Annotated in this window: 50 protein-coding genes, 1 tRNA gene, 1 pseudogene and 1 riboswitch (2 of these 53 running past the window's edge); of the genes and pseudogenes, 30 read left to right on the top strand and 22 right to left on the bottom strand. The window is 65.5% G+C overall.

Features of this window, described 5'->3' with window-relative positions; genetic code table 11:
* Together Cocul_RS10230 and Cocul_RS10225 are read right to left on the bottom strand one after the other, a co-directional pair.
* Positions 1-464, bottom strand: partial view of a metal ABC transporter solute-binding protein, Zn/Mn family gene (locus Cocul_RS10230; RefSeq protein WP_055123190.1) — the 5' portion only. Its footprint begins 412 nt before the window's first position; the window shows 464 of its 876 coding nt (coding positions 1-464); it begins with the start codon at positions 462-464; its stop codon lies off the left edge, out of view.
* A gap of 157 nt (positions 465-621) precedes the next feature.
* Positions 622-1710: an MFS transporter gene (locus Cocul_RS10225; RefSeq protein WP_082422290.1), complete on the bottom strand. Its 1089-nt coding sequence runs from the start codon at positions 1708-1710 to the stop codon at positions 622-624.
* Between the two features lie 597 nt (positions 1711-2307).
* Between Cocul_RS10225 and Cocul_RS10220 the strand changes: the two genes are divergently transcribed.
* Positions 2308-3393, top strand: coding sequence for a LacI family DNA-binding transcriptional regulator (locus tag Cocul_RS10220; RefSeq protein ID WP_055123188.1), 1086 nt, complete (start codon positions 2308-2310; stop codon positions 3391-3393).
* Here the strand turns inward: Cocul_RS10220 and otsB are convergent.
* Positions 3390-4319 carry a trehalose-phosphatase gene (gene otsB / locus Cocul_RS10215; RefSeq protein WP_069723623.1) on the bottom strand — a complete coding sequence of 310 codons (930 nt, stop codon included), beginning with the start codon at positions 4317-4319 and terminating at the stop codon, positions 3390-3392. The two genes, Cocul_RS10220 and otsB, sit on opposite strands and share 4 nt — an antisense overlap.
* Before the next feature lie 83 nt (positions 4320-4402).
* Between otsB and Cocul_RS10210 the strand changes: the two genes are divergently transcribed.
* The 3 genes from Cocul_RS10210 to Cocul_RS10205 are packed head-to-tail and all read left to right on the top strand — an operon-like array spanning position 4403 to position 6033.
* Positions 4403-4771 carry a helix-turn-helix domain-containing protein gene (locus Cocul_RS10210; RefSeq protein ID WP_082422289.1) on the top strand — a complete coding sequence of 123 codons (369 nt, stop codon included), beginning with the start codon at positions 4403-4405 and terminating at the stop codon, positions 4769-4771.
* On the top strand, positions 4768-5160 hold the full coding sequence (locus Cocul_RS12920) for a HipA N-terminal domain-containing protein (protein WP_245622219.1): 393 nt from the start codon (positions 4768-4770) through the stop codon (positions 5158-5160). The genes Cocul_RS10210 and Cocul_RS12920 overlap by 4 nt, the downstream gene beginning before the upstream one ends.
* A 45-nt stretch (positions 5161-5205) precedes the next feature.
* A complete protein-coding gene (locus tag Cocul_RS10205; protein ID WP_245622218.1) occupies positions 5206-6033 on the top strand; it encodes a HipA domain-containing protein in 828 nt (275 codons plus the stop codon).
* Between the two features lie 21 nt (positions 6034-6054).
* Here Cocul_RS10205 and Cocul_RS10200 read toward each other — a convergent pair whose 3' ends face one another.
* The 4 genes from Cocul_RS10200 to thrE all read right to left on the bottom strand — a co-directional run bounded on the left by Cocul_RS10200 (position 6055) and on the right by thrE (position 10025).
* Complete coding sequence (locus Cocul_RS10200) at positions 6055-6546, bottom strand: hypothetical protein (RefSeq protein WP_055123186.1); 492 nt, start codon at positions 6544-6546, stop codon at positions 6055-6057.
* A complete protein-coding gene (locus tag Cocul_RS10195; RefSeq protein WP_055123185.1) occupies positions 6543-8036 on the bottom strand; it encodes an alpha,alpha-trehalose-phosphate synthase (UDP-forming) in 1494 nt (497 codons plus the stop codon). The genes Cocul_RS10200 and Cocul_RS10195 overlap by 4 nt, the downstream gene beginning before the upstream one ends.
* A gap of 37 nt (positions 8037-8073) precedes the next feature.
* Entirely contained in the window at positions 8074-8442 is a 369-nt protein-coding gene (locus Cocul_RS10190) for a hypothetical protein (protein ID WP_055123184.1), read from the bottom strand.
* A 107-nt stretch (positions 8443-8549) separates the two neighbouring features.
* Complete coding sequence (gene thrE, locus Cocul_RS10185) at positions 8550-10025, bottom strand: threonine/serine exporter ThrE (protein WP_055123183.1); 1476 nt, start codon at positions 10023-10025, stop codon at positions 8550-8552.
* Positions 10026-10257: 232 nt separating this feature from the next.
* Here thrE and Cocul_RS10180 point away from each other — a divergent pair.
* Positions 10258-10330 (top strand) — tRNA-Thr (locus Cocul_RS10180).
* A gap of 362 nt (positions 10331-10692) precedes the next feature.
* On the opposite strand, the pseudogene Cocul_RS12015 reads toward Cocul_RS10180, so the two are convergent.
* Positions 10693-11185, bottom strand: a pseudogene (locus Cocul_RS12015) (IS30 family transposase); the annotation flags it as partial.
* Positions 11186-11220: 35 nt separating this feature from the next.
* Between Cocul_RS12015 and Cocul_RS10175 the strand changes: the two are divergent.
* The 4 genes from Cocul_RS10175 (at position 11221) to thiC (ending at position 14603) form a co-directional block, all read left to right on the top strand.
* On the top strand, positions 11221-11502 hold the full coding sequence (locus tag Cocul_RS10175) for a hypothetical protein (RefSeq protein WP_160318513.1): 282 nt from the start codon (positions 11221-11223) through the stop codon (positions 11500-11502).
* A gap of 166 nt (positions 11503-11668) precedes the next feature.
* A complete protein-coding gene (locus tag Cocul_RS12395; RefSeq protein ID WP_150114459.1) occupies positions 11669-12109 on the top strand; it encodes a hypothetical protein in 441 nt (146 codons plus the stop codon).
* Between the two features lie 40 nt (positions 12110-12149).
* A complete protein-coding gene (locus Cocul_RS10170; RefSeq protein ID WP_055123181.1) occupies positions 12150-12404 on the top strand; it encodes a hypothetical protein in 255 nt (84 codons plus the stop codon).
* 387 nt (positions 12405-12791) lie between these two features.
* Positions 12792-12906, top strand: a riboswitch (TPP riboswitch).
* Entirely contained in the window at positions 12906-14603 is a 1698-nt protein-coding gene (thiC, locus tag Cocul_RS10165; RefSeq protein ID WP_055123180.1) for a phosphomethylpyrimidine synthase ThiC, read from the top strand. (Overlaps the previous riboswitch by 1 nt.)
* On the opposite strand, the gene Cocul_RS10160 is transcribed toward thiC, so the two are convergent.
* From Cocul_RS10160 to kdpF, 6 genes are read right to left on the bottom strand one after another with little or no spacing between them, the layout of a single operon-like run.
* Positions 14566-15252 (bottom strand): response regulator, encoded by a 687-nt coding sequence (locus Cocul_RS10160; protein ID WP_055123179.1) that lies wholly within the window; start codon positions 15250-15252, stop codon positions 14566-14568. The genes thiC and Cocul_RS10160 overlap by 38 nt on opposite strands.
* Positions 15252-17786 carry an ATP-binding protein gene (locus Cocul_RS10155; protein WP_055123178.1) on the bottom strand — a complete coding sequence of 845 codons (2535 nt, stop codon included), beginning with the start codon at positions 17784-17786 and terminating at the stop codon, positions 15252-15254. Before Cocul_RS10155 ends, Cocul_RS10160 begins: the two co-directional genes overlap by 1 nt.
* A 25-nt stretch (positions 17787-17811) precedes the next feature.
* Complete coding sequence (locus Cocul_RS10150) at positions 17812-18408, bottom strand: potassium-transporting ATPase subunit C (protein ID WP_055123177.1); 597 nt, start codon at positions 18406-18408, stop codon at positions 17812-17814.
* Entirely contained in the window at positions 18408-20462 is a 2055-nt protein-coding gene (gene kdpB, locus Cocul_RS10145) for a potassium-transporting ATPase subunit KdpB (RefSeq protein ID WP_055123176.1), read from the bottom strand. Before kdpB ends, Cocul_RS10150 begins: the two co-directional genes overlap by 1 nt.
* Positions 20459-22117: a potassium-transporting ATPase subunit KdpA gene (gene kdpA, locus Cocul_RS10140; protein WP_055123175.1), complete on the bottom strand. Its 1659-nt coding sequence runs from the start codon at positions 22115-22117 to the stop codon at positions 20459-20461. The genes kdpB and kdpA overlap by 4 nt, the downstream gene beginning before the upstream one ends.
* Positions 22114-22206 carry a K(+)-transporting ATPase subunit F gene (kdpF, locus tag Cocul_RS10135; protein ID WP_055123174.1) on the bottom strand — a complete coding sequence of 31 codons (93 nt, stop codon included), beginning with the start codon at positions 22204-22206 and terminating at the stop codon, positions 22114-22116. Before kdpF ends, kdpA begins: the two co-directional genes overlap by 4 nt.
* A gap of 183 nt (positions 22207-22389) precedes the next feature.
* Between kdpF and Cocul_RS10130 the strand changes: the two genes are divergently transcribed.
* On the top strand, positions 22390-23031 hold the full coding sequence (locus Cocul_RS10130) for a hypothetical protein (protein WP_150114458.1): 642 nt from the start codon (positions 22390-22392) through the stop codon (positions 23029-23031).
* A gap of 291 nt (positions 23032-23322) precedes the next feature.
* Here Cocul_RS10130 and Cocul_RS10125 read toward each other — a convergent pair whose 3' ends face one another.
* From Cocul_RS10125 to Cocul_RS10115, 3 genes are all read right to left on the bottom strand, one after another.
* Positions 23323-23703 carry a DUF1304 domain-containing protein gene (locus Cocul_RS10125; RefSeq protein ID WP_055123172.1) on the bottom strand — a complete coding sequence of 127 codons (381 nt, stop codon included), beginning with the start codon at positions 23701-23703 and terminating at the stop codon, positions 23323-23325.
* Between the two features lie 173 nt (positions 23704-23876).
* A complete protein-coding gene (locus Cocul_RS10120) occupies positions 23877-25322 on the bottom strand; it encodes a glycosyltransferase family 87 protein (protein WP_055123171.1) in 1446 nt (481 codons plus the stop codon).
* A gap of 1 nt (position 25323) precedes the next feature.
* Positions 25324-26655 carry a glycosyltransferase family 87 protein gene (locus Cocul_RS10115; RefSeq protein WP_055123170.1) on the bottom strand — a complete coding sequence of 444 codons (1332 nt, stop codon included), beginning with the start codon at positions 26653-26655 and terminating at the stop codon, positions 25324-25326.
* A 341-nt stretch (positions 26656-26996) separates the two neighbouring features.
* On the opposite strand from Cocul_RS10115, the gene Cocul_RS10110 reads away from it, so the two are divergent.
* The 6 genes from Cocul_RS10110 to Cocul_RS10085 all read left to right on the top strand — a co-directional run bounded on the left by Cocul_RS10110 (position 26997) and on the right by Cocul_RS10085 (position 33925).
* Positions 26997-29411 carry an HtaA domain-containing protein gene (locus Cocul_RS10110; protein ID WP_160318512.1) on the top strand — a complete coding sequence of 805 codons (2415 nt, stop codon included), beginning with the start codon at positions 26997-26999 and terminating at the stop codon, positions 29409-29411.
* Positions 29401-30510 carry a heme/hemin ABC transporter substrate-binding protein gene (locus tag Cocul_RS10105; RefSeq protein WP_055123168.1) on the top strand — a complete coding sequence of 370 codons (1110 nt, stop codon included), beginning with the start codon at positions 29401-29403 and terminating at the stop codon, positions 30508-30510. The genes Cocul_RS10110 and Cocul_RS10105 overlap by 11 nt, the downstream gene beginning before the upstream one ends.
* Positions 30511-30626: 116 nt before the next feature.
* Complete coding sequence (locus Cocul_RS10100; protein WP_055123167.1) at positions 30627-31646, top strand: FecCD family ABC transporter permease; 1020 nt, start codon at positions 30627-30629, stop codon at positions 31644-31646.
* Positions 31643-32440, top strand: a complete 798-nt coding sequence (locus Cocul_RS10095; RefSeq protein WP_069723621.1) for a heme ABC transporter ATP-binding protein — start codon at positions 31643-31645, stop codon at positions 32438-32440. The genes Cocul_RS10100 and Cocul_RS10095 overlap by 4 nt, the downstream gene beginning before the upstream one ends.
* 97 nt (positions 32441-32537) lie before the next feature.
* The gene (locus Cocul_RS10090) at positions 32538-32750 is read left to right on the top strand and encodes a helix-turn-helix domain-containing protein (protein ID WP_055123166.1); all 213 of its coding nucleotides are present in this window, start codon (positions 32538-32540) and stop codon (positions 32748-32750) included.
* Positions 32747-33925, top strand: a complete 1179-nt coding sequence (locus Cocul_RS10085; protein ID WP_055123165.1) for a type II toxin-antitoxin system HipA family toxin — start codon at positions 32747-32749, stop codon at positions 33923-33925. Before Cocul_RS10090 ends, Cocul_RS10085 begins: the two co-directional genes overlap by 4 nt.
* Here the strand turns inward: Cocul_RS10085 and Cocul_RS10080 are convergent.
* The gene (locus Cocul_RS10080) at positions 33922-34893 is read right to left on the bottom strand and encodes an MFS transporter (RefSeq protein ID WP_055123164.1); all 972 of its coding nucleotides are present in this window, start codon (positions 34891-34893) and stop codon (positions 33922-33924) included. The two genes, Cocul_RS10085 and Cocul_RS10080, sit on opposite strands and share 4 nt — an antisense overlap.
* A gap of 292 nt (positions 34894-35185) precedes the next feature.
* On the opposite strand from Cocul_RS10080, the gene Cocul_RS10075 reads away from it, so the two are divergent.
* Positions 35186-36487 carry a C1 family peptidase gene (locus Cocul_RS10075; RefSeq protein ID WP_055123163.1) on the top strand — a complete coding sequence of 434 codons (1302 nt, stop codon included), beginning with the start codon at positions 35186-35188 and terminating at the stop codon, positions 36485-36487.
* Positions 36488-36513: 26 nt separating this feature from the next.
* Positions 36514-37812: a C1 family peptidase gene (locus Cocul_RS10070; protein ID WP_055123162.1), complete on the top strand. Its 1299-nt coding sequence runs from the start codon at positions 36514-36516 to the stop codon at positions 37810-37812.
* A 36-nt stretch (positions 37813-37848) separates the two neighbouring features.
* Here Cocul_RS10070 and Cocul_RS10065 read toward each other — a convergent pair whose 3' ends face one another.
* Complete coding sequence (locus Cocul_RS10065) at positions 37849-39285, bottom strand: MFS transporter (protein WP_055123161.1); 1437 nt, start codon at positions 39283-39285, stop codon at positions 37849-37851.
* A 172-nt stretch (positions 39286-39457) separates the two neighbouring features.
* Between Cocul_RS10065 and Cocul_RS10060 the strand changes: the two genes are divergently transcribed.
* The 5 genes from Cocul_RS10060 (at position 39458) to Cocul_RS10035 (ending at position 46171) form a co-directional block, all read left to right on the top strand.
* A complete protein-coding gene (locus Cocul_RS10060; RefSeq protein WP_055123160.1) occupies positions 39458-41194 on the top strand; it encodes a pyruvate dehydrogenase in 1737 nt (578 codons plus the stop codon).
* A gap of 470 nt (positions 41195-41664) precedes the next feature.
* Complete coding sequence (locus Cocul_RS10050; protein ID WP_082422287.1) at positions 41665-42444, top strand: MerR family transcriptional regulator; 780 nt, start codon at positions 41665-41667, stop codon at positions 42442-42444.
* A 96-nt stretch (positions 42445-42540) separates the two neighbouring features.
* Entirely contained in the window at positions 42541-43860 is a 1320-nt protein-coding gene (locus Cocul_RS10045; protein ID WP_082422286.1) for an aspartate aminotransferase family protein, read from the top strand.
* A 128-nt stretch (positions 43861-43988) separates the two neighbouring features.
* On the top strand, positions 43989-44708 hold the full coding sequence (locus tag Cocul_RS10040; RefSeq protein ID WP_150114457.1) for a response regulator transcription factor: 720 nt from the start codon (positions 43989-43991) through the stop codon (positions 44706-44708).
* Complete coding sequence (locus Cocul_RS10035; protein ID WP_245622217.1) at positions 44705-46171, top strand: sensor histidine kinase; 1467 nt, start codon at positions 44705-44707, stop codon at positions 46169-46171. The genes Cocul_RS10040 and Cocul_RS10035 overlap by 4 nt, the downstream gene beginning before the upstream one ends.
* On the opposite strand, the gene Cocul_RS10030 is transcribed toward Cocul_RS10035, so the two are convergent.
* Positions 46146-46796: an alpha/beta fold hydrolase gene (locus tag Cocul_RS10030; RefSeq protein ID WP_055123157.1), complete on the bottom strand. Its 651-nt coding sequence runs from the start codon at positions 46794-46796 to the stop codon at positions 46146-46148. The genes Cocul_RS10035 and Cocul_RS10030 overlap by 26 nt on opposite strands.
* 3 nt (positions 46797-46799) lie before the next feature.
* On the bottom strand, positions 46800-47210 hold the full coding sequence (locus tag Cocul_RS10025) for an HIT family protein (protein WP_055123156.1): 411 nt from the start codon (positions 47208-47210) through the stop codon (positions 46800-46802).
* A 36-nt stretch (positions 47211-47246) separates the two neighbouring features.
* Here Cocul_RS10025 and purD point away from each other — a divergent pair, with 36 nt between their 5' ends.
* The 6 genes from purD (at position 47247) to Cocul_RS09995 (ending at position 53923) form a co-directional block, all read left to right on the top strand.
* Positions 47247-48539 (top strand): phosphoribosylamine--glycine ligase, encoded by a 1293-nt coding sequence (purD, locus tag Cocul_RS10020; RefSeq protein ID WP_055123155.1) that lies wholly within the window; start codon positions 47247-47249, stop codon positions 48537-48539.
* A 33-nt stretch (positions 48540-48572) separates the two neighbouring features.
* A complete protein-coding gene (gene purB / locus Cocul_RS10015; RefSeq protein WP_055123154.1) occupies positions 48573-50012 on the top strand; it encodes an adenylosuccinate lyase in 1440 nt (479 codons plus the stop codon).
* Positions 50013-50111: 99 nt separating this feature from the next.
* Positions 50112-51005 carry a phosphoribosylaminoimidazolesuccinocarboxamide synthase gene (locus Cocul_RS10010; protein WP_055123153.1) on the top strand — a complete coding sequence of 298 codons (894 nt, stop codon included), beginning with the start codon at positions 50112-50114 and terminating at the stop codon, positions 51003-51005.
* Between the two features lie 87 nt (positions 51006-51092).
* Positions 51093-51524: a MarR family winged helix-turn-helix transcriptional regulator gene (locus Cocul_RS10005; RefSeq protein ID WP_055123152.1), complete on the top strand. Its 432-nt coding sequence runs from the start codon at positions 51093-51095 to the stop codon at positions 51522-51524.
* 27 nt (positions 51525-51551) lie between these two features.
* A complete protein-coding gene (pabB, locus tag Cocul_RS10000) occupies positions 51552-53327 on the top strand; it encodes an aminodeoxychorismate synthase component I (protein WP_055123151.1) in 1776 nt (591 codons plus the stop codon).
* Between the two features lie 2 nt (positions 53328-53329).
* The gene (locus tag Cocul_RS09995; protein WP_055123150.1) at positions 53330-53923 is read left to right on the top strand and encodes an aminotransferase class IV; all 594 of its coding nucleotides are present in this window, start codon (positions 53330-53332) and stop codon (positions 53921-53923) included.
* Positions 53924-53941: 18 nt separating this feature from the next.
* Here the strand turns inward: Cocul_RS09995 and Cocul_RS09990 are convergent, their stop codons facing one another.
* Positions 53942-54889: a virulence RhuM family protein/type II toxin-antitoxin system death-on-curing family toxin gene (locus tag Cocul_RS09990; protein ID WP_055123149.1), complete on the bottom strand. Its 948-nt coding sequence runs from the start codon at positions 54887-54889 to the stop codon at positions 53942-53944.
* 166 nt (positions 54890-55055) lie between these two features.
* On the opposite strand from Cocul_RS09990, the gene Cocul_RS09985 reads away from it, so the two are divergent.
* Positions 55056-57155 carry the 5' portion of a S9 family peptidase gene (locus Cocul_RS09985; RefSeq protein WP_055123148.1) on the top strand. The gene runs 30 nt beyond the window's last position, so the window shows 2100 of its 2130 coding nt (coding positions 1-2100); its start codon is at positions 55056-55058; the stop codon falls past the right edge of the window.

Here is a 57155-nt window from a genome sequence, read left to right as displayed (position 1 = left end):
GCGATCTCCTGGGCTACCTCGGAGAGGGAATCGAGGTCAAACCAGATGTGCTCGTTGGTGATCTCTTGGCCGGTATCCGTGTGGCCGGCGCCGTGATCGTGGGAGTGGGCGGTCAGCGGCAGGGCGTGCACCACCTGGCTATCGTCTAACCCCTCGTAAAGCCAGGCGTCATAGCCCCCGCCACCGGCCACCACAAAGGAGGCGCCGTGCGCGCGGGCCATATCGGCGGCGCTGGGGCTGAAGTGGTGGGGATCGGTGACGTCGCCGGTGATGATGGAGGTGACCTCCGCGCCGGTGCCCTCGGTGACGCTGCTGGCGAGGTCGCCCCACACGGAGGTAGAGGCGACGATGGTGCTATTTTCCTCTGTGCCCTCCGCGTCGGTGGCGGGGGTGCTGGAACAGGCGCTGAGGGTGGGGAGCGCCGCGAGCGCCGTTGCGGTGAGGGCGGTACGGAGACGAATCATGCTGTCCACCTAACCCTTATTGCGAATAATTGTCAATATGGGAACTTGTTGGGAACCCTACCTCCGCCGAGTCACCGCCCCGGCCGCGCCAAGGAGAAGAGAAAGCAGCGCCGTACCCACCCCGGAGAGCACCAGCGCGTGCGCGGGCCCAAGATAACTAACGACGGGCGCGCTGATGACGTACCCCACCATCATCGCGGAGGTATTGGCCGCCGACATCGCGGATAGCGCCTTGGGTTGCACGGATGCGGGCACGGCGCGCACCACCAGCAGCCGCAGCGCCGCCACCTGCACCGCATTGCCGATCCCCGCCACGAGAAACCCGAGGGCCGCCCCCCGCGACACTCCCGGAGAGCGTGGCCAGCACAATGGCGCTGCCCATGACAACCCCGGCGAGGCGGAGGACCATGCGTGAGCGCCCTTCCGGTATCCGGGATGAAGCCTTGGCTCCCACAATCCGGCCCGCGATGAAGGCCTGGGTGAGAATCGCATACCCCACCCCGCCCGCATGCAGAACATCGACGGCAAAATACACCAGGGCGACGTTATAGATAGAGGTAAAAACAATAGCGCCCCACAGCGATTGCAGCGCCGAGCGCACCTGTGGGTTGCGCAACAAAAGCGCAGGTGCCTGCCATACCCGGCGCAGAAAACCCTCCTTCATCTCCTGGGGAGCCATCGGTGTGGCCGGGGTGAACGCCAGCACCGTGACGATGAGAATGGCGCTGGCGCACAACTCCAAGGCAAAGACGCTGCGCAAGGAGACCACCTGCACCAAAAACCCACCCAGCATGAGGCCGGAAAAATCCCCGACGAGGCGCGCGGTATCCATGCGGGAAAACGCCACGGCCGCGCCCCGGCCGTCAAGCCTCTCCGCGATATTCAACAGCGCGGGAATAATCAGCCCCGCCGTGGTGGAACTGGCGCAGGCCCCAAGAACAAGCACCCAGGGCAGCGGCCAGGCGATCAGCACCAAAAGAATCGCCATATCCACCATCGACGCCAAGACGGCCAGCCGCCGGGCCGGGTGGCGATCAAAGAGCGGGGCCAAGAGCGGGGAAAAGACGATCTGCGCGATGGCCCCCGCCAGCAGCGTGGCGGTGACCATAGAAACCCCCGCGCCCGTGACGGCGAAATGCACCGAGATCGCCATAGACGTGAGCGAGCCGCACAGCGCGCTCAGGAAGTACGCCAGGGCGAGCGCTTGTGGGGCGTGGCGGCGGGGTGTTAAGGGCTTCTTATCCAATGCTCAACATGTATGTCTGTGGGGCTAACGGACATGCGAGAGAAAAGTTCTCGGTGTTCTTGATTGGAAAAAGACTCTCTTTTCATGGAAGAAATCCATATCGTACCAAGAGACTCCGAAGTGTACTTTGGAAGTTCTGTCGGGAAATCTCTCGCTGAACACAAACTGCCAATCATATCCGGGCCGGGGCGGCTTAGAACTGAGGCGCCTGTCTGATTCTTCAAGTTGGTGTAGGCATGTCCGTAAAGATTCTTCATCTTTTAGGGAGATGGTGGCTTTACTTTCGGCAACCGCGACACGTCCTGCGACTCGCTTTCTGGTGCAGCCTCCCACGGTTACAAGGGTTGGGGTGGAAGAAAATGTGAACATGGTGTTCTTTCTGATTGGTTGATCTTACCTTAGATGTGGTAGGTGGGCCTGTCTTGCGGTTGAGGAAATGTAGATAAAATGTATTACCCTATCCGGGGGATTATATTTATGTTCTATAAAATATAAAAGAAGATACTATTAATCATTCCCTCCTCCTTGCCTACTCTGAGGTTATTACGGGGGACTTCACTTCCATAGGAGCTGCCCCACCGGTGCTATCCTGCTCCTATGCCCCGCAGGACCCCGCACAAGGCCACCCTGGCCTCCCTCGCCGCCGAGTTGGGGGTGTCCCGCACCACGGTGTCCAACGCCTATAACCACCCGGAGCAGTTGTCTCCCCGGCTGCGGGCCAAGATCCTGGCGGTGGCCCAGGCGCGCGGCTACACGGGACCCGATCCCACCGCGCGCAGCCTCCGCAGCGGTCACGCCGGGGCCATCGGCGTGGTGCTCACGGAGGATCTCACCTACGCCTTTGACGATCAACCCTCCGTGGACTTCCTCGCCGGGGTGGCGGAGGCCTGCGCGGACTATGAGACCTCGCTGACGCTGATCCCGGTGGGTGCTCAGGCCCAGCGGCGCACCAGCCTGGTGTCCGGCGCGGCCGTGGACGGCTTCGTGGTGTACTCCGTGGCGGAGGATGATCCCGATTTACGCGCGGTGTTGGAGCGTCGGTTGCCCACGGTGATCTGCGGACAGCCCACCACCATCGAGGGGGTTCCCTTCGTGGGGATCGACGACCGCCGGGCCATCGCCCCCGCCGCGCGTGCCTTGGTGGAGGCGGGGCACCGGCGCATCGGCATCCTGGCGATCCGCCTGCACCGCGATCCCGTGGACGGCTTCATTGACCACCGCGATCTACCCCAGGCGGGCCTGCACATTCAGCGCGACCGCGTGTGCGGGGCCCTGGACGTATTCGCGGAATCCGGGATCGACCCCGCCGCCGTGCCCGTGGTCACCAGGCATATCAACAGCGCACCTCACGCCCGCTCCGCCGCCGAGCAATTGCTGAGCACGCACCCGGATCTCACCGCCGTGCTGTGCACCACGGATTCGATGGCTAACGGCGTGCTGGCCTACGCCCAGGATCGCGGTTGGCGGGTGCCCGAGGATATATCCGTGACCGGCTTCGATGGGGTAGCCGCCGCACTGCGGGAGGGTTTGACCACGGTGATTCAGCCCAACCGCATGAAAGGGGTGGCGGCGGGCACCACCCTGCTAGAACTAGGGCAGGGCCAGGAGCCGGGGCGGGCGCATCGCACGATCCTGCCCACGGAGTTCTTCCCCGGACACACCGTGAGCGCCCCCAGGAACTAGAGCGCGGGGAAGTACGTGCGCGCTCCCTCCTCGGCGGCGAGGGAATGCGCGCGCTCCATGATCTCCGCAGGCAGAGCCTCCTGCGCGGTTTCTTGCTGCTCCGGGGAGAGCTGGGCGCGCACCGCTGCCATCTCCGCCGTGGCGAGGGCGTGGCGCTGCTCGGCGGTGAGCATGGCGACGTCGATACGCTCGGCGCGGGTACGCGCCAACGCGTGCAGGAGTTCGCCCACCTCCGCGATAGTGTTTACGCGGGTGGTGGCGGCTGTTTCCCCGGGGCCGACCTTCACGGAGAGGTCGCCGGTGCCGAGAACCTTAAAGCCATGCTCGTCGGTGGTGTCATCGCCTAGGAATACCGTGGCGTCCGGCCGCCACCGGGCGATCTCCTCGCTGAGCCAGGTTCCCTTGGTGGCGGTGGACACGGAGAACTCCACCACGCGCTTGCCCCAGGTCACGTGCGTGCCACGGGGGTCAAGCGCGGCCACCTCATCGAGCAGGCGGTGCATCAGGGACTCGTCGCGCACCCGAATATAATGGAATACCCGCTGGTAGGGCTTGTATTCCACGAACGCGCCCTCCACCCCCTCGCACAGGGCCTCCAGCTCGGCGGCCAGGGCGTCCAGGGTGGCGCGCTGCTCGGGGGTGAGCGTGGCATCGTGCCCCTCGGGCTCCGCCCCGTGCGAACCCACCCGCAGAATCGGGGGCCGGGTGGGGCACACGATGTCTAGTTGCGCGAGGTTGCGCCCGCTGAGGATCACCACGCGGGTATCCGGCATTCCGGCGAGGGCCGAGAGCGCGGCAATGGAGGCGGATTCCACGGGAACGTTCATGGGATCCTCGCTAATACCGGCGAGGGTGCCATCGAAATCGCTGACCACCAGGAGACGAGGGGCGCGGGCGGCGGGGGAGACGGTGCTGCTCAAAGACATGAAAACCACGGTACAGAAAGAGCGTGGCGGGGCCGTTCGAACGGGAGGATTGGGGGTATTGACCTGCGCAAAGGTGGTGTACGATGTGGGTTCTTAGAGAACACCAGTACCCCGGTGTTGGAGAGGCACTGCGGAGGCGCGAGGGAAAGGCGGCGAGCGTGCGAGCGTTGCAGGGCGTGATCGAGCCGTATCTTCCCGTGTACGTGCGCCAGCGGCTGGGGTGGGAGGTAGCCCAGGCCCGCAAGGAACGCGGCCTCACCCAGGCCGCCCTGGCCGCGAAAACCGGCATGAGCCAGCGCACCCTCTCCCGCCTAGAAAACGGGTATTCGGGGGTGGCGGAGGAGAAGTTCTTTGCCATCGCGGAGGCGATCGGGCCGCTAAAAAGCATTTCCTCTGAGGACTTTCCGCCGCCGGATCTTTCCCAGGCGCATGCGTGGACGGATAATGTATGAGCGTTGATCTTGATCTTTACTTGGCCGGCGTGCATGCGGGCACTATTAGACACCGCGCTGTGGGCGGGGAGATAGTTCCGGAATTTACTTATACCCACCAGTGGTTAGGAATTGAAGGAGCCTTTCCCCTTTCTTTATCCATGCCGCTGCAAGAGTGCCCACATAATTCTAAAAAAACTAAGCGGTACTTAGAAGCATTGCTGCCGGAGAATATTTGGACCTTGGAAGATTGGCAGAAGCGAGATTGGCAGAAGCGTTATCGCGGCATGGAAATTGCCGATCCCACTTCTATCTTGGCCGTGGTGGGGGAGGACGTGGCGGGAGCGGCGAGGTTTGTGCCAGCGGGGAAAAACTCATGGGTTCCGTCGCAGCATCGCCTTCACCGATGACGAGGTGGGTGCTTTCCTTACGGATCTGCGCGCACACCGGGGGCCATGCCCAACACGGCATATATACCGCGCATTTCTCTTGCCGGACAACAACCGAAGTTGGGGCTCTACCGGGATGCCGGTGGGTGGAGAATGCCTTATGGTGATATGCCTTCCACGCATATCTTGAAGCCCGCCCCTGAGAATCTCACGGATATTGACATCAATGAAGCTGCGATGATGAATGCCGCCGCTGCGGCGGGAATCCGAGTCAGCGACTCGGTGGTGGAAAACATTGGCGGGCAGCGCGTGTTTGTGACCACCCGCTATGACAGGGTGCGCGATCAGGAAGGAAACATACTGAGAATCCACCAAGAGGATTTTGCTCAAGCCTTGGGATACCGTGCGCAGGCGAAGTATCAGAAAGAAAAAGGTCCCGCGCTGCGGAACATGATTCCGTTTTTGCGGGAGCATGTGGTTGATCCAGAGGCAGACGTTGATCAGGTTAATCGATTATTGGCATTCAACGTGGCGATTGGTAATGCCGATGCTCACGCGAAGAATCATTCTATCCTCATCATGCCTTTGGGGAATCATCTGGCCCCGGCATATGATCTTTTATCCGTTGCCGCCTACCCGGCATATAGCCAGGAACTGGCGTTGAGTGTGGGGAAGCAATACCATGCTCGCCAGGTTCAGGAACGGGATTGGCGATATTACGCGGAGAAGTCTGGACAGGACGTGGAGCGAGTATTAGCAATAGTCGCGGAGGTGTGGAGCCGTACTCCTGACGCGGTAGCTGACTCTTTAAACCGGCATGGTGCCTCCAGGGAGATGAAGGAGACGATTATGGAGACCGTGCGGACGATAGAAGATCGTATGCCGTCCACATAGAGGAAAGAAAAGGAGTACGCCCTACCCGGCGTCCGTGGTGAGCCGAATGGCCGGGGCGTCCACGGCCTGAGAGCGCTGAGTGAGCACCAGTTCCGCATCGGAGGGCTGGGCGAGCGTGTATTCCCCGGTAAGGAGGTCGCGCAGCGCGGAATCCACGTGGGCGGCCCCGCCCTGGCAGTCGGCGGGTGCGTCCTCCACGTCGATCTGCTCGAAGGTCACGGCATCGGCCTCCTGGGCGGAGGAATCGGAGCCGTCCTTGCTAAACCGCACGATGCCTTGCACCCGGGCGCACCCGGTGGAGCCGGTGATGGTGGTTTCCCCGAAGGAGAAAGCCGCCAGCCCCGCCACGCTGGCGGGCAGATCCCCGCTGTCGCGCGGGTCGAGGTAGAGGCCCGTGACCTGCCAGGTGGGGCCCGCGATCGCGCCGGGTTCGGCCGCGCAGGCGGCGAGAGTGGCCGCCAGGGTGAGGCCACACAGCGCGGCGACGGCGGTGGGGAGGGGAGGCCGCGTCATCGCGCCTCCGAGGCGGGACGGGAGGAGGAACCTGTGGAGGCCGCGTGCGCCTCGGCCAGGCTGTCGAGGAAGGACTGAGCCCAGAGGTTGACGTCGTGCTCCTGCACCTGCCGGTGCATGGTGGTCATGCGGGCACGGGCGTCATCGGGCGCGGTGCGCAGATCCGTGGCGGCCCGGTGAATGCTGCGCTTGATGGCCTCCAGGTCAAAGGGGTTGCACAGGTATGCCTCGGGGAACTCCTCGGCGGCACCGGCGAACTCGCTGAGCACCAGGGCACCGCTGCCGCTGGGGTGGGCCGCCGCGTATTCCTTGGCCACCAGGTTCATGCCGTCCTTGAACGGGGTGACCAGCATGATGTCTGCCGCCGCGTAATACGTGGCGAGGGTGGACTTGGGCACCGAGCGGTGCAGGTACTCCACCACCGGGCGACCCGGCGTGCCGTACTGGCCGTTGATGCGGCCCACGGCCTCCTCCACGCGGGAACGGGTGCGGCGGTAGTGCTCGATGCGCTCGCGGGAGGGGGTGGCGATCTGGAGGAAAACGGTCTTGGGCGGCAGCGCGCCGCCGGCGAGCAGTTCCTCGTAGGCGCGGAGGCGCTGCAAGATGCCCTTGGTGTAGTCCAGGCGATCCACGCCGAGGAGGATGAGGTCAGGATCACCGAGGTCATGCCGCAGGGTGGTCACCGCCTGCGGCTCGGGGCGGGGTACGGAGGCGACGTCGATGGAGATGGGGAAGGCACCCACGCCGACCTCGCGGCCGTCGGGAGCCGTGACGTGCGCGGTGATCGCGCGGGTGGATACCTCGCCGCTCGTGCGCAGGGTATCGGGCAGGCCGGTGTGGGTGCCCGCGGAGCCGGATACCTGCGCGGCCAGGGTGAGGAAGTTGCGCGCGTTATCTTCCAGGTGGAAACCGATGATGTCCGCGCCGAGCAGGCCGCGCATGACCTCCTCGCGCCAGGGAAGCTGACGGAAGAGATCGGGGCTGGGGAAGGGAATGTGCAGGAAGAAGCCGATGGTGAGGTCCGGGCGCATCTGGCGCAGGATCCCGGGCACCAGTTGCAGCTGATAGTCCTGCACCCACACGGTGGCCCCCTCGGCGGCAACATGCGCCACGGCCTGCGCAAACTTGAGGTTTACCTCCCGGTAGGCGGCCCACCACTCGCGGTGGAACTCCGGGGTGACGATGAGGTCGTGATACAGCGGCCACAGGGTGGCGTTGGAAAAACCCTCATAAAAATCGCGGTAATCCTCCGCAGAAAGCGTCACGGGATAGAGCAGCACGTCCGCCTCGGTGCGGAAGGGCTCGGGGGATTCGTCAATGACCCCCGGCCATCCCACCCAGCAGCCCTCGTGGCTCTCCAGAACGGGAGAGAGCGCGGAAACAAGGCCGCCGGGGCTGGGCACCCAGCGGGGGGAGCCGTCCTCGGCGCGCTGCATATCCACCGGCAGGCGGTTGGCCACCACCACGAAGTTATTGTTGCTTTCACCCATGCTGTTCAGGCTAGTCGCTCCTCCCTAAAGGCGCGCGCTAGGACTTCTTGGTGGTCTTTTTTGCGGTGGTCTTTTTAGTGGTCTTCTTAGCTGTGGTTTTCTTGGTCGCCTTTTTGGTAGTTTTCTTGGTGGCCTTTTTTGCGGTGGTTTTCTTAGCCGAGGTCTTTTTGGTGGACTTCCGGGTGCGCTTGGCGGCCTTCTTAGGCTCCGGCTCCTTATATTCCTCTTCAAACTTCCGGTACACCAGCCCTGCGGGCTCCACGCCAAGCATGGACATCAGGGTCACCCCATCGAGCATGTTCTCGGCGTAACTCGCCACAATGCGGCGCGCGGCGGCAGCCGTCTCCTCCTCGACCCGGTGCAGGGTCTCGGCGCTCGGACGGGTATCAGTAACCTTGGGCGGCACGAATCCTCCTGGTGCGTAGGGCAATACTCAGGCACACGATTGTACGCCATGCGCCGGGCTCGTGCTTTTCGACGCCGCCCAGCGCCCCGGCGGGCACGAGACGCGCCCTAGCGGCGTCGAGAAGCGCGACGCCGAAGCTGCTGCCGGGCCTGATTGGCCTGCTGGAGGGTGGTGCGGCCCGCGACGCGGAAACCCCGGTACGGATTAAACCGCTGCGGGCGGCGCACCCGCCGCGCGATCCACTCACCGAGCACCACGCCGGCGGCCAGGCCACAGGAAATGGCCAGGGCCGTGGCGATGTTGGTGAATCCCACCAGCATCTGCTCGTTCAAAGCCGCATACATACCGCGATACACCGCCAGGCCGGGCAGCAACGGGGTAATGCCGGCGATGGCAATAATCAACGGGGGCACCTGGAACCGGCGAGCCAAAAGGCCACCGGCAAAACCAATCACCACGGCGGCCATGGAACCCGCCATCACCGTGGACATGCCCAGCGGGGAGAAAATGAAGTAATAGAAGATAGAACCCGTCATGGCGGTAATGCCGGAAAGCGCCACCGCCGACCACTCCGCATAACACGCAATGGCAAAACCCACCGAGGCCACGGTGCCCGCCATCACCCTCACGGTGGCGGTAGCCGGATTCGGGGCGGCCACCGATTCCATCGGAGGCAAGGAAATACCCACGTATGAGGACAATTGCAGACCAATGGCCACGCCCGCCACAATCGCCCCCGTATAAAGGAGCGTTTCAAAAAAGTGTGCGCTGGCTGTCACCGGCGCGCCGGTAATGCCATCCTGAAGGGATTGCACCAGCGTCAAACCGGCCAGCATCACGATGATGCCCGAGGCCACAATCTGGCTGGGGCGCAACTCCACGCCGTATTCCGCGGCGGCGGCATAAGAAAGCGCCGCCGGAATGGTGGCAATAACCCCGCCGATCACGTTCTGGAAAAACACCGGAAGATGATGCTTGGAAAGGAAAAGGCTCATGGCCATGATGGACAAAGAGGTGACAAAAGAAATAGCGCCCACCAGCAGCGTGCCGCCCAGCAACACCGAGACCGCCCCACCCATCAAACCCCAGCCAAAGATGGAGGTCACGGGGCCATACGCCGTGGGCTGCGCCTCAATATCGTCCAAAATCCTCTCCGCAACCTCCGGCGGGGTGGCCCCCGCCTGAATAGAACGAATCAGCCGGTCCACCGCAGAAAGCCGCGAAAAATCCGTGGTGAGCGTGCGCACCACCCGAAACACTGTGACCGGAGACTTCCGCGTGGTGCCGATCTGCGTGGAAACGGTGATGTTGTTCATCGTGATGTCCACGTGACACCACCACAAGCCATACGCGGAGGTCACCGCGTGCATCTGCGCCTTGGTATCGCTATTCGATGTCCCCGAGGACAACAAAATATCCCCAATCCGGGCGGCCAGATCCATCACCCCGGCTACCTGGTTATAGTCCGTCAGATCCACCGGGGCCAAGGGAGAGGGCGGAGGAGCGGCCTTGGCGGTATCAATGGTGGCCGCGTGGGGGGACTGATTGCGCCAGGCGCGGAACCGTTCGCGGATAGTGGGCACTCTCACGTCCTTTCTTGTGTGGCAGGTGGCGGTGTTGGGTTTCGCTGGGATTGTGGAGGGTGGGTAGCTGCGATCCCGCCCGTGGTGCAAGAAACTTTAGCGCCGGTGCCGGGCGGGTGCACACGGGCAGGCAGGGGTGGTAATACCGGGGTGTGGTGGCGGGGGAAGGCGGGTGATCCTGTACCATGTGCAGGCGATGCGGCTGTGTGTATTTGCGTGCAGGTGCGTCAATGCTGGAGTGGCGCAATTGGTAGCGCAACGGTCTTGTAAACCGTAGGTTGCGAGTTCAAGTCTCGTCTCCAGCCCTGTGAGCAGGGGGAATGGGGTGGCCAGGGTGGGGGAAATGGCTCAGGCCAGGAAAAAACCAGGAAATAATAACCGGTCACCCTCGCCCCCGCTTCGTTGCCCACTATAGTACGCAAACCCGGCCATGACAGCCGCCTCCCTCGTCATGTTACGCCCGCCTCGTACACGTCCGATCTTTGTGTATTGAGATAGGCGAAATCTGGTTCGAGACGGCCTCCGTGCCCCTTACGGACATGACTACGCATCTGATACTTGCTCATTGTCGTGCGCAAAAGGGGGCGTGCAGTATCCATACCCCCTGTGCTTGGTCAAAAATGACCGCAAGGGTGGATTCTGGGGGTTGTTGTAACGATAACGGTTTTCACGGTGTGATACTACCGGTTTCCCGCAGTACCTCAGCCATGACTTCTGCCGGTGTACTCCAACCTAACGCTTTACGTGGCTTGTGATTATGGATGTTCGCGATCACCTCTAAATCCTCTGGGCCGAACACTGACAGGTCAGCACCCTTCGGTAAGTTCCGCCGTAGACGACCATTCGTGTTCTCGTTACTTCCCCGCTCCCATGGCGAACCCGGGTGACAGAAGTAGATAGGAATGTCGGTGGCCATGGTGAACTTCTTATGCCCTGCCATCTCACTGCCCTGATCCCACGTGATAGACGACCAGATCGCTGCATCTATGTCTGCTACTGCTTTCTGTAAAGAAGCTACGACCTCTTTACTGGTATGTCGGCCGGGTAGGTGTCCCAGTACGACAAAAACGACTGACTCGCTCTACCAGGGTTATAACCGCTGAGGCATTATTTTTGCCTAGGATGAGGTCTCCTTCCCAATGCCCAGGCAGGATGCGTCCGTTAATATCGCCAGGACGTTTCACTATTGGTGGTAGTGAGGATTCAGAGAGTTGCCGTCGCGGTCGTCGGCGGTGGTATCGAGGCTGTTGTGGCCAAGGCGGCTGAGACCGATGAGCGTGTCCGTGCGGTTGAGTGGGCGCTGGAAGTAGTCGCTCGGGGCGTGGTTGAGCGTGGCTATGTGACCATAGTGGACATTAACCGCAGCTATGCGAAGGTGTGGTGCGACGGTGTGCAAGTGCTCATAAAAGAGTTGGTAAAGGCGGGTCGCGTCACCGAGGAGATGGTGGTAAGGGGCAACCACAGCCAAACCTCGTAGTGGAAGAACGTATCGTAGAAACTTCGAACAACTCGGCCGGATATGCGGTTGGGTACGCCCCCCGGATGAGGGTGAATCGTGTAGCGAGTTGCAAATGTGTTTGATATGGCCGTTTGCGCAGGGCCAAGGTAATACAAGTTCTACGATGTGAAGGGGAAAACTCTACATGAGCGTATCTATCAAGCGCAGACTTTTCGCAGCGGGACTAGCGGTGGTGCTTCCTATTTCGGGAACGGCGTTGGCTGCCCCGCAAGCCGTTGCCGAAACAGTTATCGGAGGTTGTTTCGGCTCCACTCCTGATCGTCCTAACTTTGAGGGTGATTCATTTTTGGAGCTGTCGGATTTCCTAAGCGCAAAATTTCAGAAGAATGGAAGAGTTTGGCAAGCTCAGGATGATCAAGCTGTTTCTGACGCATGGTGTTCTTTGAATGGGAACCGGGCGAGTGTGGCCAACGCGGATGGTCAGATTTCGGCTGACCCAAGTGAGCGTACACTCGGAGACGGCACTAAATTATCCTTCCGTGGCACCAGTAAGTCAGGTGGCTACACTATTGATATCAACTCTCCGGATCGAACCAAGAATTTTAAGGTGCACGTTGCTAAGTAAGTCAGAGATATCTGAAGCGGTTTTGAAAGAATGTCACGAGATGGATGATTGGATAACCCTTTCTGCGGCGTTAGGGGCGTGTGATATCAACTCAGATACGGCGACTGATACTGAAATAACCAGTCTCCTAAAGGCTATCGACGAAGATCCCCGGCTTTATGTAGGTCGCATCGACGGCGGCGTGTTGGTTCCTGAAACTGGAACTCCGGAAGAAATAACTATTGCGATTACTGATTCAATTCAGGATCGTGGCTGGCAGTTAATGCGGTACTTTGCCGCGGAGGTGGAAGAGTAGTAGATAGTCCCTAACAACAACCCCGCACCATCCGGTGTGGGGTTTCATCAGCCTAAAGGTGCCCCGCCTCCCAGTCACCATGAGAAGATCAACCTATGGCCCTCTGCCTCGCAAGTAACAGACAACGCGGCGGCTTCGATTGACTCATGACCCGAGTACCCGGCCACACGCCCGGGTCTGTTGCAGGGTTGGCTGAGTGAGCCTATGCCGGTTCCTGCGCGGAACGGTTGTGGGAATCTGTGATGATGGGTGGATGCTCCTCTGTCTGATGTTGTGGTGGAAGTGTAAAGCGAAAATGGAGAACGCTTTCTTGCTTGGGGAGCCGGTGCGATCTCGGAGAGTAACCGGTAATACGAGAACCACACCGCCTCCTCTGCTAACGTCAGGTGGGTAAGCCACGGGAGTGCGCGCGCCGCGCACTGAGAGGCCCCAGCGGGATCGAGGGGCGACCGTTTGAACCTGTCCGGATCATGCCGGCGTAGGAAGGAGCCCTGTTTCATCATGCCTGCTCGCGTTACCACTGGCCCTATTTATCGCAGCCGCAAGGTCTATCGGGAGGTGGAGCACCGCAATACCGATGGCAGCGTTACCGCGCTGCGCCTCCCGGCCCGGACGATCGAGTTGACCACGGGGGAGGACTTTGAGGTGTATGACACCTCGGGCCCGTACACGGAGGAGAACCCCGATCTTGACCTGGAGCGTGGTTTGCCGCGCGCCCGCGAGTCCTGGGAGCGCCCCGCCCCGGTGGCGGCGAGCACGGAAAACCCCAACCTGCGGGTGCAAACCCAGTTGGCGTGGGCGCGGGCGGGGATCATCACGCCGGAGATGACCTTTTGCGCGGCCCGCGAGGGCATGGAGCCGGAGTTTGTACGCCGCGAGGTGGCGGCGGGGCGGGCGGTGATCTGCGCGAACCGGAGGCACCCGGAGGTGGAGCCGATGATTATCGGCCGGGCCTTTGCGGTGAAGATCAATGCGAATATGGGTAATTCCGTGGTGACCTCCTCCATCGCGGAGGAGGTGGAGAAGATGGTGTGGGCTACCCGCTGGGGTGCGGATACCATCATGGATTTGTCCACCGGCTCGGATATTCATGAGACGCGCGAGTGGATCGTGCGCAATTCCCCGGTTCCGGTGGGCACGGTGCCCATCTACGAGGCGTTGGAGAAGGTCAAGGGCGATCCCACCCGGCTCACCTGGGAGATTTATCGGGATACGGTGATCGAGCAGTGCGAGCAGGGGGTGGATTATATGACCGTTCATGCCGGGGTGCTGCTGCGGTATGTTCCCCTGGCGGCGGAGCGGGTGACGGGTATTGTTTCGCGCGGTGGTTCGATCATGGCGGCGTGGTGCCTCAAGGAGCACCGGGAGTCCTTTTTGTACACGCACTTTGCGGAGTTGTGTGACATTCTGGCGCGTTACGATGTCACCTTTTCGCTGGGCGATGGCCTGCGTCCCGGCTCCATCGCGGATGCGAACGATGAGGGGCAGTTGGCGGAGCTGCGCACCCTGGGGGAGTTGACGCAGATTGCTCGCGCGCGGGGCGTGCAGGTGATGATCGAGGGGCCCGGCCACGTGCCGCTGCACAAGATTCCGGTGAACGTGGAGTGGGAGGAGGACTGGTGCCACGGCGCGCCCTTTTATACCCTGGGGCCGCTGACCACGGATATCGCCCCGGGCTACGATCACATCACCTCCGCGATCGGCGCCGCGGTGATCGGCCAGGCGGGCACGTCCATGCTGTGTTACGTCACGCCCAAGGAGCATCTGGGGTTGCCTAATCGCGATGACGTCAAGGTGGGGGTGATTACCTATAAGATCGCGGCGCATGCCGCGGATCTGGCCAAGGGGCACCCCCGGGCGCAGGAGCGTGACGATGCGCTCTCCCGGGCGCGCTTTGAGTTCCGCTGGCACGATCAGTTTGCCCTGGCGCTTGATCCCGATACCGCCCTGGAGTTTCATGATGAAACCCTGCCGGCGGAGCCCGCCAAGACCGCGCATTTTTGTTCCATGTGCGGGCCCAAGTTCTGTTCCATGCGGATCTCGCAGGACGTGCGCGATTACGCCCGCGCGCACGGCCTCACCTCGGTGGAGGCGATCGAGGCGGGCATGGCGGAGAAATCCGAGGAGTTCAGCCGTTCCGGTGGGCGAGTGTATCTGCCGCTTACTCCACAAACCGGTACCCCATCCCGGCCTCGGTAAGAAAGTGCCGGGGGTGGGCGGGATCAAGCTCTAGTTTCTGCCGCACCTGGGAGAGGTACACCCGCAGGTAGTTGGTTTCCCGCTCGTAGGCCCCGCCCCACACGGCTTTGAGCAGGTCGGTCTTGGGCACCAGCTGCCCAGCGTGCCCGGCGAGGTAGGCTACCACGCCCCACTCGTGCGGGGTGAGGTGTATCGGCTCCCCGTCGCGCAGCACGCGGGACTGGGCGAGGTCGATGTGGAGCCGCCCGTCGCCTGTGCGTACCACCGGCGCGGCCTCGGTGCCGGGGTAGCGGCGCAGCGCGGCGCGCAGTCGGGCGAGGAGTTCTCCCATGGAAAACGGCTTGGTCACGTAGTCATCCGCGCCCTCGTCCAGGGCGTTGATCTTGCCCTCGTGGTCGTGGCGCGCGGAGATGATGAGCACGGGAACCTGGCTCCATGCGCGCAGGGAGCGCAGGACGGTGAGCCCGCTGGCGTCGGGAAGCCCCAGGTCGAGCAGGAGGGCGTGGGGCTGCCACTCCCGGGTGGCGCGCAGGGCCTCGGCGGCGGTGGTAGCCACGGTGACGTCGTAGTCGCGGGCGCGCAGGTGGATGAGCACCACGCGGGCGAGGGCGGTATCGTCCTCGACAACGAGAATGCGGGGGCGCGTCATTACGAGCTCTCCCTGGGCAGGCGCAGCGTCATGGTGGTGCCGCCGCCGGGGGTATCGGATACGCGGATCGTGCCGCGCATGGCTTCCGTGAATCCCTGCACCACGGCGAGGCCCAGGCCCAGGCCGGTGCCCGTATCGTTGCGGTTGAGGAAGGGCGTGAAGAGGGTATCGCGCTGCGCGGCGGGGATACCGGGGCCGTGGTCGATCACCTGGATTTCCACCGAATCCTCCGCCGCGCGGGCGCGCACCACCACGGGGGCGGCCCCGTGGGTGAATGCGTTGCGCAGGAGGTTGACCAGACAGCGTTGGAGCAACCCGTGATCGCCCAGGATCGGCGGCAGGGCGGGGGTAATCTCCAGGTGGACTTCCGCGCGGTGTTCGGGTTGTTCCTGCACGGCGGCCGCGATCACCTCGGCGGGCCTCAGCGGGCGACGGTGCACGGCGATGCTCCCGGAGTTCAGGCGGCTCATGTCCAGGAGGTTGCCCACCACGGTTTCGAGCCGATCGGCGGACTCCTCGATGCTTTCGATCAGGGCGGTGCGTGCCTGCGCGGGGAGGGGGACGTCGTCAAGCAAAAGCCCGGACACGGCGGCCTTGATGCTGGCGAGTGGGGTGCGTAGGTCGTGGGAGACGGCGGCGAGCAGGGCGGAGCCCACGCGGTTGCTGGTGGCCAGGGCTGCGGCGGCGCGGCGGGCGGCGTCGATCTCCTGCCGATCCATCAGGGCGGTGATCCGCGCCCCGTGGGCCTCGATCATGGCGATCTGCTCCGGGGTGATGTCGCGCCCGGCCAGGATCAGGCGCAGGAAGGGGCCCAGTTCCACGTGCCCATCGCGGCCGGGATCCCAGGCATCGCCAAGGCCACGCTCGGCGGTGGATTCGAGGGTGACCCATTGGTGGCTGCCGGGGGATCGACGCTGAATATCCACCCGATCCAGGGAGAAGGTCTGCTGAATGTGGCGCAACAGGGAGGGGAGGTCATCGCCCTCGTGGAGGGCGCCGCGCGCGAGATCGCCCAGGATGATGGCCTGGTTTTGGCGATGCTGCGCCTGGTGCGTGCGCCGCGCCGCGACATCGACGACCCACGCCACGCTCACCGCCACGATGAGGAAAAAGACGATGCTGATGAGCGATTCCGGCTCCGTGATAGTCAGCGTGTGCTCCGGGGTGGTGAGGAACCAATTGACCAGCAGGGAACCGGAGAGCACCGCCAAGATCGCCGGGCGCAGCCCCCCGGCCAGGGCGGCGAACACCACGATGGTGAGGTACCCCAGCAACACCGCCCCCAGATAATCGGAACCGGGATTAAGCCGCAGCAGCGCGAGCGTGACCAGCGGCGGCGCCCCCGCCGCCAGCGCCCAGCCCAGCGCCCGCCGCCCCGCGCCAAGGTAACTAGGAGCGCTTGACGACGCCCCCGTGGCCCCCTCCCGCCGCTCCTCCGAGGAGGCCACGATGTGCACGTCCACGTGCCCGGCCTGGTTGATGATCTGGCGGCTCAGCTGCGCGCCCCGAGAAGAGGGCCGCCAGGGGCGCAGGCGGCGCGGCCCCAGGCCGATCACCAGCTGCGAGGCCCCCTGGGTGTGGGCAAAACCAAGGAGGGTATCGGCCACGTCATCGCCGGAGATCACGCGCCAGGCCCCGCCCAAATCCTCCGTGAGGCGCTGCAACCGCCGCAAGTCCTCGGGCGCGCAGAAGGTGGGGGCATCCTCCACGGCCACGTGCACCACCACCAGCTCCCGATCAGCCACCCGCCCGGCGATGCGCGCCCCGCGCCGGATCAGGGCCTCGGAGCCGGGCGCGCCGGAAACCCCCACCACCACGCGCTCACGGGTGGGCCACGAGCCGCGTATTCCCTGCTCGGCGCAGTACTGGGCCATGCCCTCCTCCACCTTGTCCGCCAGCCAGAGCAGGGCCAACTCCCGCAGCGCGGTGAGGTTGCCCAGGCGGAAGTAATTATTCAAGGCGCGCTGGGCGGCCTCGGCCTGGTAGATCAACCCCTGGGCCAGGCGCACGCGGAGGGTATCGGGAGAGAGATCCACCAGCTCGATCTGATCGGCCTCGCGCAGCACCCGATCCGGCAGTGTCTCGCGCTGACGCACCCCGGTGATGGCAAAAACCACGTCGTTGAGGGATTCCACGTGCTGGATATTCAGGGTGCTCAGCACGTTAATCCCGGCGTCGAGGAGCCGGTGCACGTCCTGCCAGCGCTTGGCCTCCGGGGCTCCGGGGCCGCCCACCACGGTGTGCGCCAGCTCGTCCACCAGCACGGTCTCCGGGTGAGCGCGCAGCACCGCCTCCACATTGAGTTCCCCATACTGCTGGCTCCCGGAGGGCAGGCGGGGTAGGCGCGGAAGAACCTCCAGGCCCTCCACCAGGGCGGCCGTGCGGGGGCGTCCGTGATCCTCCACCACGCCCACCAGCACGCGGTGGCCCTGGGCGGCAAGCTCGTGGGCCTCGTGCAGCATGGCGCAGGTTTTACCCACGCCGGGGGCAAAACCCAGGTAGATCTTGAGCTTGCCCCGTGTGACCCCGTCCATCAGGCCTCCTTATGCCCGCCGTGCGTTATTGGGCAGCGCCATCGGTCACGGCGTCCGCCAGGGCGGCGTTGAGCGTGGTCACGTTCACCAGGGCGCCGCCGGGGGAGCCGGGCAGGGCATGGCGCTGGCGGCTGCGGGCGATGAGATCCCGCAGCCGTGCCTCGGATAAACCCGTGTGCCGGGCCACCCGGGGCACCTGAGCCTCAGCATATTCCTGAGAGACGTGGGGGTCGAGTCCCGAGCCGCTGGCGGTGAGTGCCTCCGGGGGGACCTCGCCGGGGGCCAGGTGCTCACGCGCGGATACGTCCCGGCGGCGCTCCTCCACCTCCTGCCGATGGGCGGGATCGGCGGGGGAGGCGTTGGAGGCCTGCCCCGCCCCGGCGCTGGGGCGGGGATAAAACCAGGCATCGCCCTGCGGGGCCTGCGCCAGCAGGGCGGAGCCCCGCAGGTTCCCGGCGGAATCATAGAGGGGCGAACCCGCCGCCTGGTGCGGCAGCACCACGGCCCCAAAGCCCACCAGGAACAGGGGATAACACAGCCCCAGGATCAGGGTAAAGAGCGCCAGGGCCACGCCGCCGGCGCGCGCCGCGCGCAGCGCGCGGGAGAGAGGAAAAGACGTCATCAGAGCAAACCTCCGGGAAGAGCGGTGAGCAGAAGATCAATGGCCTTGATCCCAAGGAAGGGCACCACCATGCCGCCCAGGCCAAAGATGGCGAGGTTGCGCCGCAGCAGGGCATCGGCGCCGCGCGGGCGGTATGCCACCCCACGCAGGGCCAGGGGAATAAGCCCCACGATCACCAGGGCGTTAAAGATCACGGCGGAGACGATGGCCGTCTGCGGGCTGTGCAGCCGCATGATGTTGAGCACCGCCAGGCCGGGGAAGGTGGAACTGAACATGGCCGGAATGATGGCGAAGTACTTGGCCACGTCATTGGCGATGGAAAAGGTGGTCAGCGCGCCGCGCGTTATCAGCAGTTGCTTGCCGATGTGCACGATGTCGATGAGCTTGGTGGGATCACTATCCAGGTCAATCATGTTCCCGGCCTCCTTGGCGGCGGAGGTGCCCGTGTTCATGGCCACGCCCACGTCCGCCTGCGCCAGGGCGGGGGCGTCGTTGGTGCCATCCCCGGTCATGGCCACCAGGTGCCCGGCGGCCTGCTCCTTGCGGATCAGCGCCAACTTATCCTCCGGGGTGGCCTCCGCCAGCACGTCATCCACGCCGGCCTCGGCGGCGATCGCGCGGGCGGTCAGGGCGTTATCGCCGGTGACCATCACCGTGCGTATCCCCATGCGGCGCAGTTGAGCAAACCGCTCCGGCATACCCGGCTTGACCACGTCCTTGAGGTGAATCACCCCCAGCAGCACGCCGGAGACGGCCTCACCGGTGGCGGGATCGCAGGAAAGCCGCGCCACCACCAGGGCGGTGCCACCGGAGGCGCTGATCTCCGCCACGATCGCGGTCACGCGCGGGGGCACCACCCCGCCGAGCCGCTCCACGCACCCGCAGACCTCACTGGCGGATCCCTTGACGATCCGCTCGTGCGGGCTCAACTGGGCCCCGCTCATGCGGGTTTGGGCGCTAAACGCAATGAAGGAGAGGCCCGGATACTCCCGGGGATCAACCGGGGCCGCCAGGGAATCCGCCAACTCCACCACGGAGCGCCCCTCCGGGGTCTCATCGGCCAGGGAGGAAAGCTGACAGGCCAGGGTGAACTCCGGCGCCGAGGTGGCCCCCACCGGCACCAGATCCACGGCCCGGCGATCCCCCACCGTGATCGTGCCCGTCTTATCCAGCAACAGGGTAGACACATCGCCCGCCGCCTCCACCGCGCGCCCGGACATAGCCAGAACGTTGCGCTCCACCAGCCGATCCATACCGGCGATACCGATGGCGGAGAGCAGCGCCCCGATGGTGGTGGGAATGAGGCACACCATCAGCGCCACCAGCACCACCGGGGACTGCTCCGCGCCGTTAAAAGCCGCCATCGGGGCCAGGGTGAGCACCACCAGGGTAAAGATGATGGTGAGCACCGTCAGCAGCGTTCCCAACGCCAACTCGTTGGGGGTCTTGTGCCGCTGCGATCCCTCCACCAGGCCGATCATGCGATCCATAAACCCCTGGCCCGGCTCGCTGCTGATCCGCACGATGATCCGGTCGGAGAGCACCGTGGTACCGCCGGTCACCGCGCAGCGATCACCCCCGGACTCCCGAATCACCGGGGCGGATTCCCCCGTGATCGCAGACTCGTCCACGCTGGCGGCACCGGCCACCACGTCGCCGTCGGCGGGAATGACCTCCCCGGCTGCTACCAGCACGTGATCGCCCCGACGCAGGGCTTCCGCGCCACCCGTGCTCCCCGTGGAAAGGGGGGCGTCAAGAGGCGTATCCGGGGGAACGCGCCGGGCGGTGAGCTGCCCCTGCGAGGAGCGTAACGACGCCGCCTGGGCCCGCCCCCGGCCCTCCGCCACGGCCTCGGCCAGCACGCCGAAGAACACCGTGGCCCACAGCCATGCGGAGAGGAAGAGCGTGAAGAAACTGGGGTGTATGGCCCCGATGATCAGGGTGAATGCCGCGCCCACCTCCACGAGGAAAAGCACCGGAACCCGGATCAGGGAGCGGGGATCGAGCTTGCGTGCCGCCAAGGGCACGGCGGAAAGAAAAGAAGTGGTGGTCATAGCGAGAAAGCCTCCGCACACGGGCCGAGAACAAGAACAGGAAGAAACGTCAGCGCGCCCACGATCAGCGCCACCCCCACCACGAGCCCCACGAAGAGGGGACGGTGCGTGGGCATGGTGCCCGCCGTGGCCGGGCGTGGGGCCTGCTCCGCGAAAGACCCCGCCAGGGCCAGCACCATGACGATGGGCAGGAACCTACCGGCGAGCATGACGCAGCCCAAGGCGATGTTGAACCACGGGGTATTGGCGTCGATCCCGGCAAAAGCGGAGCCGTTATTATTGGCCGCGCTGGCGAAGGCGTACACCAGCTCGGTGAAGGCATGCGGGGCATCCGTGGCGGTGGACAGGCTCGCGCGCGTGCCGGGCAGCACCACGGAAAGCGCCACGCCGCTTAGCACCAGGGCGGGCATGACCAGCATGTACAGGCACACCTTGATGATCTGCTGCACGCCGATGCGCTTGCCCAGATACTCCGGGGTGCGCCCCACCATGAGGCCGGCGAGGAACACCGTGAGCAAAGCCACGATCACCATGCCATACAAACCAGAACCCACGCCCCCGGGGGAAACCTCCCCCAGCAGCATGTTCAGCAGCAAAACCCCGCCGCCCAGCGGGCTATAACTCGAATGGAAGGAATCCACCGCCCCCGTAGACGTCATGGTGGTGGACACCGCAAAAAACGCCGAGGGCACCGCGCCAAAGCGCAACTCCCGGCCCTCCAGGCTTCCACCCATGCTTTCCGACGCCACCACGGCCGCCAGGGAGGCACAAAACAGCACGCCCATCGCCCCTAGCAACGCCCAGCCCTGCCGACGATCCCCCACCAGCACGCCAAAAGTACGGGTGAGGCACACCGGAATGAGCAGAATCAGAAAAACCTCCACCATGTTGGACAAAGCCGTGGGATTCTCCAAGGGGTGCGCGGAATTGGCCCCAAAGTACCCGCCGCCATTGGTGCCCAACTCCTTGATGGCCTCCTGCGAGGCCACTGGCCCACCCGGAATCACCTGTTCACCCCCGGTGAACGTGCTGATACCCGTGGCGGGGTGAAGGTTCTGGATCACCCCCTGAGATAACAACACCACCGCAGCAATAGCCGCCAACGGAAGGAGAATCCGCAGCACGCAGCGAGTGAGATCCACCCAGAAAACCCCGATCCGTCCCCGCTCATCGCGGCAAGCGATCCCCCGGATCAAAGCCACCGCCACGCTCATGCCCACCGCCGCAGAAAGAAAGTTCTGCACCGCCAGGCCCGCCATCTGAATAAGCGGACTCATGGTGGACTCCCCGGCATAAGACTGCCAGTTGGTATTGGTAATAAAGGACGCCGCCGTGTTCCACGCCTGATCCGGGGCCACCGCCCCCATACCCTGAGCCAGGGGCAACACTCCCTGGACGCGCTGCAAGAGGTACAGCACCGCCAGGCTCAACGCGGAAAACACCAGAACGCTCGCCGCGTAGCGCGGCCAGCGCTGCGAGGAATCCGGCTGCACCCCCATGAGGCGGTACAGGATCCGCTCCAGGCGGGTATGGCGCGGGCTGGAAAACACACGGGCCATGTACCCGCCCAACGGCAGGTACGCGGCCGCCAAGGCCGCCAGCACCAAGACAACGGGAACGGCGGCGAGCAGGGCGGGAGAGAGCGCGGCGATCATGAGAAATCCTCCGGGCGCAACAGGGCCACCACGAGGTAGCCCAGGGCGGCCACCCCCAGAATGAGGCCAGCCAGGCAATCCCACGTCATAGGGAATCCACCCCCTTCACCGCCAGGAGCAGGCAGAAGAAGATCGCGTCGGTGAGGGCGAGGAAGAACAGATCACTAACCATGCGCAACAACCTAAGCCCGGGCGGCGGGGAGGAGGGCGGATCTTAACGGAATCTTGACGGGCCTTGACGGTTGGGTGGGGCCTGGGCAATCGTGATGCCCATGAGGGCAGCGGAGATCAAAGCAGGGTTCCGGGACTACCTGAACCGGCGGTGGGCGCAGGAGCCGATCATGGTGGAAACCCCCGAGGGCCTTGCCGTGCGCGACGATGAACTAGGGCTCATCCCCGTGGCGGGCAGTGATGCACAGTGGGAGGAATACTGGCGTGGTTGTTCCCGGGCCGATCCGCATCCTTTTTCGCTCATGGCGGTGCACCTGGACGAGGCCCTTGCGATCATTGAGTTCCGGGAATACCAGCACCCCGGAATCGTGGCGGAGCCGGGAGGATTCCACGCCACCCAATACGTCACGCTCAGCCAGCGGGCGGAAAAGATCAAGCGCGAATTTTGCGCTTACGTCAACGAATCCTGGTTTCTGCGCGAGATGGGGATGGCTCCGGGTAAGAATGAGGAGGGCGGGCTCATTGAGCAGCCGCAGGAGATATGGGTGGCGGGTGACCCCAGGATTGCCCTGGTGGGCAGCGCGGCGGATTGGGTGGAGTGCGCCAGCAGACACTCCGGCGCGGAGCACTCGGAATATCTGCTCATGCTCATGGCTCTGGACGAGGCCCTTGATGGGATCGCTGAGCGGGGAGAAGCCCCGCAGGCCATGCGGGTAAGCGGCGCGGGCTTTGCGGCGGAGTGACTGAGTTTTCGGCAGATCCCCGATGTGTGCCTACAAAAACGCCTCCCGAATCCGTGCAGGATCCGGGAGGCAGAGAAGCGGGGTGGACGCCCTGGTTTTTAGGACAGCGGCGGTGCCGGCGGGAAGCCGGGCATCAGGCTGCCGATACCGGCGAGGGCATAGGAAAGGACGTCCCCGGCGACGTCGATAAGGCTCAGGCTCACGCTCAACATGTGTTCTCCTCTGGTAGAAACTATGCCTCAGTCTAGCCAATCCGCAGCCTGGCGAGGCAAACGCGAAGGGTGCGGGAGCCTAAACGGCGGCGATGACGAGGAAGATCGTGGCCAGCAGCGGGAACGAACCCTGCTTGATGGCGGCCTGGCGGTGCGGGGCAGAGGAGACGAACAAGACGATCGCGGCCGCGAGCATGGGGGTCACTCCCGCTAGCCCCAGCGTGATGCCCACGGTGCGGCTCCACAGCAGGGCTATCAGCCCGGCAAAGACGAGCACGGCCAGGAAGAAGTTATAAAAACCCTGGTTATAGGCGTTGAACTTGGTCAGCCGGGCGGATTCCGGGGTGGTGCCAAAGAGCGCCCGGGCCCGCTCGCCCTCCCAGGCGAAGGACTCCAGGTAGAAGATGAATACGTGGACGAGGGCGGCCAGGAGGGCAAAGGTAAAACCGAGGGCGAGCATGGTGGGGTGAGGGGTCCTTTCAAAAAAGAGGCCCCGCAGCGGGGTAGCGCCTCCGGGGTGATGCCGGAGGGCCCAAGCGCGGGAAGAATACGATATGCCTTATACCTTAACAGCGCCGCCCCTTGAGGTATTCCTGCGCGGGGCGGGGTGACTCGCCGCTCCGGCTGGGGAGGCTAGTCCCCGTATTCGTTCCCCTCGTCCGAGGGTGCCGTGGGTTCTGCCCGTTCCTTCTCTGTGTTGCGTCGGTTCCACGCCTGGCGCAGGCGCTGGGAACCCCGCCGGTACCACTCGCGGACATCGGGGGTGTCCCCGGCCGCGCTGAAGGCCGATTCCTCGGCTCCGGCCGCCGCGACGTGAGAGACGACGGCGGAGGTATGAGAACGGGGAGCGGAGGCCTCGCGCAGCGCGCGTCCCGGCTCGCGGGCGGGAACGGCGGCGGCCAGCAGGAAGAGCACGGTGATGAGGAGGGTGGCTAGGAGCCCGCCCCAGGGCACGCCCATGCCGTCATCCTCGAAGCTGGTGGTGGAGGCGAGCGGCCAAAAGAGCAGAAGCACCACCACGGCCAGGGGAGTCCACAGCGCATCCTGGTAGCGGCGGGGCCGCACCATCGCCAGGATTCCCGCGATGGGAAGCACCAGCATGAGCAGGGAATGCGTCCATAGTAAGGGGGAGGCGAGGTAGGCGGCGCTGAGCCACCCGACGAGCAGGATCTCCTGGGTGTACCGGGCGTTGAGCCATGCCGCCCAGCAGGTGGCGGCGGCGACCAACAGCGCGATGAGCAGCGGAACCAGGTGCGCCCACACGGGAACGCTGGTCAGCACCTGGGTATCGATCCCGCGCGGCAGCGGTTCCCGGTAGCCCATGACGATGGCGCTAAACGCCTGGTTTTCCTTGTCAATAACGGCCCCGCCGAGTACATCGCGCAGCGCCGCCACCCATTCCCGCACGCTGAACAGGCCGGCAAACAGCGCGGAGAGCACCACCGTGGCTCCTGCTCCCACGACGGCCCAGGCCCCAGCCAGGCGGGTGCTCGACCACAGCAGCAGCGGAATGATGAGCACCAGGGGGGTCATGGTGAGGGAGCAGGCTATACCGAGCACCAAGCCGCTGAGCAGGGGGAATCTGCGCGCCACGGTGAGCGCCCAGGTGGCGGCGGCGAGGGTGAGCACGCTGATATGGCCGGTGGCGCTGCCCACCTGGAAGGCGGAACTAAACCACGCCGCGAGGGAGACGGGGATCAACCAGGCCAGGGGCATGGTGCGCTTGCACCACAGGGTATAAGCGCTGGCCATCAGCAGGACGAGGCTGAACCCCTGCGCGAGGGCCAAGAGAAATTGAGCAATCCCAAAGGGGAGGACGGCGGTTAGGGGCGCGATGAGCGCCGCGAGTAGGGGCAGGTAAAGGAAGGGTTGATCGGGGTAGGCGGAGAAAGAATAGAGCTTAAAGGTGTCGCCGGAGCGCACGTATTCCCCGGCGGTCCAGATGGTAGCGAGGTTATCGCTGTCCGTTTGGGTGATCCACAGCAGGGCGTTAGCGATGCCCATGAGGGTGGCCACGATGAGGATCGCGGGGCTCAGCGTGCGCGAGGACACTGCGGCGGAACTCGTGTGCGATCCCATGCTAGGAGGCGATCCTTTCTTCTCGGTGGGAAAAGGGGGTGCTTCTGCGCCTGGTGGGGCGAGGCGCAGCGCGATGAGTGCGCGGCGCGCCCGCCACCAGCAGGAAGAGAATCAGGTGGAGGGAGAGGGAAACCAACCCCAGCCACGGGACGTAGAACGGGGACTCCTGGGCAAAGGGAGGAAGGAGCAGCGCGGTGAAAAGCGCCAGGGCGGGGTAGACGATCCTGACGCGGTTCCGGGGGGTCAGCGCCAGGGTTCCCATGATGGGCAGGGCCACGATGATGAGATAGTGCGTCCACATGATCCCCGCGGTGAGGGTGGCCAGGGTGAAGCCTCCCACGGAGAGAATCTCAAAGGCGCGCTCCCGGTTGCGCAGCGCGGCCCAGCACACCCCCGCGAGCCCCACGAGGGTGGTGCCACGGGAGATCGCGGTGATCCACAGGGGAATGTCCGCCACGATGGGCACGTGAAGTTCCTCGATGCGCTTGCCGATCTGCATGGTGGTTTCCGTGCTGGGCTCCAACAGGACGGAGACAAAGCTTTGGTTCACCGTGTCCACGAGCCCGCTGCTGTTGAGCCAGGATAGGGTGCTCATCCACTCCCCGAACACGTCCCTACCGGCAAGGATCAGGGAAAGCCCCACTATCGACGCCGCCGTGGCCGCCGTCACCACGGCCGCGCGCCGGGTTTCCCGGAACATTCCCAGGGGAATGAGCAGGCTCAACGGGGTTAATTTGATGGCCGCCGCGATTCCCAGGACGAACCCCGAGAGCACGGGGCGGTGGGCGGCCATGGCTAGGCCGTAGGCGATGGCGGCCAGGATGAGCGGGGTGGTCTGTCCGATGCTGGAGGAAAGTTGAAAGGCGGCGGTGAGCCATAGCACGGTGGTGGCGGCCGCGAGGTGCGGCAACCGCATGGGCTTTTTGAACCACAGGGTATAGGCCGAGGCGACGAGCGTGACCAGGCAGAATCCCTGGGCGAAGGTCAGGATCACCTCCGAGGTGCCGTAGCTCATGATCTGGGTGAGCAGGGCGGTAAACCAGGCCACCAGGGGTATGTGCACGAAGGGGTGGGGGAAGTTGTAGTTGGGGTTACCCTCCACGTAGGCGTCCCAGACTCGTGCCGTCCAGCGGGAAAAGTCCTTTTCCCAGATGTCGTAGAGCAGGTGAGTGTCCCCGCGCGTGACCATCTCTCCCGCGATCCACAGGGAGGCCCAGTCATCCGTGGACTGGCGGTGAAACCAGATCGCCGCGTTGGCCACGCCAAAGAGCAGGGCAAAGATCAAGGTGGCGGGGCTGAAAACGCGGGTGCGGTGGAGCGAGCGACGCGGCATACAGGTACTTTTCACACTATGGGAGGCGATGGGTTCACACGGGCTCGCTGAGCCCTTATGAGGGTTATCGCGGCGGACTTCTTTGATGTTAGCCGGTGGGGTTCCGGCTCCCGGCAGCGGAGGTAGTTTTGCATCTGATAGCTGTGGTGGATGTCAGTAAAAAGTATGCTTTACGCGGTGCCTATGGTCGGAGTAGTGTTCCCTTACTAAGGCACCCCTTAAATGGAGGGGCTTGGGATTTTCTGAGAGGAAACTGAAAAGATATGCGCTCCGCCTCGCCTTGGAAAGCATGGGCGGCCTCTGTGGCCGTCGCCGGTTTAAGCCTCGTATCAGTGCCGGTGGTGGGGCCGACCGTCGCGTCGTCGATAGTGCCCGTAGCGCACGCCCAGGAATGCCTGGGCCTGGCCGACGGCACCCTCGATTGGGGCATCAAGCAGTCCTTCCGCAACTATCTCACCGGCCCCATCGCGATGGGCGGCTGGGAACTCGACGGCGCGGAGTTCCACGGAGAGGAGAAAGGCAGCGATGGAGCGTTCCGCTTCCCCGCCGACGCCGAACGCGCCGCCCTCGGCAGCGATGATGCGGATATTCCCCTGCGCGGCTCCGTGCACCTGACCGGGCACTTCGGTGCCCTCAGCATCACCATGAGCGATCTTGAGGTGCAGATCCGTGGCACCCAGGGGCAGATCGTGGGCCGCATGGGTAGCGATTCCCCGGCCCCGCTCTCTAGCGTGTTGGGCTTCGGCGGAGGCACCCAGGAGCGCGTCCCCCTGGCCACGCTCAGCCTCGATCAGCCCCTCTCCCAGGCTCTCGCCGCCGATGGTACCGCCACGTTCACCGCCACCACCCGGCTCACGGAGGAGGCAAACCAGGCCCTCGGCGGCAACTACGGGGAGGGCAATAACGAGGGCGATACCGCGACCCTGCGGCTGCGTACCGCGCCGAGCCAGGGCGAATGCGGAGCCGTGGATACCTCGGTGCCGTTGGCACAGGCCCCGGGGCGGGAGGCTGAACCCGCCGCCCCCGCCGTTCCTGCCCAGAGCCCGGCTCCGGCAGCGGAGACGAGGCCCGCCGCCGCGCCCGCTCCCACAAACGCCGCCGAGTGCGCCGAGGTCACCTCGGCCTCCGCGGGGTGGGGCATCAAGCAGTCCTTCCGCAACTATCTCACCGGCCCCATCGCGATGGGCGGTTGGGATCTCGACGGCGTGGAGTACCGCGGATCCCAAGGCGGCGCGGACGGGCAATTCGCCTTCACCTCCCCGCAGGGCCAGGCCACCGTCACCCCGGAGGGGGCGGACATTCCCCTGGCGGGCTCCCTCAGCCTGCACGGGCACATGGGCCTGCTCAAGATTGATATGAGCAACATGAGCGTGAAGGTGCGGGGTAACCAGGCGCAATTCATCGCGGATTTTAGCTCCAATACCGTCAATCGTCCCGCTGCCGGGGCCAAGGTCACGGGGCAAGAAACCGGCACCCAGGCCGTCATCGCGGAGTTCACCCTGGATAATCCGATCACGCAGGACGCCCTGGCCTCCGGGGAGGTGCACCTGAGTGGCGGGGGATACATCACGGCGGAGGGAAACCGGGCCTTTGGCGGCAATTACGGGGAGGGAAACAACCAGGCCGATCCCCTGGACGTGACCCTCGCCGTCAGCGGGGCGGCGGAGTGCGGTACCGGCGAGGGCCTGAGCGACTACTCAGCCAGCAGCCCGGCCACCGCGGGCGAGGGCACCCAGGCGCCGTCGGGTACCGGCGGCCAGCAGCCCGCCCCGGCCACCTCGCCGGGCCAGGGTCAGCCCGCGCTCAACGTCGCGGCACCGCAACAGGCCGCCGGGACCCCGGCCTCAAGTGGGAACTCGGGGGCGTCGATCAGCGCGGGCGGGACGTGCGATGAGGCGGCGACCAAGGCGGTCTCGGACGCGCGCCTGGGCTGGGGAGTGAAAGATTCCTTCCGCACCTACGTGCGCGGCCCGATCGCTCATGGCGGGTGGCGGTTGAGCGGGGCCACGGAGTCCGGCGGGGCCTTCGTATTCAGCGGAAAACAGGGGGCGGTGGATACCTCGGCGGCGCGCGGCACTATCAGCCACGGCGGATCGGTGACGTTCTATGGGCACGACGGAGTGCTCAACACCACCATCGCCAACCCCGAGGTTCAGTTCGCGGGCGGGGGAGGAACGCTCATCGCGGAGGTGACCTCGAACGATACCGAGGGCAACACCGTGAACTACGGGCGCATCGCCGTGGCCGACCTGGCGGTGAACACCAGCGTCAGCGGGGACGTGATCGACGGCACCGCCGCCGCCTCGCTCACGCAGGCCGGGGCGACGGCGCTGGGCAACTTCTACCCGGCCGGCACCGAGATGTCCCCGGTGACCTTCAAGGCGGCGCTCTCCGGCGGCGCGAGCTGCGGGGCCGTGACCGGCGCGGAGGCGGCGAAGAGCGCCGGGGCGGGGGCCAAGACCCTCTCCAAGGAGGAGATCGCGGCGCTGGAAAAGTCCGGGGAAACTAACACCGATAACCCGGAGACCACGGAGGCGGAAGCGCCCATGGAGGTGGACGCCGCGCGCTCGGGCTCGCGCACCAGCCTGCTGGATAGCGATCAGGTTGCCCCGCGCAGCGCGGCGGTGGCGCTGGCGGAAAACCCCATGACCCCGCCCTCCCTGGCGGTTATGGTGCTCGGCCTGGCGGGGCTGGGCGTGTACCTACTGATGGGCCGCAGGGCGGCAAAGAAAACGGAAGGCGATTATGAAGAATAAGGCAACCACGCTGGTGGCCCTGGGGCTGGTGGTGAGCCTCAGCACCCTGGGCCTGAGCGCCTGCGGTAACTCCGGCGAGAGCGGCCACGCCGCCGGGGACGCCGCGACCAGTGCCGTGGAACAGCTGCCCGCGCGCGGCGAGGCCCCCGATCCCCATACCCTCCGGGGCCCCTCCTCCGCGCAGCCGGTGGGGGACATCGTGCCGGTCGCGGAGGCCCCTCAGCCGCAACTGCCCGTGAGCTTTAGCGACGCCACCGGAACCCCCGTGGAGGTTACCGACGTCTCCCGCATCCTCGCGCTCGATCTCTACGGCACGCTCTCGCGCACCGTGAGCGGCCTGGGCCTGGGGGCGAACATCGTGGGGCGCACCGTCTCCTCCGAGGAGCCGGCCCTGGCCGATCTCCCCGTGGTCACCGAGAGCGGGCACAGCCTCAACGCCGAGGCGATCCTGCAACTACGCCCCAGCGTGGTGCTCGTGGACGAATCCGTGGGCCCACCCGAGGTGATCCAGCAAATCCGCGACGCCGGAATCCCCGTGGCGGTGCTTGACCCCCGCCGCACCCGCGATTCCCTGGAAGATGACATCACTCTGGTGGCCGGGGCCCTGGGCGTGCGCGAGGAAGGCAAGGCCTTAGCCGAGCGCACCCGCGCCCAGATGGATCAGGCCACCACCGAGGTAAGCGACCTAGCCCCCTACGGCGAGGACCGCGTGCGCATGGCCTACCTCTACATGCGCGGCAACGGCGGGGTGTTCTTCATCCTGGGCAAGGGCAGCGGCGCGGACGGAATGATTGAGGCCCTGGGTGGGCGCGACGTGGCCAGCGAGGCCGGGATCGTGGACGTCAAGCCCGCCAACGCGGAGTCCCTGGCCGAACTCAACCCCGAGGTGATCGTGGTGATGGAGAAGGGCCTGGAATCCGTGGGCGGCGTGGAGGGGCTACTGGCCCGCCCCGGCGTGGCGCAGACGGAGGCGGGGAAGAACCGCCGCATCGTCTCCCTCCCGGATTCCGAGGCCATCTCGATGGGCCCGCAGGCGGGCCTCTCCCTGGTGCGGGCGGCCAAGGCCGTGTACCTGGGTGAGGGCGGGGAGAATCAGTGAGTCTGGGGGAGGCTGATACAAGGCCGGGCCCTGCCGCTTCCGGGGAGCCGGAGGGCCCGGCGTTGGCGCGCTTGCCCCAGAGCGGTGCGGGCACTTCGGCGTCGGAAAGCTCGGCGTTGGCGCGTCGCGCCCGGGCGCGGCTGCTCACGCTGGTTGCGTTATCGGTAGCGCTACTGGTCTCTTTGGCGGCCAGCCTCGCGCTCGGGCAGTTCAGCCTCTCGTTCACCGAGGTAGGCCAGGCGCTGCGCGCCGGGCCGGGTGGGCAGGAACTCGCCAGCAGCGTGATCTGGCAGATCCGCCTGCCGCGCATCGTTCTGGGCCTGCTGGTGGGAGCGGCCCTGGCGGTGGCGGGAACCCTCCTCCAGGGGCTCTTTGGCAACCCCTTAGCCGAGCCCTCGGTGATCGGGGTGACCTCTGGGGCGGGCGTGGGGGCGGCCGCCGGAATAGTGTTTGGCCTGAGTTTCGCCGGGCTGGCTACCATTCCGCTGTTGGCCTTTATTACCGGGCTGCTCACCGCCGTGGCGGTGTACCGCCTGGCCTCCTTTGACAGGGAGGTGCGCGTGCTCACCTTGATCCTCACGGGCATCGCTGTGAACGCGGTGGCCGGGGCGGCGATCTCCATCCTGATCTTCCTGGCTCCCACGTCTGCGCGCGAGCAGATCATCTTCTGGCAGATGGGTTCCCTCAACGGCGCGCTGTGGTCGCACGTGGGCACCGTGGCGGCGCCCATCGTGGCGTGCGTGCTGGTGGCCTGCCTGATCGCGGGCCGCCTGGACGTGCTGAGCCTGGGCGAGCGCGCCGCCGAGCACGTGGGGCTCAACGTGAGCGCCACCCGCGTGCTCATCGTGGGGCTTTCCACCGCGCTGGCGGCCTCCGCGGTGGCCTTCGCCGGGGTGATCGGCTTCGTGGGGCTCATCGTGCCGCACATTCTGCGCCAGGCCATAGGTCCTTCCCACGGGTGGCTCATGGGGCTGTCCTGCCTGGGCGGCGGCGTGCTGGTCACGCTCTCCGATCTGGCGGCGCGCACGCTCATTCCCTTCGCGGACCTGCCCATCGGCGTCTTTACGGCGCTGGTGGGCGGGCCCACGTTCTTCCTGCTGCTGCGCCGCAGCCTGCGCCGAGGAGACCACGCATGAACCCCGTGATAGAGGCGCGCGGTATCGGCGTGCGGGTACGCGGCAGGGAATTGCTGAGGGGCGTCTCCCTTGGTGCATACCCCGGCGAGGTGCTGGGGCTCATCGGCCCCAACGGGGCGGGGAAGTCCACGCTGCTGGCCGCCCTGGCGGGAGATCGGGCTCCGAGCAGCGGGGAGGTGATGCTGGCGGGCAGGCCTTACGGCGAGTACCGCTCGCGCGAGGCCGCGCGTTTGCGGGCGGTCATGACGCAGGATACCTCCGTCTCCTTCGCCCACCTCGTGCGCGACGTGGTGGCCCTGGGCCGCACCCCCTGGCCCCGGGAGCCGCAGCGAGATCGAGAGATCATCGACTACGCGCTGGGCGTGCTCAACCTACACGAATTACAGGAACGGGACATCACCACGCTCTCCGGCGGCGAGCGGGCGCGCGTGGCCCTGGCCCGCGTGATCGCGCAGCAGGCGCGCTGCGTGCTCCTCGACGAACCCACCGCCGCGATGGACGTGGGCTACCAGGAGCACACCCTGCACCTGGCACGGCACCTGGTGGCTGCGGGGGTGGCGGTGATCGTGGTGCTGCATGACCTGGGGGCGGCCTCCCGGTTCTGCGACCGCCTGGCCCTGCTTTGCGACGGCCGTCTGGTGGAGGTGGGCACGCCCGAGGAGGTGTGCACCGCCGAACGGCTCAGCGAGGTGTACCAGTGGCCGGTGGCGGTGGACAAGGTTCCGGGGGTGGGGATGTGGATTAGACCCGCCGCAGCGGCGGAGGTGGAGTTCCCGCCAATGCCTGCGGGATAGCAGAAGGATTCTTCCGAAATGGGCTTTCGTGGGGTAGTCTGAGTGGTGATAAGGCCCCTTTCGGAAGGATATTTCCGAGAAAGATGATGGAAACACCATGATCGACGCACGCGAGGAAGCCCGAAAAATCGGGGCCGCTATCCGCGTTATACGTAAGGAATACATGCTCACCCAACAGCAATTGGCGGAACTATCGGGTCTATCCGACCGCACCGTGCGGGACATAGAAAAGGGCACTGGTACCGCCGGGCTGCACGCCGTGCTCACCGTGGCCGGGGTACTGGGTATGCGGGTGGAGATCGTGGAATGAGGGATATTGCGCGACTGAGGTTCGTGCGGGCGGCGGACGTGTACAAGAAAGGGCGGCGCGCTGCGGCCTTGGAACGTGGGGATACCGGCGGAATTTCTTTTTCCTACTTGCCGGGATATGAGGGTCCGCCGGTGGCTTCTACCTTGCCTGTGAGTACGGAATCCGTGTTTGGGCCGGGCGGTGGTGTGCCTGCGTTCTTTGCGGGGTTGTTACCCGAGGGGCATCGGCTCAGTTTGCTGCGGCGTGCCGCAAAAACCTCCCTGGACGATGAACTTACCTTGCTGCTCGCCATCGGGGAGGATACTCCCGGTGACGTTCAGATTGTGCCCGCCGGGGAACAACCGGGAACCCCGGAACCGCTTATCGCAGGGTTACCGAGTGAGGTAGATTTCCGGGACGTCGCGGAAATGGTGGATCACTATGGTTTGCCAGGAGTGCAGGAAAAGGCTTCTGCCTCGATGATCAATGCTCTGGTGGGCTGGCAGGGCGCGTATTCCATCTTGAAGCTTGATCCTCCGGATCACCCTCACCTTGTGCTCAATGAGGCCCTGCATCTCCGTCATGCGCGCCACCTGGGAATTCCCGTGGCCCAGCACCGGGTGGTGCCCGATAAGAACGATAAACCAGGACTGCTGGTGCGGCGGTTCGATCGCCTGGTTGTGTCCGATGGTGCCGTGGTGAGGAGTGGTTTAGAGGACGCCGCGCAGGTTTTGGACTTGCTTCCGGCGGCGAAATACTCGGTGGACAGTGAACGGGTAGTGCATGCCCTAGCAGCGCAAACAAACTCACCCGTGGTGGCCGCGAGAAACCTCTACATGCAGTTTCTTTTTGCCTGGCTCACCGGAAACGGTGATCTGCACGCCAAGAATCTTTCCATCGTGGAGAGTAAGAGCGGTACATGGAGCGTGGCCCCGATGTATGACATTCCTTGTACGGTGCTGTACCGGGATATGACGCTGGCGCTTCCCGTGGCGGGTAAAATAAAGAATCTGAAAAATCAGCACTGGGCGGAGTTTGCGGATTCCATCGGGCTCGCCCCGGCGGTGGCCGCCAGCGCGAATGAGCGGGTTCTCCGAGTGGCGGCAAAGATTGATCTCTCTGATTTACCGCTGAGTGGTTCTCCCCTCTATGGCGCGGCGCGAGAATTGGAGCGGCGCAGAATGAGGTTTGCTTAACCGCGCTTCTGCCACAGCGCGGCAGCGATTCCCAACACCCCTAATAGCACAAGAGCGTTCGTGGCAGCGAGCGCCGGATAGCCCCACCGCGCCACGGCTATCCCGGAGGTGATGGAACTGAGCCCCGCCGCGATATTGATGCTCATATCCAGCCTGCCCTGGAGGGTGATTCTGGCATTGGTCTCTGCGATGGTGGCGGCCAGGATGGAAGCGGAGATCATGCCGATGGACCAGCCAAAACCCACTCCGAAGAGCCCAACGACAAAGATGGGAAAGCTGCCCGGGCTGAAGATCAAGCACGTATAAGAGAGCCCAAAAACAATAGCCCCGGTGCACGCGACCACGGGAAAGCTGAGTTTCCGAATGGCCGCGCTCACTACTGGGCCAAGGACGTACATTCCTAGCAGGTGCGCCGTCATGACGAGCCCGGTACTGCCGGGGCCGAATGCCTTATCCGTATAAAGGGGCGCCATAGCCATGAGGCTCACCATCGTGGCATGGCTGAATATGCCGATGAGGAAGATTGCGGTATAGGCGGGCCGCCAGCGCAGCGGTGTTTTCCCGGTATCACCACGGACGGAGGAGCCTGCCGGTGCGGGGGCTTTCTCCTGGAGAAGAGGCACAAGGCCCAGCGCAAAGATCATGGCCGAGCACAGAAAAACCAGCGGCATGGGGGAATCGGTAAGCCGCGTAATCCAGCCGTGTATTTGTGGGCCCACCGCAGAACCGATGGCGGAACCAAGGAACACGGCGCTAATGGAGGTGGAGATGTGGGTGGGATCGGTGATCTTATCGGCGGCGGTGAAGCGGGAGAGAAGCGCGCTCACGGTACCACCGCCCAAGAGGAATAAGCCCACAAAGAGCGTCCAGTGCAGCGCGCCGGAGGCGCTGACCGCGAGGCCACATACCAGCGAGCCGATCACAGCAAGGCCAAGGGCGCAGCGCAGGGCCACCAGGCGGCTGTGCATGCGGGTGAGTTCCGTGCTCAGCGCCGTAATGAGGGTGGCACCGATAATGGTGCTGGTCTGGCGAGACCACCAAGGCTCTCGTTCCCGGTGACCGTGGCGGCGGCCAGCGCGGCCACGGTGAGATTAAGCCCCACCCCGGCGGAGGCGAAAACCTGGGCAAGTAGGAATGGCTAGATGTGTTTCATGGCGGGCATCGTGGTAGCAGCCCCTCTCAGCCATAAGCACATGAGACTCAACGCTAACCCCTTTCCTGTGACTTCAACCACCTGCGGGTTCTGCTATCTTCAGGCGCATGGCTGATTTCACCTTGACCCCGCAGGATCTCGCGCGTTTACGTAAAGCCGCCGATACCCCGCAGGTGCGCATGGCCACCAACGCCGTGACCACCACCGATGTCGATGAGGTGGCCCTGGATCGCCGCGCGGTGGTGGGGTTAAGCGTGGCCCCGGAGACCAAGCTTGATTCCCTCAAGGTCACCGATCAGAAGCAGTCCGGCCGGTGCTGGATGTTCGCGGCCTTCAACGTGTTCCGCCACCGGATCGCCCGGGATTTGGGTGTGCAGGACTTTGAGTTCTCGGAGGCTTACCTACAGTTCTATGACCTCCTGGGCAAGGCGGAGATCTTCCTTGATGCCATTGCGGAGCACCTGGATGACCTCGATGATCGCCGTGCCCACGCGCTGCTGCACGAACCGGTGGGTGACGGCGGGGAGTGGAATTACGTGGTGCACCTGGTGGAGCGCTATGGTGCGGTGCCCAAGTACGCCATGCCGGAGACCCACTCCAGTTCCCATACCGCGCACCTGCGCCGCGCGCTGAACACGGTGCTGCGCCGGGGCGTGGTGCGCCTGGCGGAGGGGGATGCCACCAAGGAGGGGATACTGCGCGACGTCCACCGGATACTCGCCATTCACTTAGGCGTGCCGCCGGAGAGGTTCGCCTGGCAGTATCGGGATAAGGAGGGGCAGTTTCACCGGGAGGGGCAGGTAACCCCGCGCGAGTTTGCCCAGCGCTACCTGCCCGCAGACCTCGGGGAGTACGTGGTGCTGGGGCACGATCCGCGCCCGCAGCGCGAGGTGGGGGTGCGCTACGCCATCGATACCCAGACGAGCGTGCCGGGCACCTCGCTGTTTACATACCTCAACGCGGAGCTTGCCGACGTCACCCGGGCGGCCGTCGATAGTGTGCGGGCGGGGGAGCCGGTGTGGTTTGCCTGTGATGTGAACCGCCAGTTCCACCGGGATATGGGGGTGTGGGACGCGAACCTGCTGGAGCGTGATGAGTTGTACGGCGTAGATACCGCCATGACCAAGGCGCAGCGCATGGAGACCTGGGAGTCCGTGCTCACGCACGCGATGGTGCTCAGCGGCTATGACGAGTCTCCGGCGCGGTGGCGGGTGGAGAATACCTGGGGAGAAAAGAATCAGAGCGCCAAGAATGAGGCGGCGGATAAGGGCTATGGGGTGATGTCCCAGGAATGGTTCGATGAGAACGTGTTTGCCGTGGCGGTGCACGTGCGCTTTGTGCCGGAGCGCCTGCGCGCGGTGCTGACTGCGGAGCCGGTGCTGCTGCCGGTGTGGGACGCGATGGCTTAACCGGGAATGACTTAAGGAGAAACCTCATGGATTATGCACAGTGGAACCGTGATATTGCCGCCGATACCGCCGTGCGCCTGGCCGGAAACATGGTGGCCGGCACGGATATTGATCGCATTGCTCTTAATAGGAAGGCCGTTACCGCCCTGGATACCTCGGTATCGCACAAGGTGGATGACTGGGCGGTGGCCAATCAAAAGCGCACGGGGCGGTGCTGGATCTTCGCGGGCCTTAATTCCCTGCGTGGTGCGGTGATGGCGCGGCACAACATCAAGGACTTTGAATTCTCTCAGGCGTATATCCACTTCTACGACAAGCTGGAAAAGGCCAATTACTTTCTGTCCTCGATGGCGGACCTGCGCGAGCGCCCGGTGGATGATCGTACCGTCTCTCACCTCATGGCCACGCCCTTAGAAGATGGCGGGCAGTGGAACATGTTTGTCTCCGTGGTGGAAAAGTACGGCGTGGTGCCCAAGTACGCCATGCCGGAAACTCATTCCAGCTCGAACACCGCGAAGCTCAACCGCGATCTGCTCTCCGTGCTACGCCGGGGTGCCTTGCGGTTGCGGGAGGAACAAGACTCCGAGGCCTCGCGCATACGGGGCGAGGTACTGGCCGATGTGTACAAGATCCTGACCATTCATCTGGGAGTTCCCCCGGAGAGGTTCGTGTGGCAGTACCGGGATAAGGAGGGGCAGTTCCACCGGGAGGGGGAGGTAACCCCGCGCGAGTTTGCGCGCCGCTACTTGCCGGAGGACCTGGGAGAATATGTGTGCGTGGTCAACGATCCCCGCCACGATTATGGGGCCCGCTATACCGTGGAATACCTGGGCAACGTGGTGGGCGCCGGGGCGGTGACCTACCTGAACGCCCCGATGGAGGTGCTCAAGGAGGCCGCCGTCCGGGCCGTGGCGGAGGGGCTTCCCGTGTGGTTTGGCTGCGAGACCAGCCGCCAGGGGGATCGAGAAACCGGCTTCTGGGCCGCTGACCTCTACGATTACGAGTCCGTGTACGGCGTGGAGATGAGCCTGACCAAGGCGCAGCGCCTGCGCACCGGGGAATCCCTCATGGAGCACGCTATGGTGTTCACCGGCGTGGATCTAGACGAGCAGGGCCGCCCGCGCCGCTGGCGGGTGGAAAACTCCTGGGGCGAGGAAAAGGCGGACAAGGGGTTCTGGACGATGGACGATTCCTGGTTTGACCCCTACGTGTTTGAGATCGCCGTCCCGCCGCGCTTCCTCCCTGCGGAGGTGCTGGCGGCGCGGGACGCGGAACCGGTTGTGCTGCCCGCCTGGGACCCGATGGGCGCGCTGGCGCGCCGCTGAGCCTTGGCCCTGAGCGGCGTCGATAAGCACCAACCCTCAGTGCGCGGAACCGTACCGGGTGCTGCGCGGGTTGCCCCGGAAGCACCAGGCGGTGACGGCGGCGCTGAGCGCCCCCACGGCGGCGATGACGCAGAGGATCATGCGGTAGGCGTGGTCATAGGCTGCGGCGTGCTCCGCCCCCGCCTCGGTGAATGCGGCGAGGAAGGCGGGAAAGAGGCTGCCCAGGATCGCCACGGAGAGCAGGCTGCCGAACTCGTAGGAAACCTCCTCCACGCTGGAGGCCATGCCCGCGCGTTCGTGGGGCGCTGAGCCGATGATCGCCACGGAGGAGACGGACATCACCGCGCCCGCGCCCGCGCCCGTCAGCGCCATGCCGACGAGGAACAGCGGCAGGAAACCGGCGTAGAGGGAACCTGCGGCCAGGAGCACCGCCGCCGCGATGAGGCTAAACCCGCCGGTAATCAGAGTGCGGAAGCCCAGCCGATGCAGGTTCGCGCCGCCGAGAATGGAAAAGGGCAGGGCGGAGATGGCGGCCAGGGCCACCACCAGGCCAGCCTGCAAGGGGCTGTACCCCGCGATGAGCTGGAAGCGCTGGGTGGTCATCAGCTCGATGCCCGCCAGGGAGAACATGCCGCCCGCGGCGGCGAGTACCCCGCCGGTGAACATGCGGTTGCGGAAGACGTCCGTGCTCAGCAGGGGCTGAGTCAGGCGGCGCTGGCGCAGCGAGAAGAGGATTCCGGCGAGGACCGCCACCACGAGGGCTGCACCGAGGAGCCACCAGTGCCGCTGCGTGTTCGCCGCCTCCTTGATCGCCATGACCAGGCCGGATACCGCCAGCAGGGCCAGCAGCGAGGAGAGAGCATCCCAGTGCGCGGCGGGGTTGGGGCGATTGGGAGGGGCGAGCAGGAAGGTGGCGATGAGCGCGATGACGCCCACCGGGAGGTTAATGAGGAACACCGAACCCCACCAGAAGTGCTCCAGCAGGAACCCGCCGATCACCGGCCCGGAGGCCGCCCCCACCACGGCGATGGAGCCCCAGATACCGATGGCGGTGCTGAGCTCGCGCTCGTCGAGGAAGGTCACGCGAATGAGCGCCAGGGTGGCGGGCATCATGGTGGCCGCGCCCAGCCCCAGCACGGCGCGCGCGGCGATCAGGGCCCAGGCGGTGGGAGAAAACGCGGCGGCCAGGGAACCGCAGAGAAAGATCACCATGCCGATGAGGAACATGCGGCGATGCCCAATCCGATCGCCCAGCGTGCCGGTGCCGAGCAGCAGGCCGCTGAGCACAAGGGGGTAGGCATTAATGACCCATAGGGCCTGAAGATCCGTGGTGTGCAACTGCGCCTCCAGCTGCGGGAGGGCGGTAAACAACACGGAGTTATCCATGCTGATGAGGAAAAGCCCGGCGCTGATGACGGCGAGGAAAGTCCAGCGCTGCCGGGGCGTGGTGGCGGACGGGGAAGGGTGCTGCATGGAGCAATACTGTACCTAAAGGGCGGCCCTGGCACGCGCGGGAATACCGGGGCATACTGGTGGACATATCCACACAAGCAGACTGAACCGGAAGCGATCTCACGGGTGGCGCTTATTGACGCCCCGCCGTGGTGCTCCCCGCGGGATCGCGGCGCCGGCAAGGAGGCAAGCAATGGCAAAGAACTACGCAGAAGTCCTGGTGAGCGCCCTGGAACGGCAGGGCGTGCAGCGCATTTACGGCGTGGTGGGGGACTCCCTCAACCCCATCGTGGACGCGGTACGCGATTCCACTATCGAATGGGTCCACGTGCGCAACGAGGAGGCGGCGGCCTTCGCCGCCGGGGCGGAATCCCTCATCACCGGCGGGTTGGCGGTGTGCGCCGGCTCCTGCGGGCCGGGCAACACCCACCTTATCCAGGGGCTTTATGATTCCCACCGCAACGGGGCCAAGGTTCTGGTGCTGGCCAGCCACATTCCCTCCCGGCAGATCGGCTCCCAGTTCTTCCAGGAAACCCACCCGCAGCAGATCTTCCAGGAGTGCTCCGGGTACTGCGAGATGGTCAACTCCGCGGATCAGGGCGCGGTGATTACCCACCACGCGATCCAGGCCACCATGAGCGGCAAGGGCGTATCCGCGCTGGTGATCCCCGGCGACCTCGCCGCCGAGGACGTGGAGGACACCACCATCATCGACTCCGTGATCTCCACCGGCCGCCCGGTGGCCTACCCGGATCAGCGCGAGGCCGCCGCCCTGGTGCAAGCGATCAACCAGGCCTCCTCCGTCACGCTCTTCGTGGGCGCGGGCATCAAGGACGCCCGCGAACAGGTGCTGGCCCTGGCCGAAAAGATCAAGGCCCCCATCGGTCACGCCTTTGGCGGCAAGCACTATATCCAGTATGACAACCCCTTCGACGTGGGTATGTCCGGCCTCTTGGGCTACGGCGCCTGCCACGAGGCCTCTCACGAGGCAGACCTGCTGATCCTCATCGGCACGGACTTCCCCTACAACGACTTCCTGCCCTCCAAGAACGTGGCGCAGATCGACATCGACGGCTCCCACATCGGCCGACGCACCACCATCAAGTACCCCGTGGTGGGCGACGCCGGCGCGGTGATCGAGAACATCCTGCCCCACGTGGAGGAAAAGAAGAACCGCTCCTTCCTGGATAAGATGCTCAAAAAGCACGCCAAGGCCCTGGAGGACGTGGTATCCGCCTACACGCACAACGTGGAGAAGCACACGCCCATCCACCCGGAATACGCGGCCTCGCTCATCGACGAGCTCGCCGCTCAGGACGCCATCTTCACCGTGGACACCGGCATGAGCAACGTGTGGGCAGCACGCTACCTCACCCCCAACGGACAGCGCGTGGACATGGGATCCTACCGCCACGGCACCATGGCCAACGCTCTGCCGCAGGCCATCGGCGCACAGGCTGCCGACCGCAGCCGCCAGGTGGTGACCTTCAGCGGCGACGGCGGGCTGAGTATGCTCATGGGCGAACTCATCACCGTCAAGCAGCACGACCTGCCCATCAAGATCTTCGTATTCAACAATTCCTCCCTGGGCATGGTCAAGCTGGAAATGCTCGTGCAGGGCATGCCCGAATACGAGACCGATCACGACCAGGTGGACTACGCCAAGATCGCGCAAGGCGTGGGCATCAAGTCCATCCGCATCGAGGACCCCAAGCAACTGCGCGCCGGAATCCAGGAGGCCCTGGCTTATGGCGGCCCCGTGCTGGTGGACATGGTGACCGACCCCAACGCGCTCTCCATCCCGCCGAACATCACCTGGGAGATGCTCATGGGATTCTCCAAGGCCGCCACCCGCACCGTCTTTGGTGGTGGCGTGGGCTCCATGATTACGATGGCGCGCTCGAACCTGCGGAACATTCCGAGGTTGTAGGGCTTTGTGTGGGTTTAACGAGATGGAATGAGGTATGCTCTTGAGCGACAGCCCACCCAGACTGTCGTTAAAGGCGAAAGTCCTCGCTCACGGTAAAGGGTAAGCGAGGACTTTCGTGAGACTAGCTGAGCAGCCTCATGATCGCGTCTGCGATAATACGGGCGATCACGTTGATACTCAGCCGCCCTAGGAACCGTCGTATGGAGTTGCTGCTCCTGCGGCGGTTTCCTTTGTCTTCGCTTTCGCGTCGATGGCGGGCCATTCGTCTCACCTCCTCCCTGTGGTCGAAGGTGTGCTGCTTCTGGTGGGGCAACAACAGCCTCCGCCGGGTGGTGGAGACGTATCGCACCACCAGGAGGAGCCGGGTATGTTCCCGGCAAAAGGTATCCTAGTGTGCGAGGGCTTCCTCCCATTTTCCTGTGGCTTGTTTCCTTGACCCTCACGCAACGTCAACCACCAGGATCATTCCCGTGAGCGATACCACCAGCGATAAAACCGAGTACACCATCGGCCAGGCGGCCAATCTCCTTGGCGTGACCCCGCGCACGCTGCGGCATTGGGAATCTGTGGGTCTGTTGGAGCCGCAGTGGCGCACCCTGGGCGACTACCGCCTCTACACCGCCGAGGACGTGGAGCGTGGCCTACAGATCCTGGTGTACCGCGCGGCCGGGGTGCCGCTGGCGGAGATCGGGGAGCTGATCGACGCCCCCGGAACCCGCCGCGAACGCCTGCGACGGCAGCGCGAGATCCTGGCGGACAAGGTTGCTCACCTGCGCGGAATGATCCGCGTGGTCGATGAGATTCTGGAAGGAGAAGCCACGATGAGCGTGGAGGAAAAGGCGAAGAAATGGCGTGAGCAGTGGTCCGAATACCGGGCCGAGGCGCAGGAACGCTGGGGCGATACTCCCGAGTGGGAGCAGTCCCGCGAGCGGGTGAGGGAGATGACCGACGGGGATTGGGAGGACGTCGCGGCCGAGGCGGTGGCGTTCCGGGAGGCGCTTGCCGACGCCGCCGAGCGTGGCGTGGAGCCCGGCTCGCCGGAGGGTGACGCGCTGGTGCTGCGGCATCGGGCCGAGATCGCGCGCTGGTATGAGGCGACCCCGAGTAAGCAGGTGATCCTGGCCCGCATGTATGTGGCCGATGATCGCTTTGCGGAGAGTTACGGGGAGCACCGAGCGTACCTGCGCGATCTGGTGGAGGCCCGCGCGGCCAGGGAGGGCGTGAACCTCAGCAACGTTCAGTGGCGCTAGTCACCAATTTTGGGGGATTGTGCGGCGCGACGCCCCGTGGCTGGGATAAGGTGGCGGGGGAACCGTGAGTTTTTCTTCGAGGAGAAGAGGTTTCCCGTGACCGAATCTACTACCGAGTCCCAGGTGCGCAGCGACGATCGCGCGCACGTCTTTCATTCCTGGTCCGCGCAGGGGAAGATCAACCCCATGCCCGTGGCGGCGGCCGAGGGATCGCGCATCTACGACTACGAGGGCCGGGGCTACCTGGACTTTGGCAGCCAGCTCGTCAGCGCCAACCTTGGGCACAATCACCCCGATCTGGTGGCCGCGATCCGCGAGCAGGCGGGCCGGGTGACCAACCTCAACCCGGCCTTTGCCAGCGACGTGCGCGGAGAGTTGGCGCGCCGGATCGTGGAATCCGCGCAGGGAGAGTTCAGCCACGTCTTTTTCACCAATGGTGGGGCGGACGCGGTGGAGCATGCCATTCGCATGGCGCGCCTGCACACCGGGAAGAACAAGATTCTTGCCGCGTATCGCAGCTATCACGGGGCCACCGGGTCTGCGATCATGGCGACGGGGGAGGGACGTCGATTAGGCAACCCCACCACCGACGGCGATATTTACCACTTCTGGGGGCCGTTCCTGTACCGCTCGGCCTTCCACGCGGATTCCCCGGAGCAGGAGTGCTCCCGTGCCCTGGAACACCTGGAGCAGACGATCCTCTTCGAGGGGCCGGGGCAGATCGCGGCGATCATGCTGGAATCCATGGTGGGCTCCTCCGGGGTGATCGCTCCGCCGGAGGGGTACCTGCGCGGGGTGCGGGAACTGTGCGATAAGTATGGGATTCTCTATATCGCCGACGAGGTGATGGTGGGCTTTGGCCGCACCGGCAAGCTCTTTGCCTACGAGCACGGCGGGGCCGATCTGGCCCCGGACCTGGTGACCTTTGCCAAGGGCGTGAACTCCGGGTATGTGCCGCTGGGCGGGGTGCTCATTCACCCGGCTATCGTGGAGACCTTCTCTGAGAGGCCCTACCCCGGCGGCCTCACCTACTCGGGGCACCCCCTGGCCTGCGCGCCGGGCGTGGCGGCCCTAGATGTGTACGAGCGCGAGGGCATTTTTGAGCGCGTGGCCCGCCTGGGCGAGGAGGTCATTGGCCCGCGCCTGCGCGAGATCGCCCAGAATCACCCCAGCGTGGGAGAGGTGCGTGGCCGGGGCTTCTTCTGGGCCATTGAGTTTGTGCGTGATCGCGCCACCAAGGAGCCGCTGACGGATCTGGGGGAGTTCGCGGCGTATTGCAAGGAACATGGTGTGTGGCCGATGGTGAGTGCTCATCGCACGCACATTGCCCCGCCATTGAATATCTCGGAGGAGGAACTGATCGAGGGGTTGGAGGTGATCGAGGCCGCCGTGGCGCGGGCGGATGTCGCCCTGTAACTCCCAGAGTTCTTTCAGTTACTGGGCAGCCAGGGGGCAGGCCGCCGCGCAATACTCTCCCATAGTGCAGTGCGCCCGCCCCGCTATCCCGAGCGGGCGGGCCGGATTGGGAGAGGTAAAACGAGACAATGGCAGACGCTATGAATGACAAAACAAATAACATTAAGGTGCTCGTGGTAGACGATGAGCCCAATATCGTGGAACTGCTCACCGTGGGCCTGAAGTTCCAGGGCTTCGAGGTGAAGTCCGCTAATGACGGTCACGCGGCGCTGGAATTGGCGCGCGAGTTCCGCCCGGACGCCTTCATCCTGGACGTGATGATGCCCGGTATGGACGGCTTTGAGCTGCTGCCGCACCTGCGCGAGGAGGGCCTGGACGGCCCGGTGCTCTACCTCACCGCCAAGGACGCGGTGGAAAACCGTATCCACGGCCTGACCATCGGCGCGGACGATTACGTGACCAAGCCGTTCTCCCTGGAGGAGGTGATTACCCGGCTGCGGGTGATCCTGCGCCGCGGGCACAGCCTCAAGGACGAGGCGCGTGACGCCACCATCACCTACGCGGATCTCACCCTCAACGATGACACCCACGAGGTCACCAAGGCGGGCGAGATCGTGGATCTTTCCCCCACGGAGTTCAACCTTCTGCGGTTCCTCATGATTAACGCCGAGGTGGTGTTGAGCAAGGCCAAGATCCTGGACAACGTGTGGCACTATGACTTCGGCGGCGACGGCAACGTGGTGGAATCCTATATCTCCTACCTGCGGCGCAAGGTGGATACGGGGCGTCGCCCGCTGATCCACACCGTGCGCGGCGTGGGCTACGTGCTGCGTAAGCCGCGCCAGTGAGGTTACGCAAGCGATCCCACGCGGAACAGTGGGGCGCGGGGACGCCACGGCGCAGGCCGTACAGCCCGCTGCGCTCCATCCCGCTGCGAGTGTGGCTAGTCATGCTGGTGGTGGCGGTGGCCGGGGTGGGGCTTTTAGGCAGCTCCGTGGCGGTCTCCGCCGTCATGCGGGGCTATTCTCTGGACAAGGTGGATGAGGAGCTGGAATCCGTGCTCAACGGATTTACCGGCCCCGCCGGATCGGCTGGCTCCGCCACCAACGCGCTTCCCTCCGAGGGCGGGGCGATCCGCCGGGTTCCCCTGGACTTTTATGTGCAGGTGATTTATCCCGATGGCACCCCCGCCGGGGAAAATAGCTGGCTGCAATCCACCCCGGATATTTCTAATCTGAACGTGGATGCTGGCCCGCAGACCCTCCCCGCCTCGGCGGAATCCTCCTCCAACCAGCGGTGGCGAGCCACGGCCAAGAGCCAAGACGGCGTGATCGTGGTGGTGGCCAAGAGCCTGGCGCGCGAGGAGACCCTGATCGGGCGGCTGCGCGCGGTGCAAACCATCATCTCCCTCACCGTGCTGGTGGTCATCGCCATGGTGGCGCACTACCTGGTGTATCGCTCGCTCAAGCCGCTGCGCGAGGTGGAACGCACCGCCGGGGATATTGCCGAGGGCAACCTGGATCGTCGTCTGCCGCAGTGGCCCATGAACACCGAGGTGGGGCAGCTGGCCTACGCCCTCAACGTCATGCTGGGCAGGCTTCAGCGTTCCATCGAGGAATCCAGGGACAAAGAGGAGCAGATGCGGCGCTTTGTGGGGGACGCCTCCCACGAGCTGCGCACCCCGTTGACCTCCCTGCGCGGGTACACGGAGCTGTACCGATCGGGAGCCACCACGGATATTGACCTCGTGTTGGGCAAGGTGGACGCGGAATCCAAGCGCATGAGCCTGCTCGTGGAGGACCTGCTCGCGCTCACCAGGGCGGAGGGCCAGCGCCTCAACAGCGAGACGGTGGACCTGCTGGAACTGTGCCTTTCCGTGGCGGGGACGGCGCGCGCGGCCTTCCCCGGGCGCACGGTGTCGGTGGATAATAAGACCTCCGCCGTCCCCCTGGTGGTGGGCGATGCCAGCCGCCTGCACCAGGTGCTGCTCAACCTGCTCACCAACGCCCTGCGCCACGGCGGGGAGGAAGCCACGGCCACCATTCGTCTTTCCTTCGGCGGCCCGCACGATTCTCAGGTGAAGATCCAGGTGATCGACGATGGCGTAGGAATGTCCCCGGACAACGCCGCGCACATCTTCGAGCGCTTCTACCGGGCCGATACCTCCCGCTCGCGGGCCTCCGGGGGCTCGGGGCTGGGGCTGGCGATCACCAAGTCCCTGGTGGAAAAGCACGGCGGCACCATCGAGGTGGAGTCCGAGGAGGGCGTGGGCTCTACCTTCACCATCACCCTGGAACGCAGAGGCGAGTAAACACCTCCCGCGCGGTGGCCTCGGGGAACTGATAATGCAGAACCCCCGGGGCGGACACCACCTCCACGCACGCGCCGGGATACCCGGAGAGATCGGCGTATGCCGGGGGCACGATGGTGTCCAGGGGAGAAACGAAGGAAATGATCCGGGTGGCCGGCGGCGGGGCAACGTCCAGGCGGCGCATGATCTGCGGATAGATCGGCCCCACGAGCCTCCCCATCAGCCGAGGAAAGCGGGGCGGGCAGCCCCGAAAGCACGCCCCCAGCCCAATGAGGCGCGCCACGGGAAGGCGCCTGGCCAGCAGGAGGCCGATCAGGCCGCCGAGGGAATGCCCCACGACGTCGATAAGCCCATCGGGGGAGCCCGCCACCAGGCGGCGGGCGTGGGCCTCCACCTCCGCGAGGCTGCGCTCCAGCGGGGCGGTGCCGCGCCGCCCGTACGCCGGGGCCGCCACGGCGCGATCTGCCCGATCGGCCAGGAGACGCAATAACTCCTCGAAGTTGCCGGGGGAACCCGCCGCCCCGTGCAGCACGAGCACCGGACGCCGCCCCGTGGCGGCGGAGGCGGAAAGCCCAGGAAGATACGGCGCGACCCCGTGCGGGGGCACCAGATCCAGCAGGTGCACTGGTTACTCGGCGGTGCCGAGCGCCGCGCGGATCTTCTGGGCGGCGGCGTCCATCTGGGCGGGATCGGTGGAATCCATCGGCATGGCGGCAGAAAGATCAAAACCGGCCATGTCCTCGGCGGGGAACACGTGAACGTGGGTGTGCGGAACCTCAAAGCCCGCGATGAGGGTGCCCGCCCGCGAGCAGCCAAAGGCCTCCACGATGGCCCGGCCCACCTTCTGCGAGACCTCGGCCACCCGCGCCCAGGTCTCGGCGGGCAGATCCGTCCAGCGATCCACCTCCGCCACCGGCACCACCAGGGTGTGCCCGTAGGCCACCGGCTCAATGCTCAAGAAAGCCACCACGGCCTCGTCCCGGTAGACAAAGCGCGCGGGCAGTTCCCCCGCGATGATCTTGCTAAATACGCTACTCATAGGTTCTCAGCGTAGTGGGCCGTTAGACTCGGGGCCATGAATATTCTGGTCATCGGCGCCGGTGCGCGCGAACACGCCCTGCTGCGCGGCCTTTCCCTCGACCCCGCCCACCCCAGCCTGCACGTGGCCCCCGGCAACGCGGGCATGACGCGGCTAGCCACCGTGCACCCGTTGTCCGTCACGGACGCGGAGGCCACCGTGGCCCTGGCCACGGAGATCGGCGCGGACCTCGTGGTGATCGGCCCTGAGGTTCCCCTGGTGGCGGGCGTGAGCGACGCCCTGCGCGCCGCCGGATTCGCGGTCTTTGGCCCCTCGCGGGCCGCCGCGCAATTGGAGGGTTCCAAGGCCTTTGCCAAGGAGGTCATGGCGGCCGCCGGGGTCAACACCGCCACCGCTGAGCAGATCGCCCCCGGCGCCAGCGCGGAGGACATCGAGGCTGCCCTGGATCGTTTTGGCCCCACCTGGGTGGTCAAGGATGACGGCCTGGCCGGAGGCAAGGGCGTGGTGGTGACCCCGCGGCGCGAGGCCGCCCGCGCCCACGTGGACTCCGTGCTGGGGGCGGGAAATCCGGTGCTGCTGGAATCCTTCCTGGACGGCCCCGAGGTATCGCTGTTTTGCCTGGTAGACGGGGAGACCGTGGTGCCTTTGTTGCCCGCCCAGGATCACAAGCGGGCCTTTGATAATGATGAGGGCCCCAATACCGGCGGCATGGGGGCCTACACCCCCCTGCCGTGGCTGCCGGAGGGCGGCGTGGAACGCATCGTGCGCGAGGTGTGCGAGCCGGTGGCCCGGGAGATGGTGGCGCGCGGCACCCCGTACTCCGGCCTGCTGTACGCGGGCCTGGCCTGGGGCCAGAACGGCCCCGCCGTGGTGGAGTTCAACGCCCGCTTTGGTGATCCCGAGACCCAGGCGGTGCTGGCCCTGCTGCGCACCCCCCTGGCGGGCCTGCTGGACGCGGTGGCGCGCGGCACCCTGGCCCAGCAGCCTCCCCTCGAATGGGAGGAAGGCTCGGCGGTGACCGTGGTGCTGGCGGCCGGCGGGTACCCGGAATCCCCCCGCAAGGGGGACGCCCTGGCGGGGATCCCCGCAGACGAGGATCAGGCCTACACCCTGCACGCGGGAACTGCGGCCGCAGCCGACGCCGCCGAGGACGGCAGCGGGTACGTGTCCGCCGGTGGCCGCGTGCTCTCCGTGGTGGGCAAGGGCGGAGACCTCGCGCAGGCGCGGCGGCGCGCCTACGGGCTCATCGAGCAGATCGAGATGGAGGGTTCCTTCTACCGCAAGGACATCGGCGCGGCTGCGGAGGAGGGCCGCATCAGCACGCCGTAGCGGGGCGTCGATGAGCGCGGCGCGCCCCGTAGAATGAGGCGCGTGGCTGAGAAAGAGAAGATCGCAAACGTCCTGGCGTCCCGCTACGCCTCCCCGGAAATGACCCTGCTGTGGTCACCCGAGCACAAGATCATCCTGGAACGGCAACTCTGGATTGCCGTCATGCGCGCCCAGCGCGACCTCGGAGTGGACATTCCCGCCGAGGCCATAGAGGCCTACGAGGCCGTGCTGGACCGGGTGGATCTGGAATCCATTGCCCGGCGGGAAAAGGTCACCCGCCACGACGTCAAGGCCCGCATCGAGGAGTTCAACGCCCTGGCCGGGTGGGAGCACATCCACAAGGGCATGACCAGCCGCGATCTCACGGAAAACGTGGAACAGCTGCAAATCCACCGTTCCCTTGGGCTGGCGCGCGATAAATCCGTGGCCGTGCTGCGCCGCGTGGCCGAGCGCGCCGCCCAGTATCAGGCCCTGGTGATGGCGGGGCGCTCGCACAACGTGGCCGCCCAGGCCACCACCCTGGGCAAGCGCTTTGCCTCGGCGGCCGATGAGATGCTGGTGGCCATCGAACGCGCGGAGGAACTCCTCGCCCGCTACCCCCTGCGCGGCATCAAGGGGCCGATGGGCACCAGCCAGGACATGCTGGATTTGCTTGGCGGCGAGGAGAGCAAGCTCGCGGAACTAGAGCGACGCATCGCCGCGCACCTGGGCTTCGAGCGCACCTTCGACTCCGTGGGCCAGGTGTATCCGCGTTCTCTGGACTTCGACGCCCTTTCCGCCCTGGTGCAGCTGGGCGCGGGCCCCTCCTCCCTGGCCACCACCGTGCGGCTCATGGCGGGCAATGAGACGGTCACGGAGGGCTTCAAGGAGGGGCAGGTGGGCTCGTCCGCCATGCCGCACAAGATGAACGCGCGTTCCTGCGAGCGCGTGGGAGGCTTGCAGGTGATCCTGCGCGGCTACCTCACCATGACGGCCGACCTCGCGGGGCAGCAGTGGAACGAGGGCGACGTGTTCTGCTCCGTGGTGCGCCGCGTGGCGCTTCCCGACGCCTTCTTTGCCTTCGACGGCATGTGCGAGACCTTCCTGACCGTGCTGGCGGAGTTCGGGGCCTTCCCCGCCATGATCGAGCGGGAACTGGAGCGCTACCTGCCCTTCCTTGCCACCACCCGCATCCTCATGGCGGCGGTGCGCGCCGGCGTGGGCCGAGAGGAGGCCCACGAGGTCATCAAGGAAAACGCGGTGGCCGTGGCGCTGAACATGCGGGAAAACGGTGCGGAGCAGGATCTGGTGGAGCGGCTGGCGGCCGACGATCGCCTGCCGCTGAGCGCGGCGGACCTGGAGGCGGCCCTGGCCGACCGCCACGCCTTCATCGGCGCGGCGGAATCCCAGGTGGCGAGCGTCCTGAAACGCGTGGAGGACGTGGTATCCCGGCACCCGGAGGCCGCCGAGTACGCGGGTGGGGAGATACTTTAACCCATCTTTACCGAGTGCCCGGCGGGTGCCCGCGCGGTAGCGCGGCGCTCCACCGCGGCCAATTACCGCTGCGCGGGGTGCGGGGTTACACTCCCAGTCATGCGTCCTGAACTGTCGGAATACCGCCACATCTCGGCGGGCAAGGTGCGAGAGATCTATGAGATTGATGAGGATCACCTGCTCATCGTCGCCTCGGATCGGATCTCCGCCTACGATCACATCCTGGAGACGGAGATCCCCGATAAGGGCAGGATTCTCACGGCCATGAGCTTTTACTTCTTCGGTGCCCTGGACGTGCCCAACCACCTGGCCGGGCCCGCCGATGATCCCCGGATCCCGGACAAGGTCCTGGGCCGGGCGATGGTGTGCAAGAAGCTCTCCATGCAGCCCTTTGAATGCGTAGCCCGGGGCTACCTCACCGGCTCCGGCCTGGCGGAGTACAAGAAGAACGGCACGGTATGCGGACTCGCCCTGCCGGAGGGGCTCACGGAGGCCTCCCGGCTGCCGGAGCCGATCTTCACCCCGGCCACCAAGGCGGAACAGGGGGAGCACGATGAGAACGTGTCCTTCGAATACGTGGTGGACAGCCTGGGCCAGGAGCGCGCCGAGCAACTCCGCGATACCACCCTGGCGGTGTACTCCCAGGCGGCCGCGATCGCGGAGGAGCGCGGCCTGATCCTGGCGGATACCAAGCTGGAGTTCGGCACGGACGCCTCCGGCGCGTTGATCCTGGCCGACGAGGTGCTCACCCCGGATTCCTCCCGGTACTGGCCCGCCGAGGGTTACGCACCGGGCAAGGTGCAGCCGAGCTTTGACAAACAGTACGTGCGCAACTGGCTCACCGGGCCCAAGTTCGGGTGGGACAAGAACTCCGGCGAGCAGCCCCCCGCCCTGCCCGGTTCCGTGGTGGAGGCCACCCGGGAGCGCTACGTGGAGGCGTATGAGAGGATCTCCGGGGAGAAGTTCTGCCGCTGGGTGGGCGTGTGCGTGTAGCCCCGTTGCCGTGACGGCGAGGGCCAAAGAATATTAATACGGATTGGCCTTGGAAAAATGGTACAGGGAGCAATATACTGCCCTGCCATGACCTCCCCCGATGTTCTTGCCGCGCAACTTCGTGAAAGCCTCCGCCTGGGAGTGTATGCGCTGCGGCTTTTAGATCGGGAGGGAGAGCTGCCCACCACGCAGGTGGGCACGCTCATGGCGCTCAAACAGGGGCCGCTGCCGGTGACCACCATTGCCACGCTGAGCGGCATCAGCACGGCCAGCGCCAGCCAGCAGGTCACGCGGCTGGAAAACGCCGGCTACGTGGAGCGCCGCCCCGACCCCTTGGACGCCAGGGGAGTGCTGGTGGCGGTCACCGAGGCGGGGCTGCACGCGCTACAAGCCACCGTCACCGCCCGCAATAACCGCCTTTCTCCGGCGATGGCGCGGCTCTCCCAGCGCGAGCGCGAGGACGTCGCCCGCGCTCTGCCCACCCTGGAGCGATTCTTCCGTTCCCTCCTCGATGAGTGATCCCACGGTGGGCTAGCATCAATGCGCATGTCCGTCTCGGTGCTGGTGATCGATAATCAGGATTCCTTCACGCTCAATATCGTAGAGGCGCTGCGTGCCGCGGGGGCACGGGTGCGCGTGCAGCCCAATACAGAGGCCCCGTGTTGGGAGGGTGTCGAGGCGGTGGTGATCTCCCCGGGGCCCGGCCACCCCGGGGTTCCGGGGGACGTGGGGAGCAGCGTGGAGGCCCTGCGCCGGGGTCTGCCGGTGCTGGGGGTGTGCCTGGGGCACCAGCTCATGGCCCAGGAATGTGGGGGAGCGGTGGCGCGGGTGACCCCGGCCCACGGAACCATCAGCGAGGTACACCACGATGGTTCCGAGCTCTTTGCGGGCCTGCCCTCGCCCTTCCCGGCCGTGCGCTATCACTCCCTGGCGGTCACCGAGGTACCGGAGGAGATGGAGGTCACCGCACGCATCGCCGAGGGGCTGGTAATGGGCCTGCGGCACCGGGAAAAACCCTGGTGGGGGGTGCAATTCCACCCGGAATCCGTGGGCGCGCCGGAGGCCGCGCGGGTGATCCACAACTTCGTGGATGAGGCGCGGCGGCGTCGCCCAGCGTTACGGATACACCACCGCCACCTCGCCGGGTGCTGTCTCGACGCCGTGGAGGTGTACCGCCGCCTCTACGCGCGGGAGGAATACGCGCTGTGGCTGGACGATTCCACGGGGCGCGGATACAGCTTCTTGAGCGCCCCCCGCGCGCACCCCCCGCAGGAGGTGGCGGGCGCCAGGGTGATCGCCCCGGAACTGCCCTTTCCCCCCATGCTCGGCTGGGTGGGATACCTCACCTATCCGCGCGGCGAGCACTTCCGCTTCGCGGATACCGCCGTGGCGGTGGGCCCCACGGGGGTACACCTGCTGGCCCTGGACCAGGCATGGCTCGATCGCGCAGAGCGGGCGCTTTTAGTAACGCCTCCGGAGCTTCCCCCACCCGCCCCGCGCCCCACCCTGCGCTGCGTGGACACGCGCGAGGAATACCTGGGCAAGATCGCGCGATTGCAGCGCGAGATCGCCGTAGGAGAGACCTACGAGGCGTGTCTCACGACGCAGTTACGTGGCCCCTCGCCGGGGGTGGGCCTGGGAGACTACCTCGCGCTGCGGGAGGCCAACCCCACCCCTTATGGGGCCTACCTGCGTTGGGGTGCCACGCAGATCATGAGCACCTCCCCGGAGACCTTCCTGCGGGTACGCGGCGGGGTGGTGGAATCGCGCCCCATCAAGGGCACCCGGCCGCGCGGCCGCACCGCCAGCGAGGACGCTGCCCTGCGCGAGGATCTGGCGCGTAACCCCAAGGATCGCGCGGAAAACCTCATGGTGGTGGACCTGGTGCGCCACGACCTCACCCGGGTGGCCCGGCCCGGAACAGTGCGCGCCGAACCTCTCTTCGAGGTAGAGACCCACGCCGCAGCGCACCAACTGGTCAGCACCGTGCGCGCGGAACTCGCGGCCTCCCCCTGGGAGTTGATCCGCGCGGCCTTCCCCGGGGGCTCCATGACCGGGGCGCCAAAGAAACGCACGATGGAGATCCTGGCTTCCGTGGAGGAGCGCCAACGCGGGGTGTATTCGGGGGCGATCGGGTACATCGCTCTGACCGGCGAGGTGGACCTCGCCATGACCATTCGCACCCTTGTAGAGGAGGGCGAGGAACTCAGTTACGGGGTGGGCGGGGCGATCCTCGTGGCCTCGGACCCGGAGGCGGAATACCAGGAGATCATCACCAAGGCGCAGCCGCTGCGGGCGATCGCGGAGGTGGAATTCCCGTGACGATGGTGATGGACTCCTGGCTGGTGCGCGATGGGCAGGTAGCGGGCCTGGACCTGCACCTGGAGCGGTTTGCGGCCTCCTGCCGAACGCTGCTGGAGACCGCGCCGCCGGAGTCCTTTCTGAGCGAAGTACGGGGGGCCTGTGCGTGGGCTCGGGGAGAGTGGTTTCCCAAGGCGGAGGCGATGAACGGGCAATGGGATTTCATCATGCGCCCGGTACCCCCGCGCCGCGCCGCCACCGTGCTCTGGGTACCCGAGCGGCCCGATGAACGGGAACACCCCGAGCATAAGGGGCCGGACATGGCTGGGTTGCTGGAACTGCGCGCACAGGCAAGGGCACGAGGCGCGGACGACGCCGTGCTGCACCGCGACGGCGCGGTGGTGGAGGCGGCCACCGCCACGCTGCTCTTCGCCCGAGGCGAGACGCTGATCCGCCCGCCGGGCCCGCGCCTGCCGGGCGTGACGGAGCAACTATGGGTGGAGGATTGGCCGGGGCCGGTGCGCACGGAGGCCGTGCCCCTCGTCGAGGCTCCGAGCATGAGGTGTTGGGCGCTGAGCAGCCTGCACGGAGCCACCGAGGTGGTGGGGTGGCGGTAGCACGGGGCCTTCATCGGGCTACTCGGCCTCGGTGAGCATGCGGATGAGCATGGCTGTCATCAGATCCTTTTCCTGTGGTCGGCTCATGGCCACCATGAGGGTGAGCGCGGTCAGCGCGTTATTGGCTATGCGTTGCTGGCCGGAGGCATCGGTGAGCAGCCCGTGATGGTCAAGGAAGGTGATGAATAGGGCGGCGGCGCTGCGCTTGTTGCCATCGGATAGCGGGTGATCCTTGACTATGAGATAGAGCAGGTTGGCCGCCTTTTCCTCCGCCGTGGGGTAGAGATCCTGGCCGTCAAAGCTCTGGTAGATCGCCCCGATCACGGCGGAGAGGGTATCGCCGCGCTCGTGCCCCAGCAGCGCATCATCGGGGAACTCGGCCGCGACGCGGGTTATGACGCCTCGGGCCTCCTCGACGGTAAGAACCCACTGCGCGGTGGTGCGAGGTTCGGCGGGCACCGCGCCGTTATCGTAATCCTGGAGGAGCGTGAGGCTCGGTAGGTAACGGGTGATGATGTCGGCGGCTCCCGAAAGCGGTTGATTGTCTGAGCGTCCCATGATCTCCACTATGCGCTGGAGTTCGTGCAGGCGGCGTTCGTTGAGGGCCGCCCCCTCCACCAGGTATTGCCTGAGCATGGTATTGGCCCAGCGCCGAAAGTGTACCCCCTCAGTGGACTTCACCCGGTAGCCCACGGAGAGGACCATGTCCAGATTATAGTGCTCAACCTGGTAGGTCTTGCCGTCGCTGGCAACTGTCGCAAAATTTGCGACAACTGCCATCCCCTCCAGTTTCTCCCTGAGTACGCGGGTGATGTGCTTGCCGATGGTCTTGACGTCTCGCCCAAACAGGGCCGCTAGCTGCCGCCGGTTCAGCCAGACGTCCCCTCCCGAGGCGGTCACCTCCAGGGTGACCTCGCCGCTGTGGGAGGTGTAGAGCTCTACTGATGAAGAAGCGTGGTGTGGCATTGTTCCCTCCGAAAAACGTGCCCCCAGTACGGTGTGCGGCTCCGTGGAGGAGGCCGCCGACCGTCAGTATAATCGAAAATGTGTACGAGGGAAAGGGATGGGGGTATCGCCAGGCGCGAGTGCTGCGCGCGGAAGGAGGGCGTCGATAAGCGCTACCATCGACTCCATGCCTGAGAACGTACAAGCACCCGTGGCCCCCGTCCGCTCGATCACCCGCCGGCACCACGGCCGGGAGTTCGTGGACGATTATGAGTGGCTGCGGGACAAGGAATCCCCGGATACCCTGGCCTACCTGGAGGAGGAGAACGCCTATACGGAGGCCCGCACCGCGCACCTCAAGGGCCTCACGGAGGCGATTTACGGGGAGATCAAGTCCCGCGTGCAGGAGACGGACATGTCCGTGCCCACCCGTGCGGGGCGGTATTGGTACTACGGGCGCACCATCGAGGGCAAGGACTATGGCCTGTCCTGCCGCCTGCCGGTGGACGAGGCGCACGATCCCTGGACGCCCCCGGAGATCCCGGAGGAGGGCGCGGTGCCGGGCGAGGAGGTGCTGCTGGATCTCAACGCCCTGGCGGAGGGGCACGAGTTCTTTTCCCTGGGGGCGTCGAGCGTGACCACCTCGGGGCGCTACCTCGCCTATTCCGTGGACACGGCAGGCGATGAGCGCTTTGACCTCTACATTAAGGATCTGAGCACGGGCGAACTCCTGGCGGATCGCCTGGAGGGAATCTTCTACGGGGCCACCTGGGCGGGGGAGGAGTACATCTTTTATCAGCGCGTGGACGAGTCCTGGCGGCCGGACTCCGTGTGGCGGCACAAGGTGGGCACCCCGCAGGAGGCGGACGTGCGGGTGTTCCATGAGCCCGACGGGAGGTTTAGCACCGGGGTGGGCGGTACGCGCTCGGAGCGGTATCTGATGATCGAGGCGGCCTCCAAGATCACCTCGGAGACGTGGGTGCTGGACATGGAGAACCCCGAGGGGGAGTTCGAGGTGCTGTGGCCCCGGCAGAGTGGGGTGGAATACTCCGTGGATCACGCCGTGGTGGCGGGGGAGGATCGCTGGGTGGTCACCCACAACGCCACCGGCCCGAACTTTGCGGTGGGCGAGTGCGCGGCGGGCGCCGGGAATACGCTGCCTGCCCTCACCGATCTGCGCGAGTTGCTGCCGCACCGGGAGGAGGTGCGCGTGGAGGGCGTGGACACCTACGCCGGGCAGATCGTGGTGGCTTATCGACGCTCCGAGATCGGCCGCGCCGCCGTCATGGTGCTCAATGATGCGGGCTACACGGACTTTGTGGAACTGGGCTTCGAGGAGGAACTCTACACCGTGGGCGTGCTGGGCAACCCGGAGTGGGACGCCCCGGTGATCCGCCTGAGCTACGGCTCCTTTATCACCCCCGCGCAGGTCATCGACCTCACGGTGGCCACCGGGGAGCGCGTGGTGCGCAAACAACAGAAGGTGCTGGGAGGCTACGACCCCGCCGAATACACCGCATATCGGCTCTGGTCTGAGGCCGCCGACGGCACCCGCATCCCCGTCTCTGTGATACACCGCGCGGATCTGGATACCTCCGCCCCCAACCCCACCCTGCTGTACGCCTATGGTTCCTACGAGGCCTCCACGGACCCGGCCTTCTCCGTCTCCCGGCTCTCCCTGCTGGATCGCGGCATGATCTTCGCCGTGGCGCACGTGCGCGGCGGCGGGGAGATGGGCCGGGGCTGGTATGACCACGGCAAGATACTGGAGAAGAAGAACACCTTCAGCGATTACATCGCGGTGGCCGATGACCTCATTGCCCGGGGCCTTTCCGCCCCGGAGACGATGGTGGCCGAGGGGGGTTCCGCGGGCGGAATGCTCATGGGGGCGGTGGCCAACATGGCGGGGGATCGCTTCGCCGGAATCCAGGCCATCGTGCCCTTCGTGGACCCGCTGACCTCCATGCTCATGCCGGAGCTGCCTCTGACGATGGGCGAGTGGGAGGAATGGGGCGATCCCCTGCACAACGCGGAGGTGTATGACTACATGGCCTCCTATGCCCCCTATGAGAACGTGGAGGCCAAGGCCTACCCGGACATTTTGGCCGTGACCTCGCTTAATGATACCCGCGTGCTGTACGTGGAGCCGGCCAAGTGGATCGCCCGCCTGCGGGCCACCGCCACGGGCGGGGAGTTCCTGCTCAAGACGGAGATGTCCGCTGGGCACGGCGGGGTCTCGGGCCGGTACGCCCGCTGGAAGCAGACGGCCTTCGAGTACGCCTGGGCG

Origin of the sequence: Corynebacterium oculi (genome assembly GCF_001412105.1) — a bacterium.
GTDB classification, from domain to species: domain Bacteria; phylum Actinomycetota; class Actinomycetes; order Mycobacteriales; family Mycobacteriaceae; genus Corynebacterium; species Corynebacterium oculi.
This window is presented reverse-complemented; position numbering and strand designations above follow the sequence as displayed.

Coding starts and splice junctions, on each gene's coding strand:
- Cocul_RS10220 (WP_055123188.1), top strand. CDS start 2,308: ATGCCCCGCAGGACCCCGCACAAGGCCACCCTGGCCTCCCTCGCCGCC.
- otsB (WP_069723623.1), bottom strand. CDS start 4,319: ATGTCTTTGAGCAGCACCGTCTCCCCCGCCGCCCGCGCCCCTCGTCTC.
- Cocul_RS10210 (WP_082422289.1), top strand. CDS start 4,403: ATGTGGGTTCTTAGAGAACACCAGTACCCCGGTGTTGGAGAGGCACTG.
- Cocul_RS12920 (WP_245622219.1), top strand. CDS start 4,768: ATGAGCGTTGATCTTGATCTTTACTTGGCCGGCGTGCATGCGGGCACT.
- Cocul_RS10205 (WP_245622218.1), top strand. CDS start 5,206: ATGCCCAACACGGCATATATACCGCGCATTTCTCTTGCCGGACAACAA.
- Cocul_RS10200 (WP_055123186.1), bottom strand. CDS start 6,546: ATGACGCGGCCTCCCCTCCCCACCGCCGTCGCCGCGCTGTGTGGCCTC.
- Cocul_RS10195 (WP_055123185.1), bottom strand. CDS start 8,036: ATGGGTGAAAGCAACAATAACTTCGTGGTGGTGGCCAACCGCCTGCCG.
- Cocul_RS12395 (WP_150114459.1), top strand. CDS start 11,669: ATGAGCGTATCTATCAAGCGCAGACTTTTCGCAGCGGGACTAGCGGTG.
- Cocul_RS10170 (WP_055123181.1), top strand. CDS start 12,150: ATGGATGATTGGATAACCCTTTCTGCGGCGTTAGGGGCGTGTGATATC.
- thiC (WP_055123180.1), top strand. CDS start 12,906: ATGCCTGCTCGCGTTACCACTGGCCCTATTTATCGCAGCCGCAAGGTC.
- Cocul_RS10160 (WP_055123179.1), bottom strand. CDS start 15,252: ATGACGCGCCCCCGCATTCTCGTTGTCGAGGACGATACCGCCCTCGCC.
- Cocul_RS10155 (WP_055123178.1), bottom strand. CDS start 17,786: ATGGACGGGGTCACACGGGGCAAGCTCAAGATCTACCTGGGTTTTGCC.
- Cocul_RS10150 (WP_055123177.1), bottom strand. CDS start 18,408: ATGACGTCTTTTCCTCTCTCCCGCGCGCTGCGCGCGGCGCGCGCCGGC.
- kdpB (WP_055123176.1), bottom strand. CDS start 20,462: ATGACCACCACTTCTTTTCTTTCCGCCGTGCCCTTGGCGGCACGCAAG.
- kdpA (WP_055123175.1), bottom strand. CDS start 22,117: ATGATCGCCGCGCTCTCTCCCGCCCTGCTCGCCGCCGTTCCCGTTGTC.
- kdpF (WP_055123174.1), bottom strand. CDS start 22,206: ATGACGTGGGATTGCCTGGCTGGCCTCATTCTGGGGGTGGCCGCCCTG.
- Cocul_RS10130 (WP_150114458.1), top strand. CDS start 22,390: ATGAGGGCAGCGGAGATCAAAGCAGGGTTCCGGGACTACCTGAACCGG.
- Cocul_RS10125 (WP_055123172.1), bottom strand. CDS start 23,703: ATGCTCGCCCTCGGTTTTACCTTTGCCCTCCTGGCCGCCCTCGTCCAC.
- Cocul_RS10120 (WP_055123171.1), bottom strand. CDS start 25,322: ATGGGATCGCACACGAGTTCCGCCGCAGTGTCCTCGCGCACGCTGAGC.
- Cocul_RS10115 (WP_055123170.1), bottom strand. CDS start 26,655: ATGCCGCGTCGCTCGCTCCACCGCACCCGCGTTTTCAGCCCCGCCACC.
- Cocul_RS10105 (WP_055123168.1), top strand. CDS start 29,401: ATGAAGAATAAGGCAACCACGCTGGTGGCCCTGGGGCTGGTGGTGAGC.
- Cocul_RS10095 (WP_069723621.1), top strand. CDS start 31,643: ATGAACCCCGTGATAGAGGCGCGCGGTATCGGCGTGCGGGTACGCGGC.
- Cocul_RS10090 (WP_055123166.1), top strand. CDS start 32,538: ATGATCGACGCACGCGAGGAAGCCCGAAAAATCGGGGCCGCTATCCGC.
- Cocul_RS10085 (WP_055123165.1), top strand. CDS start 32,747: ATGAGGGATATTGCGCGACTGAGGTTCGTGCGGGCGGCGGACGTGTAC.
- Cocul_RS10080 (WP_055123164.1), bottom strand. CDS start 34,893: ATGCACAGCCGCCTGGTGGCCCTGCGCTGCGCCCTTGGCCTTGCTGTG.
- Cocul_RS10075 (WP_055123163.1), top strand. CDS start 35,186: ATGGCTGATTTCACCTTGACCCCGCAGGATCTCGCGCGTTTACGTAAA.
- Cocul_RS10070 (WP_055123162.1), top strand. CDS start 36,514: ATGGATTATGCACAGTGGAACCGTGATATTGCCGCCGATACCGCCGTG.
- Cocul_RS10065 (WP_055123161.1), bottom strand. CDS start 39,285: ATGCAGCACCCTTCCCCGTCCGCCACCACGCCCCGGCAGCGCTGGACT.
- Cocul_RS10060 (WP_055123160.1), top strand. CDS start 39,458: ATGGCAAAGAACTACGCAGAAGTCCTGGTGAGCGCCCTGGAACGGCAG.
- Cocul_RS10040 (WP_150114457.1), top strand. CDS start 43,989: ATGGCAGACGCTATGAATGACAAAACAAATAACATTAAGGTGCTCGTG.
- Cocul_RS10025 (WP_055123156.1), bottom strand. CDS start 47,210: ATGAGTAGCGTATTTAGCAAGATCATCGCGGGGGAACTGCCCGCGCGC.
- purD (WP_055123155.1), top strand. CDS start 47,247: ATGAATATTCTGGTCATCGGCGCCGGTGCGCGCGAACACGCCCTGCTG.
- purB (WP_055123154.1), top strand. CDS start 48,573: ATGAGGCGCGTGGCTGAGAAAGAGAAGATCGCAAACGTCCTGGCGTCC.
- Cocul_RS10010 (WP_055123153.1), top strand. CDS start 50,112: ATGCGTCCTGAACTGTCGGAATACCGCCACATCTCGGCGGGCAAGGTG.
- Cocul_RS10005 (WP_055123152.1), top strand. CDS start 51,093: ATGACCTCCCCCGATGTTCTTGCCGCGCAACTTCGTGAAAGCCTCCGC.
- pabB (WP_055123151.1), top strand. CDS start 51,552: ATGTCCGTCTCGGTGCTGGTGATCGATAATCAGGATTCCTTCACGCTC.
- Cocul_RS09995 (WP_055123150.1), top strand. CDS start 53,330: ATGGTGATGGACTCCTGGCTGGTGCGCGATGGGCAGGTAGCGGGCCTG.
- Cocul_RS09990 (WP_055123149.1), bottom strand. CDS start 54,889: ATGCCACACCACGCTTCTTCATCAGTAGAGCTCTACACCTCCCACAGC.